This window comes from Caulobacter sp. (assembly GCF_017744445.1).
Classification (GTDB): Bacteria; Pseudomonadota; Alphaproteobacteria; order Caulobacterales; family Caulobacteraceae; genus Caulobacter.
Map to the genome: position 1 here is coordinate 163,802 of NZ_JAGIBH010000011.1, position 57,250 is coordinate 221,051.

49 protein-coding genes, 2 tRNA genes and 1 pseudogene (2 of these 52 cut by a window edge) are annotated in these 57,250 nt (G+C 67.6%); 31 read left to right on the forward strand and 21 right to left on the reverse strand.

The features are described 5' to 3' along the window. Positions 1-742 carry the 3' portion of an undecaprenyl-diphosphate phosphatase gene (locus J7528_RS16990; protein WP_291876762.1) on the forward strand. Its footprint begins 62 nt before the window's first position, so 742 of the gene's 804 nt are visible here — the last part of the coding sequence; its start codon lies beyond the left edge, outside the window; its stop codon occupies positions 740-742. On the opposite strand, the gene J7528_RS16995 is transcribed toward J7528_RS16990, so the two are convergent. Next, positions 739-1,641 (reverse strand): LysR family transcriptional regulator, encoded by a 903-nt coding sequence (locus tag J7528_RS16995; RefSeq protein ID WP_291876764.1) that lies wholly within the window; start codon positions 1,639-1,641, stop codon positions 739-741. The two genes, J7528_RS16990 and J7528_RS16995, sit on opposite strands and share 4 nt — an antisense overlap. 117 nt (positions 1,642-1,758) lie before the next feature. On the opposite strand from J7528_RS16995, the gene J7528_RS17000 reads away from it, so the two are divergent. Continuing rightward, positions 1,759-2,436 (forward strand): peroxiredoxin-like family protein, encoded by a 678-nt coding sequence (locus tag J7528_RS17000; RefSeq protein WP_291876766.1) that lies wholly within the window; start codon positions 1,759-1,761, stop codon positions 2,434-2,436. 60 nt (positions 2,437-2,496) lie between these two features. On the opposite strand, the gene J7528_RS17005 is transcribed toward J7528_RS17000, so the two are convergent. Further along, positions 2,497-3,462, reverse strand: coding sequence for a complex I NDUFA9 subunit family protein (locus J7528_RS17005; RefSeq protein WP_291876768.1), 966 nt, complete (start codon positions 3,460-3,462; stop codon positions 2,497-2,499). A 166-nt stretch (positions 3,463-3,628) separates the two neighbouring features. Here J7528_RS17005 and J7528_RS17010 point away from each other — a divergent pair. From J7528_RS17010 to ptsN, 9 genes are all read left to right on the forward strand, one after another. Then, a tRNA-Leu gene (locus J7528_RS17010) sits at positions 3,629-3,715 on the forward strand. Between the two features lie 188 nt (positions 3,716-3,903). Beyond that, positions 3,904-4,521: a ribonuclease D gene (locus tag J7528_RS17015; RefSeq protein ID WP_291876770.1), complete on the forward strand. Its 618-nt coding sequence runs from the start codon at positions 3,904-3,906 to the stop codon at positions 4,519-4,521. After that, a complete protein-coding gene (gene lptC, locus J7528_RS17020) occupies positions 4,488-5,159 on the forward strand; it encodes an LPS export ABC transporter periplasmic protein LptC (protein ID WP_291876940.1) in 672 nt (223 codons plus the stop codon). Before J7528_RS17015 ends, lptC begins: the two co-directional genes overlap by 34 nt. Positions 5,160-5,221: 62 nt before the next feature. Next, positions 5,222-5,779 (forward strand): LptA/OstA family protein, encoded by a 558-nt coding sequence (locus J7528_RS17025; protein ID WP_291876942.1) that lies wholly within the window; start codon positions 5,222-5,224, stop codon positions 5,777-5,779. A 9-nt stretch (positions 5,780-5,788) separates the two neighbouring features. Beyond that, a complete protein-coding gene (gene lptB / locus J7528_RS17030) occupies positions 5,789-6,547 on the forward strand; it encodes an LPS export ABC transporter ATP-binding protein (protein ID WP_291876773.1) in 759 nt (252 codons plus the stop codon). A 204-nt stretch (positions 6,548-6,751) separates the two neighbouring features. Then, a complete protein-coding gene (gene rpoN / locus J7528_RS17035) occupies positions 6,752-8,245 on the forward strand; it encodes an RNA polymerase factor sigma-54 (RefSeq protein WP_291876774.1) in 1,494 nt (497 codons plus the stop codon). A 34-nt stretch (positions 8,246-8,279) separates the two neighbouring features. Further along, positions 8,280-8,894, forward strand: coding sequence for an exopolysaccharide biosynthesis protein (locus tag J7528_RS17040; RefSeq protein ID WP_291876776.1), 615 nt, complete (start codon positions 8,280-8,282; stop codon positions 8,892-8,894). Between the two features lie 63 nt (positions 8,895-8,957). After that, entirely contained in the window at positions 8,958-9,590 is a 633-nt protein-coding gene (raiA, locus tag J7528_RS17045) for a ribosome-associated translation inhibitor RaiA (protein ID WP_291876778.1), read from the forward strand. A gap of 86 nt (positions 9,591-9,676) precedes the next feature. Next, positions 9,677-10,141, forward strand: coding sequence for a PTS IIA-like nitrogen regulatory protein PtsN (gene ptsN, locus J7528_RS17050; RefSeq protein ID WP_291876779.1), 465 nt, complete (start codon positions 9,677-9,679; stop codon positions 10,139-10,141). A gap of 342 nt (positions 10,142-10,483) precedes the next feature. Here ptsN and J7528_RS17055 read toward each other — a convergent pair whose 3' ends face one another. The 4 genes from J7528_RS17055 to J7528_RS17070 form a co-directional block, all read right to left on the reverse strand. Further along, positions 10,484-10,753 carry a DUF1150 family protein gene (locus J7528_RS17055; RefSeq protein WP_291876781.1) on the reverse strand — a complete coding sequence of 90 codons (270 nt, stop codon included), beginning with the start codon at positions 10,751-10,753 and terminating at the stop codon, positions 10,484-10,486. 83 nt (positions 10,754-10,836) lie between these two features. Beyond that, on the reverse strand, positions 10,837-11,265 hold the full coding sequence (locus J7528_RS17060; RefSeq protein WP_291876782.1) for an Hsp20 family protein: 429 nt from the start codon (positions 11,263-11,265) through the stop codon (positions 10,837-10,839). Between the two features lie 186 nt (positions 11,266-11,451). Further along, a tRNA-Ala gene (locus tag J7528_RS17065) sits at positions 11,452-11,527 on the reverse strand. Between the two features lie 230 nt (positions 11,528-11,757). Beyond that, entirely contained in the window at positions 11,758-12,228 is a 471-nt protein-coding gene (locus tag J7528_RS17070; protein WP_291876784.1) for a TIGR02300 family protein, read from the reverse strand. Positions 12,229-12,346: 118 nt separating this feature from the next. On the opposite strand from J7528_RS17070, the gene aroA reads away from it, so the two are divergent. From aroA to mscL, 6 genes are all read left to right on the forward strand, one after another. Beyond that, entirely contained in the window at positions 12,347-13,678 is a 1,332-nt protein-coding gene (gene aroA, locus J7528_RS17075) for a 3-phosphoshikimate 1-carboxyvinyltransferase (RefSeq protein WP_291876785.1), read from the forward strand. A gap of 3 nt (positions 13,679-13,681) precedes the next feature. Further along, positions 13,682-14,314, forward strand: a complete 633-nt coding sequence (gene cmk / locus J7528_RS17080) for a (d)CMP kinase (protein ID WP_291876787.1) — start codon at positions 13,682-13,684, stop codon at positions 14,312-14,314. 160 nt (positions 14,315-14,474) lie between these two features. Beyond that, a complete protein-coding gene (locus J7528_RS17085) occupies positions 14,475-15,863 on the forward strand; it encodes a 30S ribosomal protein S1 (RefSeq protein ID WP_291876788.1) in 1,389 nt (462 codons plus the stop codon). 115 nt (positions 15,864-15,978) lie between these two features. Next, positions 15,979-17,949 (forward strand): DUF3857 domain-containing protein, encoded by a 1,971-nt coding sequence (locus J7528_RS17090; RefSeq protein WP_291876791.1) that lies wholly within the window; start codon positions 15,979-15,981, stop codon positions 17,947-17,949. A gap of 111 nt (positions 17,950-18,060) precedes the next feature. After that, complete coding sequence (locus J7528_RS17095; RefSeq protein ID WP_004617135.1) at positions 18,061-18,351, forward strand: integration host factor subunit beta; 291 nt, start codon at positions 18,061-18,063, stop codon at positions 18,349-18,351. Positions 18,352-18,433: 82 nt separating this feature from the next. After that, positions 18,434-18,856 carry a large-conductance mechanosensitive channel protein MscL gene (gene mscL / locus J7528_RS17100; protein WP_291876794.1) on the forward strand — a complete coding sequence of 141 codons (423 nt, stop codon included), beginning with the start codon at positions 18,434-18,436 and terminating at the stop codon, positions 18,854-18,856. 144 nt (positions 18,857-19,000) lie between these two features. On the opposite strand, the gene J7528_RS17105 is transcribed toward mscL, so the two are convergent. Further along, complete coding sequence (locus J7528_RS17105) at positions 19,001-20,230, reverse strand: NAD(P)/FAD-dependent oxidoreductase (RefSeq protein ID WP_291876796.1); 1,230 nt, start codon at positions 20,228-20,230, stop codon at positions 19,001-19,003. 36 nt (positions 20,231-20,266) lie between these two features. Beyond that, the gene (locus J7528_RS17110; protein ID WP_291876798.1) at positions 20,267-23,128 is read right to left on the reverse strand and encodes a pitrilysin family protein; all 2,862 of its coding nucleotides are present in this window, start codon (positions 23,126-23,128) and stop codon (positions 20,267-20,269) included. Between the two features lie 163 nt (positions 23,129-23,291). Between J7528_RS17110 and J7528_RS17115 the strand changes: the two genes are divergently transcribed. Together J7528_RS17115 and J7528_RS17120 are read left to right on the forward strand one after the other, a co-directional pair. After that, the gene (locus J7528_RS17115; protein ID WP_291876802.1) at positions 23,292-23,885 is read left to right on the forward strand and encodes a biliverdin-producing heme oxygenase; all 594 of its coding nucleotides are present in this window, start codon (positions 23,292-23,294) and stop codon (positions 23,883-23,885) included. After that, complete coding sequence (locus tag J7528_RS17120) at positions 23,854-26,388, forward strand: HWE histidine kinase domain-containing protein (protein WP_291876804.1); 2,535 nt, start codon at positions 23,854-23,856, stop codon at positions 26,386-26,388. Before J7528_RS17115 ends, J7528_RS17120 begins: the two co-directional genes overlap by 32 nt. 223 nt (positions 26,389-26,611) lie before the next feature. On the opposite strand, the gene J7528_RS17125 is transcribed toward J7528_RS17120, so the two are convergent. From J7528_RS17125 to acs, 4 genes are all read right to left on the reverse strand, one after another. Continuing rightward, positions 26,612-27,769 (reverse strand): DUF3800 domain-containing protein, encoded by a 1,158-nt coding sequence (locus J7528_RS17125; protein ID WP_291876806.1) that lies wholly within the window; start codon positions 27,767-27,769, stop codon positions 26,612-26,614. Positions 27,770-27,966: 197 nt separating this feature from the next. Further along, positions 27,967-28,377: a thiol-disulfide oxidoreductase DCC family protein gene (locus tag J7528_RS17130; RefSeq protein WP_291876808.1), complete on the reverse strand. Its 411-nt coding sequence runs from the start codon at positions 28,375-28,377 to the stop codon at positions 27,967-27,969. Continuing rightward, positions 28,374-28,946, reverse strand: coding sequence for an SRPBCC family protein (locus J7528_RS17135; protein ID WP_291876810.1), 573 nt, complete (start codon positions 28,944-28,946; stop codon positions 28,374-28,376). The genes J7528_RS17130 and J7528_RS17135 overlap by 4 nt, the downstream gene beginning before the upstream one ends. Positions 28,947-28,980: 34 nt before the next feature. Then, positions 28,981-30,921 carry an acetate--CoA ligase gene (gene acs / locus J7528_RS17140; RefSeq protein ID WP_291876812.1) on the reverse strand — a complete coding sequence of 647 codons (1,941 nt, stop codon included), beginning with the start codon at positions 30,919-30,921 and terminating at the stop codon, positions 28,981-28,983. A gap of 131 nt (positions 30,922-31,052) precedes the next feature. On the opposite strand from acs, the gene J7528_RS17145 reads away from it, so the two are divergent. Beyond that, positions 31,053-31,808 carry a creatininase family protein gene (locus tag J7528_RS17145; RefSeq protein WP_291876813.1) on the forward strand — a complete coding sequence of 252 codons (756 nt, stop codon included), beginning with the start codon at positions 31,053-31,055 and terminating at the stop codon, positions 31,806-31,808. Positions 31,809-31,992: 184 nt separating this feature from the next. Here J7528_RS17145 and J7528_RS17150 read toward each other — a convergent pair. Beyond that, positions 31,993-33,074: pseudogene (locus tag J7528_RS17150) on the reverse strand (XdhC family protein). On the opposite strand from J7528_RS17150, the gene J7528_RS17155 reads away from it, so the two are divergent. Then, complete coding sequence (locus J7528_RS17155) at positions 33,067-33,945, forward strand: bifunctional regulator KidO (RefSeq protein ID WP_291876815.1); 879 nt, start codon at positions 33,067-33,069, stop codon at positions 33,943-33,945. The pseudogene J7528_RS17150 and the gene J7528_RS17155 sit on opposite strands and share 8 nt — an antisense overlap. A 167-nt stretch (positions 33,946-34,112) precedes the next feature. Then, positions 34,113-34,817 carry an NTP transferase domain-containing protein gene (locus J7528_RS17160; RefSeq protein WP_291876816.1) on the forward strand — a complete coding sequence of 235 codons (705 nt, stop codon included), beginning with the start codon at positions 34,113-34,115 and terminating at the stop codon, positions 34,815-34,817. 152 nt (positions 34,818-34,969) lie between these two features. On the opposite strand, the gene ald is transcribed toward J7528_RS17160, so the two are convergent. Further along, complete coding sequence (gene ald / locus J7528_RS17165) at positions 34,970-36,082, reverse strand: alanine dehydrogenase (protein ID WP_291876818.1); 1,113 nt, start codon at positions 36,080-36,082, stop codon at positions 34,970-34,972. Between the two features lie 119 nt (positions 36,083-36,201). Here ald and J7528_RS17170 point away from each other — a divergent pair, with 119 nt between their 5' ends. From J7528_RS17170 to pbpC, 4 genes are all read left to right on the forward strand, one after another. Further along, entirely contained in the window at positions 36,202-36,675 is a 474-nt protein-coding gene (locus J7528_RS17170; RefSeq protein WP_291876820.1) for an Lrp/AsnC family transcriptional regulator, read from the forward strand. A 72-nt stretch (positions 36,676-36,747) separates the two neighbouring features. After that, a complete protein-coding gene (locus tag J7528_RS17175) occupies positions 36,748-37,581 on the forward strand; it encodes a carbonic anhydrase (RefSeq protein ID WP_291876822.1) in 834 nt (277 codons plus the stop codon). Positions 37,582-37,974: 393 nt separating this feature from the next. Next, the gene (locus tag J7528_RS17180; protein ID WP_291876823.1) at positions 37,975-43,035 is read left to right on the forward strand and encodes an alpha-2-macroglobulin; all 5,061 of its coding nucleotides are present in this window, start codon (positions 37,975-37,977) and stop codon (positions 43,033-43,035) included. 125 nt (positions 43,036-43,160) lie between these two features. Next, a complete protein-coding gene (gene pbpC / locus J7528_RS17185; protein WP_291876824.1) occupies positions 43,161-45,239 on the forward strand; it encodes a penicillin-binding protein 1C in 2,079 nt (692 codons plus the stop codon). Positions 45,240-45,272: 33 nt separating this feature from the next. On the opposite strand, the gene J7528_RS17190 is transcribed toward pbpC, so the two are convergent. The 4 genes from J7528_RS17190 to J7528_RS17205 are packed head-to-tail and all read right to left on the reverse strand — an operon-like array spanning position 45,273 to position 47,386. Next, the gene (locus J7528_RS17190; protein WP_291876945.1) at positions 45,273-45,377 is read right to left on the reverse strand and encodes a hypothetical protein; all 105 of its coding nucleotides are present in this window, start codon (positions 45,375-45,377) and stop codon (positions 45,273-45,275) included. Positions 45,378-45,400: 23 nt separating this feature from the next. Beyond that, complete coding sequence (locus J7528_RS17195; RefSeq protein WP_291876828.1) at positions 45,401-46,063, reverse strand: carbonic anhydrase; 663 nt, start codon at positions 46,061-46,063, stop codon at positions 45,401-45,403. Next, on the reverse strand, positions 46,064-46,696 hold the full coding sequence (gene maiA, locus J7528_RS17200; RefSeq protein ID WP_291876829.1) for a maleylacetoacetate isomerase: 633 nt from the start codon (positions 46,694-46,696) through the stop codon (positions 46,064-46,066). A gap of 9 nt (positions 46,697-46,705) precedes the next feature. Continuing rightward, positions 46,706-47,386, reverse strand: coding sequence for a fumarylacetoacetate hydrolase family protein (locus J7528_RS17205; protein WP_291876831.1), 681 nt, complete (start codon positions 47,384-47,386; stop codon positions 46,706-46,708). A gap of 190 nt (positions 47,387-47,576) precedes the next feature. Between J7528_RS17205 and J7528_RS17210 the strand changes: the two genes are divergently transcribed. The 3 genes from J7528_RS17210 to J7528_RS17220 are packed head-to-tail and all read left to right on the forward strand — an operon-like array spanning position 47,577 to position 52,514. Beyond that, complete coding sequence (locus tag J7528_RS17210) at positions 47,577-48,455, forward strand: ABC transporter ATP-binding protein (RefSeq protein WP_291876832.1); 879 nt, start codon at positions 47,577-47,579, stop codon at positions 48,453-48,455. A 14-nt stretch (positions 48,456-48,469) separates the two neighbouring features. Then, positions 48,470-52,081 carry a M1 family aminopeptidase gene (locus J7528_RS17215; protein ID WP_291876833.1) on the forward strand — a complete coding sequence of 1,204 codons (3,612 nt, stop codon included), beginning with the start codon at positions 48,470-48,472 and terminating at the stop codon, positions 52,079-52,081. 13 nt (positions 52,082-52,094) lie between these two features. After that, positions 52,095-52,514 carry a PaaI family thioesterase gene (locus tag J7528_RS17220; RefSeq protein ID WP_291876834.1) on the forward strand — a complete coding sequence of 140 codons (420 nt, stop codon included), beginning with the start codon at positions 52,095-52,097 and terminating at the stop codon, positions 52,512-52,514. A 5-nt stretch (positions 52,515-52,519) separates the two neighbouring features. On the opposite strand, the gene J7528_RS17225 is transcribed toward J7528_RS17220, so the two are convergent. Beyond that, entirely contained in the window at positions 52,520-53,152 is a 633-nt protein-coding gene (locus J7528_RS17225; protein ID WP_291876836.1) for a DUF4142 domain-containing protein, read from the reverse strand. A 122-nt stretch (positions 53,153-53,274) separates the two neighbouring features. Between J7528_RS17225 and J7528_RS17230 the strand changes: the two genes are divergently transcribed. After that, positions 53,275-54,483: a CaiB/BaiF CoA-transferase family protein gene (locus J7528_RS17230; RefSeq protein WP_291876837.1), complete on the forward strand. Its 1,209-nt coding sequence runs from the start codon at positions 53,275-53,277 to the stop codon at positions 54,481-54,483. A gap of 101 nt (positions 54,484-54,584) precedes the next feature. Here the strand turns inward: J7528_RS17230 and J7528_RS17235 are convergent, their stop codons facing one another. Further along, on the reverse strand, positions 54,585-54,935 hold the full coding sequence (locus tag J7528_RS17235) for a hypothetical protein (protein ID WP_291876839.1): 351 nt from the start codon (positions 54,933-54,935) through the stop codon (positions 54,585-54,587). 63 nt (positions 54,936-54,998) lie between these two features. Next, entirely contained in the window at positions 54,999-56,837 is a 1,839-nt protein-coding gene (locus tag J7528_RS17240) for an HWE histidine kinase domain-containing protein (protein WP_291876840.1), read from the reverse strand. A 206-nt stretch (positions 56,838-57,043) separates the two neighbouring features. Here J7528_RS17240 and J7528_RS17245 point away from each other — a divergent pair, with 206 nt between their 5' ends. Further along, on the forward strand, positions 57,044-57,250 hold the 5' portion of the coding sequence (locus J7528_RS17245) for a hypothetical protein (protein ID WP_291876841.1). It continues 141 nt past the right edge of the window; the window shows 207 of its 348 coding nt (coding positions 1-207); it begins with the start codon at positions 57,044-57,046; the stop codon falls past the right edge of the window.

The following is a 57,250-nucleotide window of genomic DNA, read 5'->3' on the forward strand; positions in this document are numbered from 1 at the left end:
CGTCTCGTCCACCGGCCATCTGCTGCTGGCCAAGGAGGCCATGGGGCTGAAGGATCCCAGCTGGGACACCTTCATCGTGCTGATCCAGCTGGGTGCGATCCTGGCGGTGGTGGCCCTGTACTTCCAGAAGCTGTGGGGCGTGCTGATCGGCCTGCCGACCAAGCCCGAGGCGCGCCGCTTCGCGCTCAGCGTCATCGTGGCGGTCATCCCGGCCTTCGCGGCGGGCCTGCTGCTGCACGACGTGATCAAGAAGTTCCTTTTCGAAAGCCCGCTGATCATCTGCTGGTCGCTGCTGATCGGCGGGGTGATCCTGCTGTTCATCGACCGCAAGGCCCCGCCGGCCGTCGATCACGACGCCATGAACTTGCCGCTGCACAAGGTGCTGATCGTCGGCCTGTTCCAGTGCCTGTCGCTGATCCCGGGCGTGTCGCGCTCGGGCTCGACCATCGTCGGCTCCATGCTGTTCGGCATCGAGCGCCGGGCGGCGGCCGAGTTCAGCTTCTTCATGGCCATCCCGATCATGGTCGGGGCTTTCGCCCTGGACGTCTACAAGAACCGCGACGCCCTGGACGCGGGCCACATCGGCATCGTCGGCATCGGCTTTGTCGTGTCGTTTCTGTCGGGCCTGGTGGTCGTGAAGTACATGCTGGACTTCATCGGCAAGCGCGGCTTCGCCCCCTTCGCCTGGTGGCGGATCGTCGTCGGCATCGGCGGCCTGGCGGTGCTGTACCTGCACCACTAGACCTCGGCGACGGGCCTCTCCGCGAACGACCGCACCAGGTGTTCGACCAGGGCCCGAACCTTGGCTGACGGACGCGGGCCGCCGGGGAAGACCGCGTGGGCGGTGACCGACGGCAGGGCGTAGTCCGCCAGCAGGCGCACTACCGTGCCGGCCGCGATCTCGTCACGGCACATGACGGCCGAGGTCATGCCCACGCCCATGCCGGCCCGCACGCAGGCCATCATGCCCTCGCCGGTCGAGGCCTGGACGCGCGCCTCCAGTTCCACCGACACCGTCTTGCTCTCGCGCGAGAACAGCCAGTGGCGGCGGGCCATCAGGTTGGGACCCAGCACCACGGCGTGGGCGGCGAGGTCGGCCGGGGTCAGCGGTGTCCCGTGACGTTCGACATAGGCGCGCGACGCCACCACGATCCGGTCGAAGGTCGCCAGCTTGCGCGCCCCGAAGCTGGAATCGCGCAGATCGCCCAGGCGCAGCGCCACGTCCGCGCCCTCGGCGATGAGGTCCTGGCGCAGGTCGGACATGTTGATGTCCAGCTTCAGCTTCGGATGGGCCTCCATGAACGGGGCCAGGCGCGGGATCGCTTCGCGCAGGCCGAAGGTCACCGGCATGACGATGCGGATCAGGCCGTGGAGGCTGTCGACGCCGCGGGCCACGTGCTCGGCCTCGTCCAGGTCGGCCATCACCTGCTTGGCGCGCTCCAGGAAGGCCAGGCCCGCATCGGTCGGAGTCACCCGCCGGGTGGTGCGCAGCAAGAGCTTCACGCCCAGCCGCGTCTCCAGCTCGCCGACGATGCGCGAGACCGACGGTTGCGACAGGCCCAGCTCCCGCGCGGCGCGCGAAAAGCTGCCGCTGTCGGCGACGCGGGCGAAGACGGCCAGTTCCTGGAGACGATCACTCATTCGTCAGAAGTATAAATGATCTCCAGTATTGCTGGATACTGCTGTCTGAACGGATGAGCGATCTTGGCTCCATCGAAGCGGCGCGACCGCGCCAGACCCTCGACGGAGACCCAAACGATGTCCCTGCAAGACCGCCTCGACGCCTTCCGCGCCCAGTTCGAAGCCGGCGCCGAACCCTGGAAAGCCCCGCGCTCGGTGATCGAGCTGATGCATAAGGGCACCGCCGAACTGGTCGCCACCGGCCAGGCCGAACGCGCTCTCAAGGCCGGCGACCGCGCCCCGGTGTTCAATCTGGAAGACCCCGACGGCGCCTATGTCAGTTCGCGCGACCTGCTGGCCAAGGGGCCACTGGTCGTCACCTTCTATCGCGGCGTCTGGTGTCCCTACTGCAACTTCGAGCTCCAGGCCCTGCAGGAAGCCCTGCCGCAGATCCAGGCGCGTGGCGCGAACCTGGTCGCCATCTCGCCCCAGACCCCGCCCAACAGCCGCAAGTCGCAGCGCCAGAACGAACTGGGCTTCCCGATCCTCAGCGACGCGGGCGGCGAAGTCGGCGCGGCCTTCGGCATCCGCTTCGCCCTGCCGGACTATCTGGTCGAGCTCTACAAGGCCTTCGGCAACGACCTGCCGCTGATCAACAAGGACCCCGACTGGACCCTGCCGATGCCGGCCCGCTACGTGATCGGCACGGATGGCGTCATCGCCTATGCCGAGGTCAATCCCGACTACACCCAGCGCCCCGATCCTTCGGAGCTGCTGCCGGTGCTGGATCGTCTGGCCAGCCAGGTGCTGATCTAAAAGAAAAGCGCCGGACGATCGGATCGTCCGGCGCTTCGATCTTTTGCTCGGCGTGAAGCCTTAGAACGCGCCCGCCGGGGTCTCGGCGTACTGGCCGCCCTTGCGGTAGCGATAGAGGTAGGTCGGGACCACGGCCTCGACGGCGGTGCCGGTCACGCCGGCCTCGGCCAGGCCCGGCAGGCCGTGCTCGGCGACATTGTCGGTCTTGAGCATCTCGACCTGGTCGCTGGTCAGCGGCGGGGCCCAGGGGATGATCGAGCCCTGGATGTCGCCCAGCGAGCCGATGGCCGAGGCGATCGGCCAGGGCAGCGGGGCCAGTGGCTTGTTGCGGCCGGTCTCGGTCAGGATCAGCTGCAGGACTTCCCGCATCGTGTAGACGGTCGGGCCGCCGAGCTCGTAGGTCACGCCGACGGCGGCCGGGCTGGTGGCGGCCTTGGCGATCACGGCGGCGACGTCGGCCACGAACACCGGCTGGACGCGGGTGTCACCGCCGACCAGCGGCATGATCGGCGACAGGGTCGCGATCTGGGCGAACTTGTTGAAGAACCGGTCGTCGACGCCGAAGATCAGCGACGGACGCACGATGGTCGCGCCCGGGAAGGCGGCGCGGACGGCGGCTTCGCCCTCGGCCTTGGTGCGATAGTATTTCGAGGTCGACTCGGCGTTGGCGCCCAGGGCGCTGACCTGCACGAAGTGCTTCACGCCGGCCTTGGCGGCGGCCTGGGCCACGTTCTGGGCGGCCATCACGTGCAGCGACTGGAACTTCTGGCGGCCGCTCTCCCAGAGCACGCCCACCAGGTTCACGCAGGCCTCGGCGCCGTCCAGGGCGCGGGCCACCGAAGCGGGGTTGCGGACATTGGCCTGGACCACTTCGATCTGGCCGACATCGCCCAGCATGCGCATGCGATAGGCGAGGTTGGGCTGGCGCACGGCCACCCGCACGCGATGGCCCGCCTTTGCGAGCGACCGTACGACCTGGCTGCCCACGAAACCCGTGCCGCCGAACACGGTGACCAGACCCTGCATCTTCAATCCTCGTCGCCTGCGGTGACCCCACCGCGATCAGGGGGAATTAGCCGACGAAGGGCTTGTTCGCAAGAAATCACGCTTTGTCGATTTTTGCCTGTTGACGGCGTCAGAAGCTTTCCCTAAACGTCCCGGCCTCGCAGCGACCTACCCGGTTGCGCAGCGGGCCCAGGTGGCGGAATTGGTAGACGCGCTGGCTTCAGGTGCCAGTGACCGAAAGGTCGTGGAGGTTCGAGTCCTCTCCTGGGCACCACCCCTTGTTGGCTTCATTTGAAGCGGGGGTGGCGCCAACTTCCCGAAGGCGAAATTGCCGACGGTTGATTTTCTGGCGGATAGATATCCCGTTCATCGTGAGTATAAGTGTCACGCGCTTTACATCGAGCGCGTGGTTCGACGCGTTCGCGCGAGCGCGCCCGAATCTTCGCCGGAGATTTCTGAGACTTGGCCAATTTTGTTCACGAGGGCGACCTGCCCGACGGCGTGTTCGCCGGCGTCAAGGTTATCGCGATCGATTCGGAGACCATGGGCCTGCGCCTGGGTCGTGATCCGCTGTGCGTGGTCCAGCTGGGGGCTGGCGACGGCGACGCCCACGTGGTGCGCCTGAATCGCGCGACCTATGACTGCCCGAACCTCAAGGCGCTGCTGACGGATCCGACCGTCCTGAAGCTTTTTCACTTCGGCCGCTTTGATATCGCCATGTTCGAACTCCATCTGGGAGTCGTGACCGCGCCCGTCTACTGCACCAAGATCGCCTCGAAGCTGGCCCGGACCTATACGGACCGTCACGGCCTGAAGGACGTGACGCGCGAGCTGCTGGGCGTGGAGCTGTCCAAGGTGCAGCAGTCGTCGGACTGGGGCGCGCCTTCGCTGAGCGCCGACCAGGTCGCCTATGCCGCCTCGGACGTGCTGCACCTGCACGCCCTGCGCGACAAGCTGAACATCATGCTGGAGCGCGAAGGCCGAATGGGCCACGCGCAAGCCGCCTTCGACTATCTCCCCCACCGCGCCTCGCTGGACCTGGCCGGCTGGGAGGAGATGGACATCTTCGCCCACGCATAAAGCCCAAGCTCGAAAGCATGCACTCCGCCGCGGCCATTTCCGGACGAACGATGAGCGCCGACCTCGCGCGGTGGCGCCGTCGCTCGCGCCGCGTTCTGGCCGCGCGGATCATCCTGCCGATCGCGATCGGGGGCCTGATCCTGATCGTGGCCACGCAGGTCGGCTGGCGCACCTATATGGCCGCGACCCATCCGCCGGCCGAGGCCAAGACCGAGATCCGCCTGATCACGCCGCGCTTCTATGGTCAGTCGACCGAGGGCCGCAGCTTCATGATCACCGCGCGCTCGGCGATCCGCGACGACAACGACCCACGCCGCATCATCCTGGACGACCCGGCCCTGACCCTGGATCTGGGATCGCCGACGCCGACGCGGATGACCGCCAAGCACGGCGTCTATCGCCAGGACGATTTCAGCCTGGCGCTGAAGCAGGATGTGCGGATGGACGACGGGGCGGGTTATCGCTTCGCGTCCGAGGGCGCTTTCGTGAATACCCAGACGGGCGACGTGACGGGCGAAACCACGATGAACGGCGAAGGTCCCAGCGGACAGGTGCAATCCAGCGCCTACTCCGTATATGACAAGGGCGATCGCATCGTTTTCCGGGGCGGGGTTCGCGCGCGGTTCGAACGGCAGTAAAGAAGATCAATGGCGCAGGTTCGCTCGTGACGCGAACCGCGACGGATAAGGACATGGTTCTGATGAAGCGATGGACGGCTGCGGCGATGACCGCGTTGATCCTGGCCAGTGCGGCCGGTGCGGCCAGCGCCCAGGTGGGCGACTCGAGCGCGCCGATCGACGTGTCCGCTGATCAGCAGGAAACGATCAACAGCAAGTGCATCACGATCTTCCGCGGCAACGTGGAGATCCTGCAGAACCGCTCGCGCCTGCGGGCTCGGCAGGTGACGGTGTACAGCGCCCGCAAGTCCACCGCCGACAACGCCAATGCCTGCGGCAACGCCCAGCGCATGGAAGCCGAGGGCAGCGTCTACCTGGTCAGCGACCAGCAGCAGGCCCGCGGCGACCGCGCCGTCTACACCTTCGACAACAACATCGCCGTGGTCACGGGCGACGTGGTGCTGGTCAAGGGCAAGGACGTGGCGCGCGGCGACAAGCTGACGGTCAACACCAAGACCAACGACGCCAAGCTGGAATCCAACAGCACGGGCCGCGCCGCGCCCAAGCGCGTGCGGGCGGTCTTCTATCAGGACGAGAACAAGAGCGCGCCGGCCGCTGAAACGCCCGCCGCTCCGCGCTAGGACCCGTTCATGACCCTGACCTCCAACGACATGGACGGCCTGTTCGTCGATTCCGTGGGCAAGTCGTTCGGCGACCGTCCGGTCGTGAAGAACGTGTCCCTGCGCCTCAAGCGTGGTGAAGTCGCGGGCCTGCTGGGTCCGAACGGCGCCGGCAAGACGACCTGCTTCTACATGGTCACCGGCCTGATCGCCGCCGACTACGGCGCGATCTATCTGGACGGCGAGAACATCACGGCCCAGCCGATGTTCCAGCGCGCCCGTCTCGGCGTCGGTTACCTGCCGCAGGAAGCCTCGATCTTCCGGGGCATGACGGTCGAGCAGAACGTCATGGCCGTGGTCGAGATGCGCCAGAAGGATCCGCGCAAGGCCCGCGAGCAGGTCACCAGCATCCTGGAAGAACTGCGCATCACTCACATCCGCAAGTCGCCCGCCGTCGCCCTGTCGGGCGGTGAGCGTCGCCGCGTGGAAATTGCCCGCGCCCTGGCCAGCGAGCCGTCCTTCATGCTGCTGGACGAGCCCTTCGCCGGCATCGACCCCCTGGCCATCGCCGACATCCGCGAGGTCGTCGGCTACCTCAAGGGTCGTGGCATCGGCATCCTGATCACCGACCACAATGTGCGCGAGACGCTGGACATCATCGACCGCGCCTCGATCATCCACGCCGGTGAAGTTCTGTTCGAGGGATCTCCTCGGGAGATCGTCGATAATCCGGAAGTTAAGCGCGTCTATCTGGGCGACAGCTTCAGCGAGCCGCGTCTGGGTGATTAATTAGCGCAGGGGTGGGCAAATTTAGCCTGCGTCACCCCTCCGCACCCGGATCAAGTGCTTGTCCTGCAAGGGCTAATAGCTCTGGCATGATATTTTCCGGGACGGAACGTCGCACCGGCCCAAGTTTTGCAGGCGTTGGCAGCGCGTTAACCAAACCGCCCGTTCAATGGCGCTCGAAGTTCATTCGTTCGTCAGGAGGGCGCATTGGCGCTCAGCCACCGCCTCGAGATCCGTCAGGGTCAAGGCCTCGTCATCACCCCGCAGCTGCAGCAGGCGATCAAGCTTCTGCAACTGTCGAACATCGAGCTTGACGCGTTCGTCGAGCAGGAGCTGGAGCGCAACCCGCTGCTGCAGCGCGATGAAGGCGAGTCCGAACAGGCCAAAGAGGTCGAAAGCGAACGCGACGCCAGCCTGACCCAGCTGGACGCCGTGGCCGACACGACGGCTGGTCGCGAGATGGATACGCCGCACGACGACGTCTCTCCCGGTGAACGCGCAACGGGCGACGGCGCCGAAGCCGAGCACGCCGGCGGCCAGATCGACTGGTCGCGCGCCGGCGGCGGCGGCTCGTTCGAGGGCGACGAGGGCTACGAGAGCGCTCTGACCGATATGCCGACCCTGTCGGCCCACCTGCGCTCGCAACTGGTCCAGGCGGCCCTGTCGCCGGCCCGCAACGCCATCGCCGAGATCCTGATCGACGCCGTCGACGAGGGGGGCTACCTGCGCCTGGACGTCATCGAGCTGGCCGCCCGCCTGGGCTGCAAGCTGGAGATGGTCGAGGAGACCCTGGCCGTCCTGCAGGGCTTCGAGCCCGTCGGCGTCTTCGCCCGCGACGTCCGTGAGTGCCTGGCGCTGCAGCTGAAGGACCTGAACCGCTACGACCCCTGCATGGCCGCCATGCTCGACAATCTCGAGCTGCTGGCCAAGCGCGACCTGGCCAGCCTGCGCCGTCTCTGCGGCGTGGACGACGAGGACCTGCGCGAGATGGTCGCCGAGATCCGCTCGCTGAACCCGCGTCCCGGCGCGGCCTATCACAGCGAGCCGGCCGAGACCCTGGTGCCCGACGTCATGGTCCGCGAGGGCCTGGGCGGCATGTGGCACGTCGAGCTGAACACCGACACTTTGCCGCGCGTGCTGGTCGACCAGCGCTACCACGCCCGCGTCGCCAAGGGGGCCAAGAGCGACCAGGAAAAGACCTTCGTCGCCGACTGCATGGCCACGGCCAACTGGCTGGTGAAGAGCCTGGACCAGCGCGCCAAGACCATCCTGAAGGTCTCCAGCGAGATCGTTCGCCAGCAGGACGGCTTCCTGGCCTTCGGCGTCGAGCACCTGCGCCCGCTGAACCTGAAGACCGTCGCCGACGCCATCGGCATGCACGAGAGCACGGTCAGCCGCGTCACCTCCAACAAGTACATCGCCACGCCGCGTGGCGTGTTCGAGCTGAAGTTCTTCTTCACCTCGGCCATCCAGTCGTCGGAAGGCGGCGAGGCCCACTCGGCCGCCAGCGTCCGTCACAAGATCAAGGCCCTGGTCGACGCCGAGAAGACCGAGGCGCAAGTCCACTCGGATGACGCTATCGTCGAAATTCTCAAGGCCGCCGGGGTCGACATCGCCCGCCGGACCGTGGCCAAGTATCGCGAAGCCATGCGGATCCCGTCGTCGGTCGAACGTCGACGCGCGATGAAGGAAACGGTCTAAGACCCTCCGCGCTTATCTGGCGGTGGGAACAGTCGTGATGAGTGAGAAAAGTCTGGCGGACGTGATCGAGGGTTTTGGCGAGGATGCTCGTCCAACGCTCACGGTCGGTCAGATGCTGGAGGCGTTCGAAAGCCGCGCCTTCGGGGCCATGCTGCTCGTTTTCGGCCTGCTGAACTGCCTGCCGCTGCCGCCGGGCTCCTCGACCATCCTGTCGCTGCCGATCCTGTTCCTGGCCCCGCAGATCGCCATGGGCGCCGAGACGCCCTGGCTGCCGCGCGGCCTGATGGAAAAGCCCCTGAAGCGCAACGACCTGCGTGGCCTGTTCAAGCGCCTGGGTCCGATCGTCCGCAGCATGGAGCTGGTCACCCGTCCGCGCCTGCGACCGATGTTCGCACCTCTGGGCGAGCGGGCCATCGGCGTGGTCTGCACCTTGCTGGCTCTCGTGTTGGTTCTGCCCATCCCGCTGGGCAACCTGGCGCCCGGCGCGACGGTCGCCGTCCTGGCCCTGGCTCTGCTGCAAAGAGACGGTATTCTGGCGCTGTTGGGCTACCTGATGGCGCTGGGCAGCGGGGCTCTGCTGTTTGTCAGCGCGCACGTTGTCGTGATGGCCGTGCGCAAGCTTCTGGGCGTGTTTTCAGGTCTCGTCTGAGGCTGTCCACAGGCCTTTAAAGCGCCGCTTGACACCCGTCCTGGACAGGCGCGTTGTATCGATATGCAAGTCCAAGTCTCCGGCAAGCATGTCGACGTTGGTGAGGCTCTGCGAGTGCGAGTCTCCGACGAAATCGCCCTGAGCATTGGGAAATACTTCGATCGCGGCGGTAACGCCGAGGTCGTGGTCAGCAAGGATGGCTACGCCTTCCGTGTGGATTGCTCAGTCAAATTGGCTTCGGGTCAGCAGCTGATCAGCCACGGCTCGGGAGGCGACGCGCACGCGGCGTTCGACTCGGCCCTGGCCAAGATCGACACCCGTATCAGGCGCTACAAGCGGCGGCTGAAGAGTCACTCGGCGGCGGCCACGGCCAAGCAGGTCGAGAACGCCGCGATGTTCGTCCTCAAGGCCCCGGAAGTCGATGAGGGCGAAGAACACGACTGGGATGTGGAGGCCGACCACCCGACGGGCGCGCCCGCGGCGATGGTCATCGCGGAAACCCAGGCCGCGGTGAAGACAATGACTGTTTCCATGGCTGTCATGGAACTGGACTTGACCGCATACCCGGCAATCGTGTTTAGGAACGCCGCCCACGGGGGTCTCTCCGTGGTCTACCGACGTCCAGACGGGAATATCGGCTGGATCGACCCCGAACGCACGAAGTCGCTGAACGGGCACGGGTCAACCGCGAGCTAACCGGCCAGTCATGGTCGGATGGCGTCGTCGGTGGATCCTCAGCGACGACGCCAAGGCGGTCGACAACGAGCGAGCGTTAGAAGTCCATGACCATCGGCGATCTTCTGGACCCCGGAGCGGTGGCGCTGCGCGCTGGCGCTCCCGGCAAGCGCCAGGCCCTTTCCATGGTCGCCGATGTCGCCGCCCGGATCCTGGGTGTCGACGGCGACGCGGCGCTTGAAGGCCTGATCGAACGTGAAGCAGCCGGCTCGACCGGCGTGGGCGAAGGCGTGGCCCTCCCGCACGCCCGCCTGGACGGCCTGGACCGTGTTCGCGCGGTCGTGGTGCGCCTGGACGCCCCGGTGGCCTTCGACGCCCTCGACGACAAGCCCGTGGACCTCCTGGTGGCCCTGTTCGCCCCCCGTGACGCCAATGCCGCCCACCTGCGTGCTCTGGCTCGCGTGGCGCGGATGATGCGCCAGCCCGAGATGCGGGCGGCCGTGCGCCAGGCCCGCTCGGCCGACGCCATTCACGTGCTGCTGACGCACGAGGCGACCAGCACGGCGGCTTAGGCGCCGCAAGCCTTCCAAGTTAACCGGACGTCGTTTTTGCGAAAGTCGGCTTTCGGCCCTCTGAAGACATTATCCCTCTCCCCTTGCGGGAGAGGGTGGCCCACGAAGTGGGTCGGGTGAGGGGTTGCGCTCCCTTATCCGGACAGGCCTATCAACCCCTCATCCGGCGCTGCGCGCCACCTTCTCCCGCAAGGGGAGAAGGACCCACGTAGGTCCGCAAACCACCCATAGCGGATGTTAGGTCGGTCAGCTCAGATCTGAGCAGTCTCACATGTCAATTGAACCAGGGGCCGCCATGAGGCGGAAATAGCGGCCGCTGGGACGGTTTATCCGAGTGCGTGGCTAATGGACCGACACCGGGGCCAGTTCATGGGCCAGGGCGGCGGCGATCGCCGTGTCGCGGTCGATCATGACCGCCAGGCGAGCGCCGTCGGCGCGGCAGACGGCATAGAGGGTCTGGTCAGGCGCCAGGTTGAAGTCCTCCACGCCTTCCGGGACGTCGGCCAGGATCTCGGCGGCCTTGATCGGCCGGACATAGACGAGATCGGGCGCGCCGAGGGCCGCGAAAGCTTCGCTTGTGAAAAGCCGGTTGTGGTGGGTGTTGGGCGTCATGATGACCACCTCCTTCGATTAGGGAACGCGCCTTTCTCCGGCCGGTTCAGAACCGCGCCGAGAGGGGCGAGCTCCGCGCGGCCTTAGCCCGCGCTGCGAATGGGAATTCTTTTGATCAGGCGCTCGGGTTCCGGGCGCGCCAGGTCGATGTGCAGCAGGCCGTGCTCCAGGGTCGCCGCGGTCACCTCCATGCCCTCTGCGAGGACGAAGGTCCGCACGAAGCCCCGGGCGGCGATGCCGCGGTGCAGGAAGGCCCGCTCGGCCTCTGAACGACCATCGGCGCTGTCACGCTTGCCGGCGACCACCAGCTGGCCGCCCTCGACCGTCACCTGCAGCTGCTCGGGCGAGAAGCCGGCGACCGCCAGGGTAATGCGCACGCCGCCGTGCTCGGCCTGCTCGACATTGTAGGGGGGATAGCTCTCGGCGGCGGCCTTGGCGGCGCGCTCGATCAGGTCCCGGGTGTGTTCGAAGCCCAAAAGGAAAGGGCTGTCGAACATGATCGTTCGGTTCATCGCGAAGTCCTCGCTCAAGCGACTTCGTTCGCGGAGACAAACCCGAGGATCGGCGCCGATCCCCACGACACGCATCAACAGATGGCGACCGTGCCCAATCTCTTCAAGAGGAAGGACGGTTCAAGAGGATGGGGAAAGTGGGAGCCAGAAATGGACAAGGCCCGGACGTTTCCGTCCGGGCCTTGATGGTGGAGCTAAGCGGAGTCGAACCGCTGACCTCTTGAATGCCATTCAAGCGCTCTACCAGCTGAGCTATAGCCCCAAATTTCTCGTCGAGAACCTTGCGGTAACTCTCGGAAATCATTGGTCTCTTCGGCGTTTCCGACTTGCGTCGCCCTCCGAAGAGGCGCGGAAACTAGTCCGGGATTTTTCGGGGATCAACCCCCTTCGCGAACTTTTTTCGAGAAAAGTGTCGCACCCCGGAAAACCCCTGTGGATAGCCGGTTTCAGAAGCCCGAAACCGGCTATCCAGCAAGGGATCACTCCCGACGATTAGTCGTCGTCGCCCTCGCCGGGCAGACCTTCGATCTCGTCGTCGAGATTGTCGTCGTCGTCCTCGTCCTCCAGGAACGGAACGTCGTCGGCGTCGTCTTCCTCGGCGAGGTCGTCGTCTTCGGCGAAGTCGACGCCCAGGTCGTCGCCGCCCGCCGGCGTGGCGCCGGGTTCGGCGTCCTCGTCGTCGGTCTCGACGACATCGGCCTCGGCCGCTTCGTCGATTTCCGGCGTTTCGTCGGCTTCGTCCTCATAGCCGTCCTGCTCCTTGGGAGCCGGGGCTTCCTTCTCGTCGTCGGCGTCATAGTCCGGCGTGATCGCGCGAGCGCGGACGCGGCGGGACTTCAGCGCCTCTTCCGGGTCGAACTGCTCACCGCATTTGGGGCAGACGGCCGGACGACGGTTGAGGTCGTAGAACTTCGATTGGCAGTTGGGGCAGATTTGTTTTGCGCCCAAGTCGGGATTGGCCAAGTTGGCGACCCTTTGATCCTGATGGGAAAAGCGGCCGGTGACTTGCCATGACGGGAGCCCGCTGTCAAAAGCAAACCCCTTCGCGAAAACCACCAAGTACTAAGGAGCCGGTTTCGGCATGTCGTCGGCTGGATTGAAGAGCGCACCCGCAGGCGCTCTGCGAGGGATCGTGCGGGCCCCGGGTGACAAGTCCATTTCCCACCGATCGATGATCCTGGGCGCGCTGGCGTCTGGCACCACGACCGTGGAAGGCCTGCTGGAGGGCGATGACGTTCTCGCTACCGCGCGGGCCATGCAGGCCTTTGGCGCGCGGATTGAGCAGGAAGGCGTCGGTCGCTGGCGCATCGAGGGCAATGGCGGCTTCCAGGAGCCGGTCGACGTCATCGACTGCGGCAATGCCGGCACGGGCGTGCGCCTGATCATGGGCGCGGCCGCCGGTTTCGCCATGTGCGCCACCTTCACCGGTGACTCTTCTCTGCGCGGCCGTCCGATGGGCCGGGTGCTGGATCCGCTGGCCCGCATGGGCGCGACCTGGCTGGGCCGCGACAAGGGCCGTCTGCCGCTGACCCTGAAGGGCGGCGGCCTGCGTGGCCTGAACTACACCCTGCCGATGGCCTCGGCCCAGGTGAAGTCGGCCGTGCTGCTGGCCGGCCTGCACGCCGAGGGCGGCGTCGAGGTGATCGAGCCGGAAGCCACCCGCGACCACACCGAGCGCATGTTGCGCGCCTTCGGGGCCGAGGTGATCGTCGAAGACCGCGTGGTCGGCGAAAAGACCTTCCGCCACATCCGCCTGCCCGAGGGCCAGAAGCTGACCGGCACGCACGTGGCCGTCCCCGGCGACCCGTCGTCGGCGGCTTTCCCGCTGGTGGCCGGCCTGATCGTCCCCGGTTCGGAAGTGACGGTCGAGGGCGTGATGCTCAACGAACTGCGCACAGGCCTCTTCACGACCCTGCAGGAAATGGGCGCGGACCTGGTCATCAAGAACCAGCGCGTGGCCAGCGGCGAGGATGTCGGCGACATCACCGCCCGTTACTCCAAGCTCAAGGGCGTGGTCGTCCCGCCCGAGCGCGCGCCGGCGATGATCGACGAATATCCGATCCTGGCCGTCGCCGCCGCCTTTGCTGAAGGCGAGACGGTGATGCGCGGCGTCGGCGAGATGCGCGTTAAGGAAAGCGACCGCATCAGCCTCACCGCCAACGGCCTGAAGGCCTGTGGCGTGCAGGTGGTCGAGGAGCCGGAAGGCTTCATCGTCACCGGGACCGGAGAGCCGCCCAAGGGGGGGGCCACGGTCGTGACCCACGGCGATCACCGCATCGCCATGAGCCACCTGATCCTGGGCATGGCCTCGCAGGAAGCCGTCTCGGTCGACGAGCCCGGCATGATCGCCACCAGCTTCCCGGGCTTCGCCGACCTGATGCGCGGCCTGGGCGCGACGCTGGAAGAGGCGTAGGTCGTGGGCTTCGTGATCGCCGTCGACGGGCCGGCCGCCTCGGGCAAGGGCACCATCGCCTCGCGCCTGGCGGCGGCCTACGGCCTGCCGATGCTGGACACCGGCTTGCTCTACCGGGCGGTCGGCGTGCGCATCCTGGCGGCCGGCGGCGATCTCGACGACCCTGCCTTCGCTGAGGCCCAGGCCCGCGGCCTGACCCTGGCCGAGCTGGAAAAGCCGGAGGTGCGCACCCGCGCCGCCGGCGAGGCCGCCAGCCGCTGCGCCGTGCATCCGGGCGTGCGCAAGGCGCTGTTCGACTTGCAGCGCGCCTTCGCCACGCAAGAGGGCGGCGCGGTGATCGACGGGCGCGACATTGGCACGGTCATCGCCCCCGAGGCGCCGGCAAAGCTCTATGTCACCGCCAGCCCCGAGGTCCGCGCCGACCGCCGCTGGAAACAGCTGGTGGGCCAGGGCGAAAGCGTCACCTTCGAGGAGATCCTGGCCGATATCCGCAAGCGCGACGAGCGCGACGGCGGCCGCAAGGACGCGCCCATGACGCAGGCGGCGGACGCCGTCTTGCTCGACACCTCGGAAATGAGTATAGAGCAGGCCTTCGATGCGGCCCGCCGTATCGTCGAGGACGCGCGCGCTCGTTAAGAACCTTCAGGTTCTGGGCAAATCCACCGCCGACCTCGCCGCGATGAGAGAGAACGTCGCGGGATCGCAGAAAACCCAATTCATCTGGAATCCCGAGAACCGCTTTCTCCGGCGGCGCTCGCTACAGGGCTTCCCCCAACCTTAGAGACTAAAGATCAGCATGGCTGACGATATGAGCTTCAACCCGACGCGCGACGATTTCGAAGCGCTGCTGAACGACTCGATGGGCGGCCGCGACTTCGCGGAAGGCACCGTCGTCAAAGGCAAGGTCGTCGGGATCGAAAAGGACTTCGCCATCATCGACGTCGGTCTGAAGACCGAAGGTCGCGTCCAGCTGAAGGAATTCGGCGTCGACGAAAACGGCAAGGCCACCATCAAGGCCGGCGACACCGTCGAAGTCTTCCTGGAACGCCTCGAAAACGCCATGGGCGAAGCGGTCATCAGCCGCGAAAAGGCCAAGCGCGAAGAAGCCTGGACCCGTCTGGAAGGCGTCTACGCCCGCAACGAACCCGTCATGGGCGCCATCGTCGGCCGCGTGAAGGGTGGCTTCACCGTCGACCTGGGCGGCGCTTCGGCCTTCCTGCCGGGCTCGCAAGTCGACATCCGTCCGGTCCGCGACGTCGGTCCGCTGATGGGCAAGGAACAGCCCTTCGCCATCCTGAAGATGGACCGTCCGCGCGGCAACATCGTCGTCTCGCGTCGCGCCATCCTGGAAGAAGCCCGCGCCGAGCAGCGCACCGAACTGGTGTCGCAGCTGCAAGAGGGTGAAATCCGCGAAGGCGTCGTCAAGAACATCACCGACTACGGTGCGTTCGTTGACCTGGGCGGCATNGTCTCGACCTCGCAAGAAGTCGACGTGGTCGTGCTGGACGTCGATCCGTCCAAGCGCCGCGTTTCGCTGGGCCTGAAGCAGGCCCTGGCCAACCCGTGGGAAGCCTTCGTGGAAGCTCACCCGGTCGGCTCGTCGGTCGAAGGCGAAGTCAAGAACGCGACCGAATTCGGTCTGTTCATCGGCCTCGACAACGACATCGACGGCATGGTGCACCTGTCGGACATCGACTGGAGCGCGTCGGGCGAAGAAGCCATGGCCCGCTACAAGAAGGGCGACATCGTCAAGGCCAAGGTCCTGGACGTCGACGTCGAGAAGGAACGCATCTCGCTGGGCATCAAGCAGCTGGGCGGCGATCCGATGTCGGGCGACACCTACCGCAAGGGCCAGACCGTGACCGTCACCGTGACCGAAGTCACGACCGGCGGCATCGAAGTGCGCTTCGGTGAAGACGACGCCCAGATGACCGCCTTCATCCGCAAGTCGGACCTGTCGCGCGATCGTCAGGAACAGCGCCCCGAGCGCTTCGCCGTGGGTGACCGCGTCGACGCTCAGATCACCAACGTGGACAAGGCCGCTCGCCGCGTCTCGCTGTCGATCAAGTCGCTGGAAATGGCCGAAGAGAAGGAAGCCATCGAGCAGTTCGGCTCGTCGGACTCCGGCGCTTCGCTGGGCGACATCCTGGGCGCCGCTCTCCGCGAGCGCGCCTCGAAGGAATAGTCTTCACGCTCCTTGAGAGTTTGAAGTCAGCGGCGGCGGGAGCAATCCCGCCGCCGTTTTCTTTTGCGTAAAAGCCTGCCACAACTGCCGGAGGTTGAGTTCGGGGAGGCTTGGCGTGCGGGTTTGCAAGACGGCGGCGATGGCCGCAGTGTCGGTCGTGGCGCTAGCTGGCGCGGCGTGGGCCGACGAAAAACCCGCCTATGGCCCGCCGGCCAAGTGGATCCAGGTCGCCGAAGTCCCCGCCCCGCCCGCCGACGCCCAGGCCCCCGCCGTCCAGGCGGTGCTGGACGACACCCAGGCCCTGCTCGGCAAGGACACGCTCACCCACTATAGCCGCCGCATCGCGCGAGTGACCAAGCCCGAGGGGCTGGCGTCCGGCTCGCGCTCGATCACCTGGCAGCCCGAGCGCGACAAGATCACCCTGCACGGCCTGGCGATCATCCGCGACGGCCAGCGCATCGACCTTTTGAAGAACGGCGAGGACGTGCTGGTCCTGCGCCGCGAGAAGGACCTGGAGCGCGCGGTGCTGGACGGCCGGATGACGGCCTCGATCCAGATCAAGGACCTGCGGGTCGGCGACATGGTCGACTGGTCCTACACCGTCGAGCGGCGCGATCCGATCCTGGGACAGCGCCTCAGCGACTTCGAGCGCATGGGCTGGTCGGGCGTGGTCGGCCGCCATCGCATCCGGATGCTGTGGCCCGATGGCGTGCCGCTGACCTGGAAGGCCACGACGGGTTTTCCGGACCCGAAGATCGGCAAGGCCGACGGGTTGAACCAGCTGCTGGTCGACCAGACGGGAACGATCGCGCCCAAGCCGCCGGCCGGCGCGCCGCTGCGCTTCCAGCGGGTGGGCGAGATCCAGGCGACGACCTACCGCGACTGGGCCGACGTGGTCGCGCCGATGGCGCCGCTGTACGCCGAGGCCATGACGTTGAAGCCGGACTCGCCGCTGAAGGCCGAGATCGCCGCCATCGCCGCCGCCAGCCCCGATCCCAGGGTGCGCGCCTTCAAGGCCCTGCAGCTGGTCGAGGACAAGACCCGCTACCTGCTGCTGGCCATGGGCGACGGCGGCTACAAGCCCGCCAGCGCCGACGAGACCTGGGCGCGGCGCTTTGGCGACTGCAAGGGCAAGACGGCGCTGCTGCTGGCCATCCTGAAAGGGCTGAACATCCGCGCCGAGCCCGTTGTGGTCTTCGCCAGTCCCGCGGCGGACGGCCTGGACCAGCGCGTGCCCTCGGCCAGCCAGTTCAACCACGTGCTGGTCCGCGCCTTCATCGACGACAAGGCCTACTGGCTCGACGGCACCCGTACGGGCGACCGGGGCGGTCTGAGCACGCTCTCCCCGCCGCCGTTCCTGTGGGGCCTGCCGATCTGGGCGTCGGGCGCCAAGCTGGAGCCGATCGTGCAGCAGGCGCCCAGCCGGCCCGACCTGGACGCGACGATGCGCCTGGACGCCTCGGCGGGCCTCGATAAGCCCGCCAAATCCGTCGTGACCATGGTGATGCGCGGCGACATGGCCCGGCAGATGGCGCGGGTGATCGAGAACGCGCCGCGCGCCGATATCGAACGCAGCTTTCGCCAGAGCTTCTCGTCGTCCAACAGTTGGCTGAAGATCGAGACCCTGGACTGGGCCGTCGCCGACGACGGCGCCGTCACCCTGACCATCGGCGGCAGCGCCGAGATGGAGTGGCGGCTGAACGACGATGTGGGCCTCATGGAATGGCGCCTGCCAATGTCGGGCTCGGGCAAGGTCGCCCAGTTTCCGCGCCGCGAACCCGGCCCCAACGCCGACGCGCCGTTCGTCACGCCCTTCCCCAGCTTCAAGAAGGCCACGATCGAGGTGACCCTGCCCAATGGCGGGGCGGGCTTCACGGTCAAGGGGCCGGTCTATAGCGGCCGGGTCGCCAATATCGACACCACGCGGGTCGCGCAGATCGAGAACGGCAAGGCCGTCTTCCTCGAGGCCGACCAGAGCGCGGGCCGCGAACTGCCGTTCGACCAGGCCGAAGAGGCCAACAAGGTGCGCCGCCGACTGGCCGATCAGTCCCTGATCATCCGCGCGCCGAAGGCTTCCGTGGGGTGACGATTAACCGAACCTCGTTCGAGAATCACACGCAACCCCTTGAAGACTCAGCCGTCGTTGGGCAAAGGTCCGCTCGCGCCTTTCTCCTCCAGGGGCGTTCCGGGGATATCGATGATCAAGTCTGAACTCATCGCCAGGCTCGCGAATGAAAATCCGCACCTGACGCAGAAGGACGTCGAACGCGTAGTCGGCGTCATCCTGGAGCGTATGATCGGCGCGCTGGAGGACGGCGGCCGCGTGGAACTGCGTGGTTTCGGGGCCCTGTCGGTCCGCTCGCGTCCCGCCCGCACCGGCCGCAACCCGCGCACCGGCGAGGCCGTCGAGGTCCGCGCCAAGCACGTGCCGTTCTTCAAGAGCGGCAAGGAGCTGCGCGCGCGCCTGAACGCCGACGGCGACGAATAACAACAATCGTACGCTGGGGTTGACCCTGGCCGGCGAACGCCGTCAGCCTTCGCGCCTGATTTGAGGCAGCGAGGGGTTTGCCATGAGCATGGTCAAGGAATTCCGCGAGTTCATCTCGCGCGGCAACGTCATCGACCTGGCCGTCGGCGTGATCATCGGCGCGGCCTTCAACGGCATCGTCAAAAGCCTGGTCGATCAGGTGATCATGCCGCCCATCGGCCTGCTGACTGGCGGCCTCGACTTCTCCAAGCTGGAATGGGTGCTCAAGCCCGAGGATCCGGCGACCGACGCGGTCGAGAAGGTCGCCATCCAGTACGGCGCCTTCATCAACACCCTGATTCAGTTCTTCATCGTCGCGGCGGTGGTCTTCCTGCTGGTCAAGCTGGTCAACCAGATCCGCCGCAAGGACGCCGAAGAGCCCGCGCCCTCGGCCCCTCCCGCCCCGACGCCGGAGGAGAAGCTGCTGACCGAAATCCGGGATCTGTTGGCTAAGCCCAAGGCCTAACCCTTACCCGTTTCCCCGGCGAAAGCCGGGGCCCAGATGCAAGAGCGCCCGCGGTCCGGACAGGATCGCGGGCGCTTATGCATGCGCCTCACAGCCTTACGATCTGGGTCCCGGCTTTCGCCGGGAAATCGGATGTTTGGGACGCTAGCTCAGAGCTTGAATGGCCTCCCGCGCCGCCGCCTGGCCCGTCAGCCAGGCGCCGTGGGCGGTGGAGAAGAAGTTGGGGCTGCAGGCCTCGCCCGCGAAGAACAGGCGCTGATCCACCGGCGCCGCCAGCACCGCTCGCGCGCCGGCGTGGCCCGGCAGGGCGTGGGAATAGGAGCCGCCAGCGAACGGGTCGGCGGCCCAGTGGGTCTCGGCGATGACGTGGACCTTCGAGCGGATGTCCGAGCCGTAGACATTGACCAGCCCATCGACAGCGAAGGCCGCCGCCGCGCCCTCGCCCTGGCCCTCCAGCGAGCGGGCGTGAGCGCCGCCCAGGAACACCTCGATCATCGGCTTGTGCAGCGGCCGCAGGTGATAGGCCCCGGTCGCGGTGGTGTGCGGGTCGCTGTAGAGCTGGGTCTCTGGCGGGAACATCTCCGGTTCGTCCAGCTTCAGGAACACCTTGTCGGCCAGGCCCAGCGGCAGGCCGGCGGCGGCGTCCAGCTTATCGGGAAGGGCGGGCATGAAGCGCAGCGCGCCTTGGGCCAGGATCGTGGTCGGCACGCAGACGATGACCGCCCGCGCCGACACCGTTCCCAGCGCCGTCTCCAGCTCCACGCGAGGCCTGTCGTGGCGGATCATGGTGACGGGGCAGGACAGACGCGTCGCCAGCTTACCGCCCAGGCCGGCTATGGCCGTCCCATAACCCTCGGCGACCCGCCAATTGACCTCGGTGTCCTCATAGGCGGCGTAGTCGTGCAGCGAGACCTGGTCGAACTCGGCCCCGTTGTAGAAGGCGCTGAAGGCGTTCAGCAGCGGGTTCCAGGGGCTGGCCGGGTCCAGCAGGTCAGAGGCCGGACGGTCGGGGCCGCCGTCGCGGGCCGCGGCTTCGATGCGAGCGTCGATGGCCTGGAAGGCCTCGCCGAACGCGGCGCGCTCCTCGCGGCTGAAGACCGGATTGTCGGCGATATTGGCCCAGGGCGGCGGGGTCTTGTCGACGGTCAGGCCAAGGGCCTCGACGCGTTCCACCAGCGGGTTCACATCGGCCGAGTGCAGCCACTCGCAGCCCAGGTCGATGGGACCCAGCGAGGTGTCGATCGTATGGGCTCGGCCGCCCAGACGATCGCGGGCCTCGAGCAGGATTCCGGAAAGACCGCTGACGGCCACGGCTTCGGCGGCGGCGAGCCCGGCGGCGCCGGCGCCCACGATCGCGATGTCGACCTCGTCCATGAAGCCTCTATCGGATCGTGGGGCCTGAAGTAGCCCTTACTTTTGCAGGCTGGCCGCGTCGAGGTCCAGCTTGTCGGCGGCGATCACCGTGGCCCCCGGCGCGGCCTTGGTCAGGTCCTCGCCCATGGCCTTGGCGTCGCCGGCGACGATGACGCTCATTTGGGCCGGGTCGAGATTGGTCTTGGCGAAGGCCTGGACCTCGGCCGGGGAGACGGCTTCGACCTTGGCGGCGTAGCTCTGGATCTCGGTCAGCGGCACGCCGTAGATCGCCAGGTTGCCCAGGATGTTGGCCAGGCCCTCCGAGGTGCCCAGGTCGCGGCCAAAGCCGCCGACCAGCACCGACTTGCGCGCCGCCAGCTCACCGGCCGAGGCCGGTTCGGCGCCCAGGCGGGTCAGCTCGGCGCGGGTCAGGGTGACGACCTCGCCGGCCGACGGGTTCTTGGTCTGCACCCGGGCCGCGAAGCCGCCGAAGCGCCCCTGCGGGGTCAGGCTGGAGCCGGCGCCATACGACAGGCCGCGCTTGATGCGGATCTCCTGATTCAGGCGCGAGGAATAGCCCACGCCCAGCACCGTGTTGGCGACGATGCCCTGGTAGTAGTTCGGGTCGGCGCGGGTGATGGCCGGCTTGGCCAGGGCCACCGAGGCCTGGCCGGTGCCGGGCAGGTCGATGACCAGGTTGCGCGGCTTGTAGCCCGTGGGCGCGGCAGGCGGGGCCGGCGGCGGGGTCGCGGGCTTCTTCCAGCCACCGAACGCCTTCTCGGCCAGGGCAAAGCCCGCCTGCGGGGTCAGGTTGCCGGTCAGCACCAGCACGGCGTTGTCCGGACGCCAGTAGGCGGCGTGGGTCTTGGCCAGGTCCGTGCGCTTGACCTTGGGCAGCGAGCCGGGCGTGCCGCCGGCCACGTGGCCATAGGCCGAGCCGGCATAGAGCACCGGGCCAGTGGCGTAGCTGGTCAGGCTGCCGGGGCGCTGATAGGCGACCGATAGGCTGTCGAGGGTCTCGGTGCGGACGCGGTCCAGCTCCTCGGCCGAGAAGGCTGGGTGCTGGGCGACATCGGCCATGATGGCCATGGCCGGAGCGGCGTTGTTGGCCGTGACGCTGAGGGTCAGGGAGGCGGCCTCCCAGCCCGAACCGGCTTCCAGATTGGCGCCCAGGGCCTCGGTCTCGCGGGCGATCTGGGTGGCCGAGCGGCTGGTGGTGCCTTCGGTCAGCAGTTCGGAGGTCAGGCTGGACGTGCCGGCCAGGCCCGTCGGATCGCTGCTCGCCCCGCCCTTGACGGTCAGGTCGGCGGTGATCAGCGGCAGGTCGCTGGACTTGGCGACGATGACCCGCAGGCCGTTGGCCAGGGTCTTCTCGGCCGGGGTCGGCAGCACCGCGTCGATCGGGGCGGCGACGGCCGGGATCTTCTCGCGCTCGCCTTCAGGGGCCAGGACGGTGACGGGGCCATCGTACTTGACCGAGGCGACCTTGGGGATCGCGGGCGTGGCGTCCTTCTCGCCGGCCGGCTTGTCCTTTTCCGGCAGGTAGCGGATCACCGTGCGGCGGTCGTCGGCCAGGTACTTTTTCGCGACGCGCTGGACGTCGGCGGCGGTGACGGCCTGCAGCTTGGCCAGGCTGGTGTTGGCGCTGGCGGGGTCGCCTTCCGTCTCCAGGGCGTAGCCGAGGGCGAAGGCCCGGCCGTCGATCTCTTCGCGGCGGCGCACGGCGTCGGCCAGCAGGCCGGCCTTGGCCTCGGCCAGTTCGGCGGGCGTGACCAGGCCATCGCGGACGCGGGCGACTTGCGCCCGCAGAGCCGTCTCGCCCTGGGCCACGGTCTTGCCGCCGGCCATGATCGCGCCGACGTAGAACAGGCCCGGCTGGGCGTTGTTCGGAGCGGTCGAGAACACCGACTGGGCGATCTTCTGGTCGTAGACCAGGCTGTCATACAGGCGCGAGGACTTGCCGGCCGACAGCACCGCGTCCAGCACGGTCAGGGCCGGCAAGTCCTTGTCGGCGGCGGCCGGCGCCAGCCAGGTGATGGCCAGGGCCGGCAGCGGCACGTTGGGGCCGTAGGTGTTGACGCTCTTGGGACCGGTGCGGGCCGGCTCGACCGCCGTGACCTTGGGGATGTCGCCCGCCGGTTTGGCGATCGGGACGAAATACTGGTCGATCAGGGCGTCCAGCTTGGCCTGGTCGAAGTTGCCGACGACGATCAGCGCGGCGTTGTCGGGGCGGTAGTAGGTGCGGTGGAAGGCCCGCACGTCGTCCACGGTGGCCGCGTCCAGCTCCTCGATCGAGCCGATGCCCGGGCGCTGGTAGGGGTGGGTGGTGTACGACTGCTGCGGGATCGACAGCGCGAAGAAGCGGCCATAGGGATCGGCCAGGACGCGCTGGCGCAGTTCTTCCTTCACGACGTCACGCTCGGAGGCGAACACGCTCTCGTCGATGACCAGGGACTTGAGGCGATCGGCCTCGGCCCACAGCAGGCGCTCCAGGTGGTTGGCCGGCACCACCTCGTAATAGTTGGTGAAGTCGTCCCAGGTCGACGCGTTGTTGAAGCCGCCGACGTCTTCGGTCAGGCGGTCCAGCGTCTCGTTGGGCATGTTGCGCGTGGCCTTGAACATCAGGTGTTCGAACAGGTGCGCGAAGCCCGAGCGGCCGTGCGGATCGTCCTTGGAGCCGACGCCGTACCAGACCTGCACAGAGACGTTCGGGGTCGTGGTGTCGCGGGAGGTCAGGACCTTCATGCCGTTGGGCAGGACGCGCTGCTGGTAGACGATCGGCGGGACCGCGATGGCCGAGACGCTCGGCGCGGCGGCGGGGGCCGGCTTCTTGGCCTGGGTGGCGGCCATGGCCAGAGGCGACAGCGCGGTGGTGGAAAGGGCCGCGGCCACGAGGGCCAGCTTGGCGGTGCGGTTCATTGCGCGAAGGTCTCCGAAAGTCGTGGGCGCGACCCTAGCACCACGCGTTCGCCGGTAAACCTTACCGAGCTGTCATGTGGGCGGAACCGAATGGCGCCGTCTGTGTTACAATTGGTTGTCTGGCCCCCTATGACCGTAGGGTCGAACCGTACGGGGGAAATGCTTGTCCGAAATATCGCTCCGCGACCGCCTGCGCGCGGCCACATCCCAGGACCACGCGGCGCTAGACGCCACGGTGGCGGGCTGGCGGATCGAGACCCCCATCGGCTACGGCGCCTTCCTGATCGCCTCCTATGCCGCGCTGGCGCCGCTGGAACTGGCGCTGGAAGAGGCAGGCGTCGCCGACTGGCTGCCCGACTGGCTCCAGCGCGCCCGCCGCGCCGCGCTGACCGCCGACCTGGCCGAGCTTGGTCTGGACGTCCCTGCCTTCGAACCCGCCGAGGTCCCGTCGCGTGAAGCCGCCGCGGGCCTGCTCTACGTGCTGGAAGGCTCGCGTCTGGGCGCCAAGTTCCTAGCCCGCCAGGTCCGCGCCGCCGGCGCCGGCCTGCCGCTAGCCTATCTGACGCACGGCGAAGGTCCGGATCTGTGGCGATCGTTCCTGGCCTGGCTGGATGCAATACCCAAAGTCGGGTTTCGGACAGACGCCGCCGAAGCGGGCGCGCGATATGGCTTCCGTTGTTTCTCGGAAGCGTTCGAGAGGCTCGCCCCTTCGTCTGGAAGCCTGAATGTCCGAGCTGGCGCCCATGTCCGGGTTTGAGGTCGACCTGACCAATTGCGACCGGGAGCCGATCCATATCCTCGGCTCGGTGCAGCCGTTCGGCTTCCTGCTGGCCGTCAATTCCGACTGGGTCGTGGTGCATGCCTCGACCACCAGCCTGCGCTATCTGGGCCTGTCGCCCGAGGACCTGCTGGGCCGGCCGCTGACCCAGGTGATGAGCGGCCACGCCATCCATAATATCCGCGGCCGCCTGCAGATCATGCGCGGCGCCGACGCGGTCGAGCGGATGTTCGGCCAGCCCCTGGTCGACGGCGGCGAGGATTTCGACCTCGCCCTGCACTATTCCGGCCGCCTGCTGATCGTCGAGGGCGAGCCCAGCCGGGCCGACGCCCTGATCGAGGCCGCCTCGGCCGTGCGTTCGATGACGACGCGCATCGCCGCTCGCCCGACCTTCGAGGAGTTCTGCCACGAGGCCGCCCGCCAGGTGCGCGCCCTGACCGAGTTCGACCGGGTCATGGTCTATCGCTTCAGCCACGACGGCGCGGGCGAGGTGATCGCCGAGTCGGTGCGGCCGGGCATCGGCTCGTTCCTGGGCCAGCGCTATCCGGCCCAGGACATTCCGGTGCAGGCCCGCGCCCTCTACGAGCGCAACTGGCTGCGGATCATCGCCGACGTCGACGCCGAGGTCTCGCCGATCATCCCCGAGGTCAGCCCGTCCGGCGAGCCCGTCGACCTGTCGATGAGCATGCTGCGGGCCGTCTCGCCGATCCACATCGAGTACCTGCGCAACATGGGCGTGGCCGCCTCGCTGTCGATCTCGATCCTGCGCGACGGCAAGCTGTGGGGGCTGTTCGCCTGCCACCACTACGCCCCCAAGCACATCAGCTATGAGCGCCGCACGGCCGCCGAGCTGTTTGGCCAGCTGTTCTCGCTGACCCTGGAGAGCCGCGAGCGCGAGATCGAGACCCGGCGCATGGCCGAGGCCCGCAACCTGCACGACCGCATGATGAACGCGGTGGTCAAGTCCAACGCTGGGGCCGACAGCCTCAGCCCCTATCTGGACGACCTGTGCCGCCTGGTGCACTGCGACGGCCTGGCCCTGTGGCTGGAAGGTCGCCTGACCCTGCGCGACTCCACGCCCGACGCCAGCGACGTCCACACCCTGATCCGGGTGCTGCGCGACAAGGACACCCACTCGGTCTTCGCCACCAACGAGATCGCCGCGCTGCTGCCGTCGGCGGCGGCCTGGACGGGCAAGGCGGCGGGCATGATGGCCGTGCCGCTGTCGCGGGCCCCGCGCGACTACCTGATCTTCTTCCGCAAGGAGGAGGCCCAGGCCGTGGTCTGGGCGGGCAAGCCGGCCAAGCTGGTGCAGGTGGGGCCGCTGGGCGATCGCCTGACCCCGCGCAAGAGCTTCGAGGCCTGGGAAGAGACCGTGCGCGGCCAGAGCCGTCCGTGGACCACGACCGAGCGCTCCCTGGCCGAGAGCATGCGCGCCAGCCTGCTGGAGATCGTCTTCCGCCTGACCGACCTGGCCGACGAGGAGCGCCAGCGCGCCAACCAGCGCCAGGAACTGCTGATCGCCGAATTGAACCACCGGGTGCGCAACATCCTGGGTTTGATCCGCGGCCTGATCAGCCAGAGCCGGTCCGGCGTCGACACCGTCGAGGCGTTCGCCGAGGTGGTCGGCGGCCGCGTCCAGGCCCTGGCCCGCGCCCACGACCAGATCACCCGCCATCAGTGGGGACCAGGCGCCCTCAGCGACCTGATCACCGCCGAAGCCGAGGCCTATCTGTCGAACAAGGCCGAGCGCGTGAAGCTGAACGGTGCGCCGATCGCCCTGGCCCCGGACGCCTTCTCGATCCTGTCCCTGGTCATCCACGAACTGATGACCAACTCGGCCAAGTACGGCGCCCTGTGCGACCAGCGCGGCCAGGTCTCGATCGACTGGGTGCGCGACGCCAAGGGCGACCTGATCATCGACTGGCGCGAGAAGGACGGCCCCCTGGTCATCCCGCCGACGCGCCGGGGCTTCGGCTCGACCATCATCGAGCACTCGATCCCGCACGACCTGGATGGCGAGGTCGAGCTCGACTACCGCCCCGAGGGCTTCCAGGCCCGCATCCGCATCCCCGGCCGTTATGTCTCCACCGAAGGCGTCACCGCCGCCGTGAACCAGCCGCGCCGCGCCGACACGCCGGTGCGAGCGCCCGAGACCATGCTGGTGCTGGAAGACAACATGATCATCGCCCTCGACCTGGAGGACATGCTCACCCGCCTGGGCGTCAAGCAGATCACGGTCGCCTCCAGCGTCGGCCAGGCGATGGACGCCCTGGCCGAGGGCTTGCCGCCGTTCGCGATCCTGGACGTCAATCTGGGCCAGGAAACCAGCTTCCCGGTCGCCGAGGCCCTACAGGACGCCGGCGTGCCGTTCGCTTTCGGCACGGGGTTTGGGGACAGCGCGGCGTTCCCGGAGCGGTTTAAGGACGTGCCGGTGTTGCAGAAGCCGTATAGCGCCGAGAGCGTGCGGGCGCTGTTCTAGGCGGATCCCAAGGTCGGCGCGACCCTGGTCGGACATTCAGCACGTCCGAAGTCTTCGCCAACCAAAAGGATTGGCTGTCAGGCCACACGGTCAGAATGACGTAAGGTCGGCAGATTGGCTGCAGGTCAATGGCTGCTCCAGACCCGTTGCGGAAGTTGGGAGGGTCCGCTAGCCGCCAGCCTCACTGGAGGCGGGCGACATCGTTCTCAAACGTCACAGCTCCTCACCTTTCGTAGTTGGCCATTGCGTCCTTCCGGGCGCGCTCCCAGTCCGAGATGAGCTTCTGACCATCTTGCCATTGCGTAGGCTCGACAGGGGCGGAGAGGATTTTGCCCCATTGAGCCATCACGCCCTGTTCGGCGCCAGCGAAAGAGAAATCGTTCAGATAGCCCCGGTGGAGCATGAAGCGCAGGAACCGGGCGCAACCGGCGGGAAGGCTCTTACCCTTTAGAGATTGGCCGTAGAGCCATAGCGCCGTGTCGGCCATCTGGATGCCAGGGCTATCCTCATCCTTGAAGATCTTAAACTGGCTACCTGGGTTGAGTTGTACGGACCAAATTTCCCCCGCGTGTCTGATCGGCTCGGGCGATGCGTTTGCATGGAGCTCATGCCAATAGGTGAGCATGGCCTGGAACTCGTTTGTCTCATCGTGGACAATGGTCGAGTATTTTTTCTTCCGCTCCCTTGCAAATTGGTCGAGGCCGCGCAGTAGGCCCATAAAACCCACGAGGTTCGGGAAGTGGCCCTGTTTGGCGGCCTTCTGCTCTATGATCACAACCTCAATGCACTCGGGATGCGCTATCACCCAGTCCAGGCCTTCGCCCAGAACCTCGCGTGAGCGCGCGTCGGGAATGATCTTCAGGCGCGCCTTGAGCTTCTCGCAGATGCCGGGGATGCGTTTGGTCGCCTCGGCCTTGCGGCTGATCAGTATGAAGTCCCAGAAATCGCGCGCGATCTCGTCGTTTACCACGTACGCCAGCTTGAAGGCCAGCGCCAGCTTCAGCGGCCGGATATTGTAGTGGTGCCAGGCGACGCCTGCGTTCTCACCGGAATCGAAGAACACATCGAACATCTTGGCGGCCAATAGGTAGCGCTTCTCGACGCGGGAAACGAAGATGTGGGCGTCGGCTGCAATGAGGATATCGACTAGTTCGCCGGCCACCGTCTCAAGGCGCCCGATTCCGAGCTCGTTCGCATGGATGGCGCTATGGCCGAGGCGCTGAGCGACTTCCGAGACGCGCGGACCCCAGCGAGCGTCAAAGTCGCCCTTGGTGACTAAGGCCGCGGTAAAGAAATCCGGCTGGGCCTCATCAAAGATGTTCTTCCCGGTGTTTCCGGACTCGTCGATGTAGGCGAACAGCGGCTGTTTCGACTCGCCCATTGCTTGGCTCCTCCCTTCTCTTGAGCAGCATTAAGAGGCAACTAGCTGAGCAGTGGAAGGGGGGAGGGGCCTGAGCCACTGCTGACCTGCGCCCCTAGTCCATACGCAAACGTCGGGTTCCGGCGCATCTGCCAAAGGTCGCAAGCCACCCATTGCGGATCTTGAGTTGGTTGGCTTCTTGCTGGTCGCCTCGCCTCCTAATCCAAGAGGAACCTCTCCCGCTGCCCCTCCGTCGGGACCATGCAGCAGTCCTTCTTGCCCATCAGCCGGTAGCGGTTACGGGCGATCCAGTCATAGGCCGCGTCCGCCGGACCGCGCGGCAGGCGGTCAATGAAGGCCAGCCAGCGCCAGGGCACCTCGAGGCGACGCAACAGCGCGCCGATGGCGGCGGTCTTGGCCAGGGCCTGGCCGTGGTCGAGGAACAGGAAGCTTTCGGGCGTCTCTGGATCGATGCCGTGCTTCACAGCCAACTCTCGGCCATACGACGACTGGATGGGGGTGAAGCGGATGACGCCTTTGCGGTCCAGGCGCAGCACCGCCTGCACCGAGCCCGTGCAGAAGTTGCAGACGCCGTCGAACAACCACAGGCCATCAGGCTCTTCGCTCATCCGCCCTCGCACTCGCGTCGCAGCGCCTTGAGCGAGCTGGGCACGTCCTTGCGCATCATGGCGCTGATCATGCCGGCCGGGGCGGGGAAGGGCGAGCTGGCCCACATGTCGTAGGTGACGCGGGTGCGCCGGCCGCCGTCCAGGGGTTCGAGCCGCCAGGATCCGTCGCAGGCGCGGATGTCGCCGCCGATGCAGGTGAAGTGGATCTCGCGATCCGGCGTCAGGGTCACGCGCGAGGTCGAACGCAAGGTCGGCAGGAAGAAACTCCAGCGCACCGTGTGCTCGCGAATCTCGGTCCCGTCGGGGGCGCGCGAGACGACGCGGCAGCTCTTGACCCCAGGGCTCATGCGGGCGGCCAGATCGCAATCGAGGATGACGCGGAAGACCACGGAGGGCGGGGCGGCGATGTCGACGCTGGCCCGCACCGTGCCGCGGCCGCGATTGTCGGCCTGGGCCTCGACCGTGATGCCGTCGCCCTTCGTCTCCCACTCGGCGTCGGCCCCCTGAGCCTTGGAAGGGGCGGGACCCGCCAGGGCGATCACGAGCAGGAAGGGAGCAAGCCGGCGCATCATGCTCAAGCTAACGCAGCCGGCTTACCGATGGTTACTTCCCGGCGCGATTTTTCACCAAGTCATCCACGACCGACGGATCGGCCAGGGTCGAGGTGTCGCCCAGACTGCCCAGTTCGTTCTCGGCGATCTTGCGCAGGATGCGGCGCATGATCTTGCCCGAGCGGGTCTTTGGCAGGCCCGGGGCCCATTGCAGGACGTCCGGGGCGGCGAACGGACCGATCTCGTGGCGGACCCACAGGATCAGGTCCTTGCGCAATTGGTCGGTCGCCTCGACGCCGGCCTTCAGGGTCACATAGGCGTAGACGCCCTGGCCCTTGATGTCGTGCGGATAGCCGACCACGGCGGCCTCGGCGACGGCCTCGTGGGCGACCAGGGCGCTCTCGATCTCGGCGGTGCCCAGGCGGTGGCCCGAGACGTTGATCACGTCATCGACCCGGCCGGTGATCCAGTAGTAGCCGTCGGCGTCGCGGCGGCAGCCGTCGCCGGTGAAGTACTTGCCGGGATAGGTCGAGAAATAGGTCTCGAAGAAGCGCTGGTGGTCGCCATAGACCGTACGCATCTGACCCGGCCAGCTGTCGGTGATGACCAGATTGCCCTCGGTCGCGCCGTCCAGCACGCCGCCTTCGGCGTCGACCAGCTGCGGCTTGACGCCCGGCAGGGGCTTGGAGGCCGAGCCCGGCTTCAGGTCGGTGGCGCCGGGCAGAGGCGTGATCAGCATGCCGCCGGTCTCGGTCTGCCACCAGGTGTCGACGATCGGCAGGCGCGCCTTGCCGACCACGCGGTGGTACCAGAGCCAGGCCTCTGGATTGATCGGCTCACCGACGCTGCCCAGCACGCGCAGGGACGACAGGTCGTTCTTGGTCACGTGCTCGTCGCCCTCGCGCATCAGGGCGCGCAGGGCCGTCGGGGCGGTGTAGAAGATCTCGACCCTGTGCTTGTCGACCACCTCCCAGAAGCGGCTGGGGGTCGGATAGTTCGGCACGCCTTCGAAGATCAGGCTGGTCCCGCCATTGGCCAGCGGGCCATAGACGACATAGCTGTGGCCCGTGACCCAGCCCACGTCGGCCGTGCACCAGAACACCTCGCCGGGCTTGTAGTCGAACACCGCCCAGAACGTCCAAGACGCCCAGGCCAGGTAACCGCCGGTGGTGTGCAAGACGCCCTTGGGCTTACCCGTCGAGCCCGAGGTGTAGAGGATGAACAGCGGGTCCTCGGCGTTCATCGGCTCGGGCGTGCAGTCGGCCGAGACCGTGTCGCGGACGTCTTCCCAGACCACGTCGCGGCCTTCGACGACCGGCACGTCGGCGCCGGTCCAGCGGATCAGCAGCACCTTCTCGACCTCGGGGCACTGCAGCAGCGCCTCGTCGACATTGGCCTTCAGCGGCACGCGCTTGCCGCCGCGACGGCCCTGGTCGGCGGTGATGACGATGCGGCTTTCGCAGTCCTTGATGCGGCCGGCGATGCTGTCGGGCGAGAAGCCGCCAAACACCACCGAGTGCACCGCGCCGATGCGGGCGCAGGCCAGCATGGCGGCGGCAGCCACGGGAACCATCGGCAGATAGATCGTGACCCGGTCGCCCTTCTTGACGCCCAGGTCCTTGAGGACGTTGGCCATACGGCAAACCTCCTCGTGCAACTGGCCGTAGGTCAGGGTGCTGGAGGTCCCTGGCTCGTCGCCCTCGAAGATCAGCGCGACCTCGTCCTTCTTGGCCGGCAGGTGGCGGTCCAGGCAGTTGGCCGAGACGTTGAGGACGCCGTCCTCGTACCAGCGGATGCGGAAGTCTTCCTTGGCGTACGAGACGTCCTTGATCTTGGTCGGGGCCTTGATCCAGTCGAGACGAGCGGCGATGTCGCGCCAATAGCCTTCCGGATCGGCCTCGACGCGCGCCACGGCGGCCGCATAGCCGGCGGCGTCGATATGCGCCGTCCTAGCCAGCTCTTCAGGAACCGGGAAAACCTGTCCGTCGCTCACGCCGCCTACTCCCTTGGTCTTGTTGCGGCGGAGTTATGCCCTGTGACGATGACGGCGCAAGCAGACCAATGCGGTTTCTTGCGTCAACGCCACGCGAGGTCCAGATGAAGGGCATCGCCTAGGAGTTTCCCATGCTGCTTGCCCTGTCGACCTGGTCCGAGATCGAGACCCGCCTGAAGACCAGCCAGACCGTGGTGGTGCCGATCGGTTCGAACGAGCAGCACGGGCCGACGGGCCTCTTGGGCACCGATTGGCTGTGCCCGGAGATCATCGCCCACGAGGCCAGCAAGCGGGCGGGCGATCGCATCCTGGTCGCCCCAACCTTCAATATCGGCATGGCCCAGCATCACCTGGCCTTCCCGGGCACCATCTTCCTGCGGCCTTCGACCTTCATCGCCGCGATTGGCGACTGGGTCCGGTCGCTGGGCGCGCATGGCTTCACGAAGATCTATTTCCTGAACGGCCACGGCGGCAATGTCGCCTCGATCGAGGCGGCGTTCTCCGAGATCTATGCCGACTACAGCTTCCGCCAGACCCGTGCGCCGTTCGCGCTGAAGCTGAAGAACTGGTGGGACCTGGCCGGCGTCAACGCCCTGGCCAACCGACAATTCCCGACCGGCCACGGCTCGCATGCCACCCCGTCCGAGATCGCCGTGACCCAGTGGGCCTATCCGGAGACGATCAAGACCACGGCCTATGAGCCCAAGATCGCCCCGACGGGCCCGATCCGCGAGGCCCTGGACTTCCGCGCCCGCTACGCCGACGGCCGCATGGGTTCGGACCCGGCTCAGGCCACGCCCGAGAAGGGCGGCGAGCTGGTGGACATGGCCGCCAACGCCCTGTTGGAAGACATCGCCGCGTTCGGAGCGGAGAAGGCGCCAGGTTGATCGCGGCGTTTCCCCTTTTCATCGCCTCCCTAGGCCTTGTGCCTAGGGCCCATCGTTCCGCCGGCTTTGCGTGAAACGAAGCGCTGCAACGCTGGCGGCGCCTTCCGATCGATGCTGCGCCCAGCGGCGCCATGGGTCCCAGGCACAAGGCCTGGGAAGGCAGGTTTAGTGGAGCTGAGGAAACTCAAGCTTCCACCACCCGCCGCGCGATCACGGGCTGGCCGTGGCGCGCGGCCATGATCTCGCCGATCACCGCCACGGCCACCTCGAACGGGGCCTTGCCGCCCAGGTCGAGGCCGATCGGGGCGTGGAGCTTGGCGAGGTCGCGGTCGGTCAGGCCGGCCGCCTTCAGCCGCGCCAGCCGCTCGGGCAGGCGACGCCGCGCGCCCAGCAGGCCGACATAGGGCGCGGGCGAGGGCAGGGCGGCCATCACGGCGTCGTGGTCCAGCTCCATATCGTGGCCGCAGACGGCGACGGCGGTCCAGGCGTCCAGGCCGATCGCGGCCAAGGCCTCGCCGGCGGCTTCGCGGCGATAGGCCACGTCGGCCAAAGGCGGCGGGGTTTCCGGTCCTTTCGGCCGCACCAGATGCGTCTCGAAGCCCGACTGCGCGCCGAGGCTCGCGACGGCCAGGGCGGTCGGATCGCCACCCAGCACGATCAGGCGCGGCGTCGGGTCATAGGCGCGCTCGAAGGCGCCGGCCCACAAGGCCTGCGGCTCCTCGACGCACAGACGCTTGAAGCCGTCCGTAACCCAGAAGGCCGGGGCGCGGGCGGCGGCCAGGTCCAGCAGGGTGCGGGCGGCCGGATCGTCGGGCGCGATCTTCTCCACCAGGATCTCGATGCGCGCGCCGCACAGCAGGCGGATGTCCGGCCAGGGACTGCCTTCGCCATAAACCAGGCGGCGCGGCTGGCCGTCGGCGAGGCAGGCGCGAGCGTGGGTCTCGACGTCGGCCTCGATGCAACCTCCGGACAAGAAGCCCGAAACAATTTTTTCGCCGAACACCATCTGGGCCCCGACCGGACGCGGTCCGCCGCCGCCCAGGGCGATGATGGTGGCGAGGGCCGCGGGGCCTCGGGAAAGCGCCGCAGCCAAGGCGGGGCGGGCGTCGTCGGCCATGCCGTGCATCGGCCAGGCGTCGTCGAAGAAGGCGTCGGTCATCATGGCGATGTTAACGCCTCGGCAAGTTTCCAGAAACCGGATGTTCAAACCTTGGCGCGTACCGTTCGCGTCTGTTGGTGTTTTCGCGCACGGATGGCGATGTCCATTTCGGTCACAAAACTCGGTCTGGCTGCGGCCCAGTTCGGCCTCGACGGCGGTAGCTCGTCGGCGCCGCGCGGCCGTTCGCCCGAAGCCGAGACGCGCGACATCCTCAATATCGCCGCCCGCGCTCGCCTGTCGGTGCTGGACGCCTCGGGGCTGTTCGGCCGCGCCGAGACCGTGCTGGGCGACCTGATTCCGCGCCCGGTCCCGTTCCGCGTCACCATCGCCACGGCCCGCGCCGATCGCGGTCCCGACTTTGTCGAGGCCGAGGCCCGCGCCACGCTGCGCCGCATCGGTGTCGAGCGCGCCGATTCGATCATCGTCCATTCGCCCTCGGAACTGTGCGGTCCGCACGGCGCGGCCCTGTGGGACCGCCTGCACCGCCTGAAGGACCAGGGCCTGTTCGCCAAGATCGGCGTCGCGGCCCACGCCACCGACGATCCGGTCGGCGTCGCCAAGCGCTTCAAGCCCGACATCCTGCAAGCCCCGGCCAGCTTGCTCGACCAGCGCCTGCTGGCCGACGGCTCGCTGCAACGCATCGCCGGCATGGGCGTCGAGGTGCACCTGCGCTCGATCTTCCTGAACGGCTTGCTATTCCTGCCACCCGATCGCGTCCCGGCCCAGCTGAAGGGCGCCTCGGGCCGTCTGTCGCGCGTGCGCCGCATGATCGCCGAGGGCCGTTCGGATCCGCTCCAGGCTGCTCTGGGCTTTGCTCTGTCGCGCCCGGAAGGCTCGGCCGTGCTGGTTGGCGTCAACTCGGCCGCCGAGCTGTCGGCTGTCGTGGCCGCCGCCTCGAGCCCGCCGCCGGACCTCGACTGGGACGAGATGGCCATCGACGATCCGGTCGCGCTCGACCCGCGACGTTGGGTCGCCTGATCCACCTCTAGAATCACCAGCGACAGTGAAGGCGGCTCAACCAGCCGCCTTTTTCGCGCGCCTTGGTATCGGCGAATTAAGCATGCTGGTTAGCGACCTATAAGCTTCTGATTCACATCAGTTTTATGAGTTCGGTCTAGCTTGTTCCCAAGATAGGGAGACGCGTCATGATCCTCGCCGTCCTGCAAGCCCGCATGGGTTCGTCCCGCCTGCCGGGCAAGTCGATGGCCACCCTCCAGGGCCAGCCGATGATCGTGCGCCAGCTGGAGCGCCTGCGCGGCGCGCGCTGCCTCTCCAAGATCATCGTCGCCACCAGCACCGACGCGGCCGACGACGCCCTGGCCGGGTTCCTGGTCTCGCGCGGTCACACGGTGCATCGCGGGGCCGGCGCCGATATCCTGGCCCGCATCGCCCGCTGCGCCGAGGCGATCAGCTCGGTCAGCCACGTGGTCCGCCTGAAGGGCGACGCGCCGTTCATGGATCCGGGCATCATCGACGACGCCGTCCGCATGGCCCTGGCCAGCGGCGCCGACTACACGTCCAACCGCGTTCACCGCACCTTCCCGGCCGGGCTCGAGGTCGAAGTGATCAAGGCCAATGTGTTGCGCGACGCCGCCGCCGAGGAGCGTGACCCGCAGGCCCGCATCTCGCCCACCGCCGCCATCCGCAACCAGCCCCAGCGCTGGAGCCAGGCCCATCTGAAGGCTGCCCGCGACTGGTCCAAGCTGGACTGGCGGGTCAAGACCGCCGCCGACCTGGCCTTCGCCCGCTCGATCTACGACGCCCTGCACCCGGTCGATCCGGGCTTCCGCATGGGCGACGTGCTGGACCTGGTCGAGAGCCGTCAGGACATCGCGCGCTTCGCGGCTTAGTCAGTCCTAAACCTCAAACACCCGTCTTCCCGGCGAAAGCCGGGACCCAGATCGTAAAGCTGGGTGGCGCATGCAGAAACGCCCGCGATCCTGTCCGGAACGCGGGCGCTCTTGCATCTGGGCCCCGGCTTTCGCCGGGGAAACGGGATCGATTAGGCCCAAGCCCCGTACGGATCGACCGAGCTTTTACCCAGCGCCTCGGCCACGGCCGGGTGGGTGAGCTCACCGTTCAGGACGTTGAGACCCCGCGCCAGGTGGACGTTGGTCTTCAGCGCGTCCAGGCCCTTGTCGGCCAAGGCCAGGCCGAACGGCAAGGTCGCATTGCCCAGGGCTTCCGACGAGGTGCGCGGCGCCGCGCCCGGCATGTTAGCCACGCAGTAGTGGACGACACCGTCGACGGTGTAGGTCGGCTCGGCGTGGGTGGTGGGCTTGCTGGTCTCGAAGCAGCCGCCCTGGTCGATCGAGACGTCGACCAGCACCGAGCCCGGCTTCATCTGCTTCAGATGCTCGCGACGCACCAGCTTGGGCGCGGCCGCGCCGGCGGTCAGCACCGCGCCGATGATCACGTCGGCTTTCAGGATCTCCTCCTCGACGGCGGCGAAGGTCGAGTAGCGGGTCAGGATGCGGCCCTGGTACAGGTCGTCCAGCTCACGCATGCGCGGGATCGAGCGTTCCAGCACCACGACCTCGGCGCCCAGGCCGGCGGCCATGCGGGCGGCGTTCGAACCGACCACGCCGCCGCCCAGCACGACCACGCGGGCCGGCGGCACGCCGGGCACGCCGCAGAGCAAGAGGCCCATGCCGCCATTGTGCTTGAGCAGCGTCTCGGCCGCCGAGAACACGGCGATCCGGCCGGCCACTTCCGACATCGGGGCCAGTAGCGGAAGGCCGCCGCGCGCGTCGGTGACGGTTTCATAGGCGATGGCCGCGCAGCCGCTCTTCAGCAGGCCCTCGGTCTGGGCGGGATCGGGCGCCAGGTGCAGGTAGGTGAAGAGGATGTGGCGCGGCTCGAGCTTCTCCCACTCGACCTTCTGCGGTTCCTTGACCTTCACGATCATGTCCGCGCCGGCGAAGACGGCCGCAGCGTCCGGGGCGATGGTCGCGCCGGCCTTGACATAGACGTCGTCGGCATAGCCGGCGCCGAGGCCCGCGCCCGACTGGACGAGGACAGTGTGGCCGTGACCGACATATTCACGGACGGCCGTAGGGGTGAGTCCGACCCGGTGTTCGCCCGGTTTGATCTCGGAAGGGACGCCAACGCGCATGATGCTTCCTCCAAAAGCGCTTTGACCGGGACTGTGCGCCTTAGGCAGCGCAGTTTCCCTGGTGATTTCGTGTCTAGAGATCGCTGTTGCGCAGGATTCCTGCGTGATATGTCTCTCGTATGAAGAAAGCCGCCGTTGAGCTGGATAGTTTCGACCGGAAGCTCCTGCACCTGCTGCAGCGGCGAGGCCGCGCCAGCTATGTGGAAATGGCCGAGGCGGTGAATCTTTCCGAGTCCGCGTGCCTTCGCCGGGTCAAGGCGCTGGAGGAGGCGGGGGTCATCGGGCGCTATGCGGCGGTGATCGACGAGCGGGCGGTGGGCCTGCCGCTCAGCGTCTTTGTCACGGTCACCCTGTCGTCCCAGGCCGAGGGCACGCTCAGCGCCTTCGAGAAAGCGATCACGAACGTGCGCGAGGTGGCTGAATGCTATCTGATGACCGGCGGCTCGGACTATCTGCTGCGGCTGGTGGTGCGCGACGTCGACGACCTGGAGCGGGTGCACGCCCAGGAGCTGACCCGCATTCCCGGCGTGGTCCGCGTCAGCAGCAGTATCGCCATGAGAACGGTTGTTAAGCGCGCCGAATTGCCGCTGTGAAGATGTGATTAACCGTTCTTGAGCGGTTGAGTCATAGTTTCTCCCCGACATCAAACCGCGTCGGGGGACGAGATGGTTTCGAGACGGATCCTGCTGGGGGCTCTGGCCGGTATGGCCGCGCCGGCCCTGGCCTTCGCCGAGGGCGACGGCCCGGCCAAGCCCAGCGTTCTCACCAAGAAGGGGCGCCGCACCCGCTCGGCCTTGAGCCACCAGGCGAGCGACAAGGCCGCGCTGGACAGGGCCATGGCCAGCGTCAAGCCGATGGAGGCCGAGCCGGCCCATGCCCCGGCCGCCGCCCACGCGCCGGCGCAGGAGGTCTCGCCCGAAGAGGCCCTGGGTCGCCTGAAGCACGGCAACGCCATCTTCGCCCGCGGCGGCGCCAACCTGATGCTGCCGACCCTGGCCCGCGTGGCCGAGCTGTCCAAGGGCCAGAAGCCGTTCGCGGTGGTGATCGGCTGCGCCGACAGCCGCACCGCGCCGGAGCTGATCTTCGACTGCAATCTGGGTGAGCTGTTCGTCGTTCGCGTCGCCGGCTCGACCGTCGGCCGCGAAGGCCTGGGCTCGATCGTCTATGCCGTCGAGCATCTGGGCGCGCCGCTGATCGTGGTGCTGGGCCACACCAAGTGCGGCGCCGTGGGCGCGGCCGTGGACGTCGCCAAGAAGCACTCGGAGCTGCACGGCGCCCTGCACGAGATGGTGCTGCCGATCATCCCGGCCGTGCTGGAAGCCGACGAGACCCACCCCGCCGACCTGCAGGACGCCGCCATCCGCCGCAACGTCCGCGACATCGCCGGCCGCCTGAAGACCGCCGATGGCGTGCTGGCCGAGCGGATCGAGGAAGGGCGCCTGAAGGTGGTCTCGGCTTGTTACGATCTGGCGACGGGCGTGGTCAGCTTCGACGCTTAGCACCTCTCCATCCGCACCCGACTATCCCCGCGAAAGCGGGGACCCAAGCCGCCTATCAATATCCTGCCTTCCTAGGCCTTGTGCCTAGGACCCATGGCGCGGCTTGGCGGGACGTCGCTGGTTGCCCGCCGCCAATGTGGGCGTCCTCAAAAGTGCTCCGTTGTCCCTGAACGATGGGTCCTAGGCACAAGGCCTAGGAAGGCGGGGATGGGGGAAGGCGGAGAGCATTCCTGATCGTCAGCTTGGGTCCCCGCTTTCGCGGGGATGAGTGGTGTTGGGGTGGCCCGATCAAGCTTAAGTATTCAGCGTAACACTGTCATTCGACTGCCGTTGACCCCTGGTCGCGCTTAGGCTCAATTCGCCTCGATTAGCGCAAATCAGGGGAAGACACGGATGTCGACGGACGAGACGCCGCCGGAAGGCGGTCGCGACACCCAGTCTTCTTTCAAGGCGCGTTGGGACGGCTTCCGTACGCAGGTTGCCGAGCGTTGGCCCGCCGCCCTCAAAGGCCCGGTGGCGATCGCCGTGGCTGGTGCTCTCATCGTCGGCTTTGGCGGCGGTTTCGCGGCCGGTAAGGGCGGCTGGTTCTTCGGCGGCGGCAAGCCGGCGGGTGTCGAGTCGGTCAAGGGCGAGGCCTGGAGCCTGTTTGGCAAGCCGCGCGGCGCCAACGCGCCACGTCGCGGCGTCCCCAAGCCCGAAGGTTTCGCGGTCTGGCAGACCCGCGTCGACAGCAGCGGCTCTGATCCCCTGGCCTGTATCCGCATGAGCAAGGACCTGGATCCGTCCAAGTCCTATGCCGACTTCGTTCTGGTCTCGCCCGACATCGGTCGCCAGCCCTCCGTGCGCGTGAAGGGCGATGAGCTGTGCCTGGGCGGTATCGGCTTCACCGATCACCGCATCACCCTGCTGAAGGGTCTGCCGGCCAAGGGCGGGGATGCGCTGACCGCCAATGCCGATGTCGATTTCACCTTCGGCGAGAAGCCGCCTTACGTCGGCTTCGCCGGCGACGGCGTGATCCTGCCGCGCGAGGAGTCGGACGGCGTCGCCATCGAGACGATCAACGTCCAGACCCTGGCCGTGGAAGTCTGGCGCGTGCCGGACCGCAACCTGGTCCGCAAGTCGATCAGCGCGCCCGATCCGACCGGCGAAGGCGACTGGGCCGGCGACTATGGCGACGACTCGGTGGGCGACGACGGCCGCCGTGTCTGGAAGGGCACGGTGCAGGTCACCGGCGGCGCGACCGGCCAGAAGGCCACCACCGTCTTCCCGTTGGGCGCGGTGCTGAAGGACATGAAGGCCGGCGCCTTCGTCATCAAGGCGCGCGATGCTTCGGGCGCCCGCGATCCCGACGAGGAGAACGGCGACAATAATCCGGCCCAGGCCCGCCGCTGGATCGTGTTCACCGACATGGCCCTGCTGGGCTACGACGGCTCGGAAAGCCTGGACGTGGTGGTCCGCTCGCTGAAGAGCGCCAAGACCCTGTCGGGCGTGCGCGTAGCCCTGGTGGCCGCCGACGGCGAGAGCCTGGCCGAGGCTCAGAGCGACGCCGACGGCCGCGTGCGCTTCCTGCGTCCGCTGCTGAAGGGCCAGGGCGCCGAGCGCGCCAAGATGGTCATGGCCTATGGCCCGCAAGGGGACCTGGCGCTGCTGGACCTGGACCGCTCGCCGGTCGACCTGTCCAAGCAAGGCGTGGGCGGCCGCACCGAAGGTGGCGTCGACGGGCGCAGCGTGGCGGCCGATATCGACGGCTATCTCTATGCCGACCGCGGCATCTATCGCCCCGGCGAGACGGTCCACCTCACCTCGATGGTCCGCGACCGCATGGCCAAGGCCGTCACCGACCGCAAGGGCGAGGTGATCGTCAAGCGGCCCTCTGGCGTCGAGTTCAAGCGCTATGCGTTTGGCCAGGCCAATGCCGGCGCGGTGCTGACCGACATCGCTTTGCCGCGCTCGGCCCCGCGCGGTCGCTGGACCGCCGAGCTGCATATCGAAGGCATCGAGGACGCGACGGGCAGCCTGTCGTTCTCGGTCGAGGACTTCGCGCCGCAACGCCTGGCGGTCACCGCCACGGGCCAGGAGTCCGTCCCGGTCGCGGCCGGCGAGACCCGCAAGGTCGACGTCTCGGCCCGCTTCCTCTATGGCGCGCCGGGCGCTGGCCTGCAGACGCAAGGCGAAGCCCGCCTGCGTGCCGACACCGACCCGTTCCCGGCCTATAAGGGTTTCGAGTGGGGCGACCAGTCCAAGGCCTTCGACGAAAAGTTCATCGACCTGGGCTCGACCGTCACCGACGGCGAGGGTCGGGCGATCCTGTCGGTGGGCGCCACGGACGGGGGCGACACCGCCCAGCCGCTGGTGGCCTCGGTCACCGCTTCCGTGTTCGAGCCGGGCGGCCGTCCGGTCCGCGAGGGTCTGGACCTGAAGGTTCGGGCCAAGTCCGTCTATTACGGCGTCAAGGTCGACCAGGGCGAGGCCGGCAAGGGCGATCCGCCCGTCAGCCTCGACATCATCGCGGTGAACGCCGCCGGCCAGCGCATCGGCGCGACGGCGACCTACACCCTGGTGGCCGAACGCTGGGACTATGACTGGTTCCAACAGAACGGCCGCTGGCAGTGGCGGCGCAGCAGCCGCGACGCGATCGTGGCCAAGGCGCAGGTCAATATCGGCGCCGGCGCTCCCGCCAAGTTCACCCGCCGCCTGGGCTGGGGCGACTATCGCCTCGAGGTCGAGGGCGCGGACGGCGCCAAGACCGTCACCCGCTTCTCGGCCGGCTGGGGCGCCCCCGCTCGCGAGGGCGAGGCGCCGGACGTCGTGCGTGTGTCGGCGGGGACCAAGACCTACAGCCAAGGCGACACGGTCGAGATCACCCTGAAGCCGCCCTATGCGGGCGAGGCCCAGATCGCGGTCGCCACCGATCGCCTGATCGACCTGAAGACTGTGTCAGTTGGGGAGAATGGTGCGACCGTGCGCCTGAAGACCTCGGCCGCCTGGGGCGGCGGGGCTTACATCATGGTCAGCGTCATCCAGCCGCGTGACCCGGTCGCTTCGCCGAAGCCGCGCCGCGCCCTGGGCCTGGTCTATGTCCCGATCGATCCGAAGGGCCGCAAGCTGACCGTGGACCTCGGGACCCCGACCAAGATCGACAGCAAGGCGCCGGTCGAGATCCCGGTGAAGGTGTCGGGCATGGGCTTTGGCCAGAAGGCCAAGATCACCATCGCCGCCGTGGACGAAGGCATCTTGCGCCTGACCCACCAGGACAGCCCCGACCCGGTGAAGTGGTACTTCGGCAAGCGGGCCCTGACCCTGAACTATCGCGACGACTACGGCCGCCTGCTGGATCCGAACCTGGGCGCGCCGGCCAATGTCAATTTCGGCGGGGACGAGGTCGGCGGCGAGGGCCTGACGGTCACGCCGATCAAGACCGTGGCCCTGTGGTCGGGCGTGGTCGAGACGGGCCTGGACGGCAAGGCGGTCGTCAAGCTGCCGGCCGCCGACTTCAATGGTGAGCTGCGGATTCAAGCAGTCGCCTGGACCGACACCGCCGTCGGCTCGGCCTCCAAGCCGCTGACCGTGCGCCAGCCGGTGGTGGCCGACCTGAACCTGCCGCGCTTCCTGGCGCCGGGCGACCAGGCCTATGCCACGCTGGAGCTGCACAATGTCGAGGGCAAGCCGGGCGCCTATACGGCCGAGGCCTTCTCGACCAACGGGCTGAAGGTCGCGTTCAAGAAGGTGTTCCAGCTGATCCTGGGCCAGCGCATCGCCGAGAAGATCCCCTTCCTGGCGCCGGACGTCACCGGCATCGGCAAGATCGGCTTCAAGGTCGCCGGCCCGGGCTTCCAGACGTCGAAGGACTATCCGATCCAGACGCGCCTGGGCTGGGGTGACGTGGTGCGCACCACCACCGAGATCCAGAAGCCGGGCGAGAGCTACACCCCGCCCTACAGCCTGCTGTCGGGCCTGGCGGCGGGCGACGTGACCATGCAGGTCAGCTACTCGCCGATCCGGGGCTTCGACCCCTCGGCGATCGCGGTGGCCCTGCAGCGCTATCCGTACGGCTGCACCGAGCAACTGGTGTCGACGGCCTATCCGCTGCTGTACGCCCAGACCTTCTCGACCGATCCCAAGCTGAAGCGCACGCCGGCGGCCCTCGCGGGCGCGGTGGGCAAGCTGCTGGACCGCCAGACGATGGACGGCGCGTTTGGCCTGTGGCGCGTCGGCGACGGCGAGGCCGATCCGTGGCTGGGCGCCTATGTCGTCGACTTCCTGCTGGAGGCTCGCGCCCAAGGCATCGCCGTGCCCGACAGCGCCATCGACAAGGCCGTCGGGGCCATGCGCCAGGTCAGCCGGCCGGAAGGCTGGGCCTCGGTGGCCTACCGCATGGAGTATCCGGGCTGGTGGGCGAGCAACGAGGACGCCTCCAAGAAGGCGACCGAACGCATGCGCCGCCGCGCGTCTGCCTACGCCCTCTATGTGATGGCCAAGGCCGGCAAGGGCGACCTGGCTCGCCTGCGCTGGTGGCACGACGTGCAGATGAAGGACGAGGCCCAGCCGGTCGCCAAAGCCTATGTCGCCGCCGGCCTCGCCCGCATGGGCGACAACGCCCGCGCCCGCTCGGCCATGCGCCAGGCGGTCTCCTCGCTGGGCTATCGCGACGAGCAGGACTGGTACCAGTCGACCCTGCGCGATACGGCCGTGATCACGGCGCTGGCGGCCGAGTCCAACATGATGGACATCGCCCGCCAGATGCAGGGCCGCCTGGAGAACGTCTCCAAGGACCCCGACGCCCTGAACACCCAGGAACAGGCGGCGCTGCTGCACGCGGCCAACGCCCTGATCCAGGCCTCGGGCCCGATGTCGATCCAGGCGACCGGGGCCAACGCCCTGCCGCCGGCCGGCGGCGCGCCGCGCTGGGCGGTGGGCAAGCTGACGGACGCCAAGTTCGTCAACACCGGCAAGGGAACGCTGTGGCGGACGGTGTCCGTGCGCGGCACCCCGACCTCGGCCCCCGGCGCGACGGCCCAAGGCCTGTCGGTGTCCAAGCGCCTGCTGTCGATGGGCGGCGGTGCGATCGATCCGGCTTCGATCCGCCAGGGTGACCGGGTGATCGTGCTGGTCTCGGGCAGCAACCAGCAGTCCCGCTCGACAGCCCTGGTGGTCGACGACGCCCTGCCGGCCGGCTTCGAGATCGAGACCACCCTGGGCGCCGACGACGCCCAGAACGGTCCGTTCAAGTTCCTCGGCCAGCTGACCGCCGCCGATGTCCAGGAAAGCCGCGACGACCGCTTCATCGCCGCGCTGGACCTGGAAGGCGGCAAGTCGTTCGCCCTGGCCTATGTGGCGCGGGCGGTGACGCCGGGCTCGTTCTTCCTGCCGGGGACGGTGGCCAAGGACATGTACCGCCCGGCCGTGGTGGCGCGGTCCGAGGCCGCGCGCGCGACGATCGCGCCGGGGCAGTGATGGAGTTGATACGTCGCGAACCCTTCTTCCCCCTCCGGGGGAGGAGGGCCGTAAGGCCCGGAGGGGGCCAGTAGGTGAAAGAATCCGATGTTTCCGGTGGGCCCTCGCCAACTCGCCCCCTCCGGATGCTGCGCATCCTCCTCCCCCGGAGGGGGAAGAAGGATGATCTCGTTCCCCGCCTGACCAAGGCCCTCATCGGCGCCCTGGGCGTTCAGGTCGTGCTATTCACCGTCAGCGCCGCGTTCCCGCCTGACATGACCCGCGCCCGCCACTCCTCGCCGGTCACCCTCGACCGACGCGGGACCTGGCTGCGCGCCTTGCCGGTCGAGGACGGGCGGTGGCGGATCCGGGCGGACCTCCAGCGCACCGACCCCACCTTCCAGAAGCGCCTGATCAAGGTCGAGGACGCGCGGTTCTGGTGGCACCTGGGCGTGGACCCACTGTCGCTGACGCGGGCGATCGGATCGACGGTGGTCCATGGCCGGGTGACCTCCGGCGCCTCGACCCTGACCATGCAGACCGCGCGCCTGCTGGAGCCGCGTCCGCGCAATCTGGGCTCGAAGCTGATCGAGATGGTCCGCGCCGTGCAGCTGGAGTCGCGCCTGTCCAAGCGCGAGATCCTGGCCCTGTACCTGACGCTCGCCCCCTACGGTGGCAACCTGGAAGGCGCGCGGGCCGCCAGTCTCAGCTATTTCGGCGATGAGCCGTCCAGCCTGACCGACGGCGAGCAGGCGATGCTGATCGCCCTGCCGCAGTCGCCCGAGGCCCGCCGCCCCGACCGCCGCCCCGAGGCCGCCAAGCGCGCCCGCGCGTCGGTGCTGGAGAAGATGGTCCGCGCCGGAACCATCAGTCAGGCCGCCGCCTACGAGGCCGAGAACGAACCCCTGCCGCGCCGCACGCCGTTCCCGGCCCTGGCCTGGCACGTGGCCGGCGAGCTGGCCCGCAACGCACCCGCCAACCAGGCCAGCGTGGTCTCGACCTTGGACGCAGACCTGCAATCGCGGCTGGAGCCGATGGCCGCCGCCGTGGCGGGCGCGCAGGGACCAGACGCCACCGCCGCCATCCTTGTGGTCGAGATCAAGACCCGCGCCGTCCGCGCCGCCGTCGGCTCGGCGGGCCGCGATCGGGCCGGCGGCTGGGTGGACATGACCCGCGCCCTGCGCTCGCCGGGCTCGGCCCTGAAGCCCTTCATCTACGCCATGGCCATGGATGACGGCCTGGTCGCCGCCGACACCCAGCTGGCCGACAGCGCCACCCGCTTCGCCGACTACCAGCCCGAGAACTTCGACCGCGTCTTCCACGACAAGGTTACGGTGCGCGAAGCCCTGGCGCACTCGCTGAACGTCCCGGCCGTGGCGACCCTGGAGAAGCTGGGCTCCGAGACCTTCGCCGGCCGCATCGAGGCCGCCGGAGCGCACCTGGCGCGACCGAAGGCGCAGCTGAAGGAGGCGGGCCTGGCCCTGGCGCTGGGCGGGGAGGGGATCACCTGGCGCGATCTCGTCATGCTGTACGCCGCGCTCGGCGACAACGGGATCGCCAAGCCCCTGGCCTGGACCGAGGACGAGGCCAAGACCCGCGACCGGTCCAGCGGCCACCGTCTGGTCCGCCCCGAGGCGGCGAGCCAGGTGCTGGACATCCTGCGTGAAGCCCCAGCGCCCCGAGGCCGAGCGCCTTCGGCCCTGACGCGCGGCGGGCCGTCCATGGCCTTCAAGACCGGCACCTCGTACGGCTTCCGTGATGCGGTGGCGGCCGGCGTGGTCGGGGGTTATGCGATTCTGGTCTGGACGGGTCGGGCCGATGGCGGCGCGCGCGGGGGACTGACCGGACGTGACGCGGCCCTGCCGCTGCTGTTCGACGTCGCCGACGCCATCGGGACCCAGGCCTCGGCCCCCCGCCCGATCGCGCCGAAGTCAGCGCCCCTGGCGTTGCAAAAGCTGCAAGCCGAGCACGCCGGCCCCCGTCTGATCTTCCCGCCCGACGGCGCGGCGGTGCAGGTCGATGCGTTCGGGTCGAAAGCGCGAGGCCTGGTGCTCGCCGCCGAAGGCGAGGGCCTGACCTGGTACGTGGAAGGCCAACCGCTGGATCCGGATCCGGTCAGCGGGCGGGCCATCTGGAAGCCCAGCGCGCCGGGCTTCTACAAGCTGGCGGTGGTGGATGCGCAGGGGCGGCGGGTGACGGCGCGGGTGCGGATCAAGGGGGAGTAGTTGGGGCTCAGGCTTTTCCTACCCCTTCAATCGTCATCCCGGGCGGCCGCAGGCCGACCCGGGACCCAGGGGCCGCCGCACTGCACTGGCCCCTGGGTCCCGGCTCTCCGCTGCGCTGCGGCCGGGATGACGAGATATTTTGAAGCCTGGAGGTAAGACGCTTACCCCTCGTCCCGCTTCCAGAACGGACGATCCTGGACCACCGTCTCGGCGATCGTGCGCTCATAGTCCTCGCGGCTGGCGATGCCGATGTTGAGGTCGTTCACCAGGCCGTCGGCCAGCGAATAGACCCAGCCGTGCACGGCTAGTTCCTGGCCGCGCGCCCAGGCGTCCTGGACGAAGACGTCGGCGGCGACGTTGCGCACCTGGCGGGCGACGTTGAGCTCGGTCAGGCGATCGAGCATGGCGCGCTTTTCGGGGATCTGCTCCAGCTCGTGCTTGTGCTCGGCATGGACCTCGCGGATCGGGTGCAGCCAGTGATCGACCAGGCCCCGGCGCTGGCCGTCGATGGCCGCCGCCACGCCGCCGCAACCATAGTGGCCCACGACCATGATGTGCTTGACCTTCAGCACGTCGACCGCGAACTGCAGCACGCTGAGGTAGTTGGCGTCCTGCGGCGGGGCCAGATTGGCGACGTTGCGGTGGACGAACAGCTCGCCCGGATCCAGGCCGACGATCTCGTTGGCCGGCACGCGGCTGTCGCTGCAGCCGATCCAGAGATATTCCGGGCTCTGCTGGTTTTCCAGGCGCTTGAAGAACTCCGGGTCGATCTGAGTCTTGCTCTTCGACCAGGCGGCGTTGTTGGCTTTCAGGTCCTCAAGCATCTAGCGCTCCGGATGATGGTCTGGGTGGGCGGCGGCGATGGCCGGGTGCTTGGCCGCGCGGGCGGCGGCGGCCTGGATCGCCGGGAACGGCGAAAGATCGACATTGAAACGGCCGGCGTTGAACACCTGCGGCACGAGCAGGCAGTCGACCAGGCCCGGCGCGTCGCCAAAGGCAAAACCGCCCGAGTGCTGTGCGACCATGGGCTCGAGGGCCCGGAAGCCGTCGCTGATCCAGCGCGCGGTCCAGGCGTTGCGGTCGGTCTCGCCGATGCCCAGCGCCGTCAGCTGGCGCTGGACCCGCAGGTTGTTCAGCGGATGGATGTCGCAGGCGATGATCTCGGCCATGGCTCGCACGATGGCCCGCTCGAACGGGGCGGTCGGCAAGAGGCGCGGCTCGGGCATCACCTCGTCCAGCCATTCCAGGATGGCCAGGCTTTGGGTCAGCGGGCGGCCGTCGATCTCCAGGGTCGGGACCAGAGCTTGGGCGTTCAGGGCGCGATAGCCGTCTTCCTGGTGAGCATTGGCAACCAGGTCGACGGGCCGCAGCTCGTACGGCAGCCCCTTCAGGTTCAGGCCGATCCGCACCCGATAGGGCGCGGCCGCGCGTTTGGCGCTGTGCAGGACGAGCTTCACGGCGCGCTCCTAGACGAGGGTGAACTCGATGCGCCCGACGCCCTCGACCTCGCCGACGACCTTGTCGCCGAGGACGATGGCGGCGACGCCCTCGGGCGTGCCGGTGAAGATCAGGTCGCCGGCGGCCAGGGTCCACAGCTCGCTGGCCTTGGCGATGACCTCGCCGATGTTCCAGATCATGTCGCCGACCTCGCCGCGCTGGCGCTCGGTTCCGTTGACCGACAGGGTGACGGCGGCTTCCGGCGGCGGGGCGTCCATCACCCGGATGGCGGTGATCGGAGCGCTTTCGTCGAAGGCCTTGCCGGCTTCCCACGGATGGCCCTTGGCCTTGGCGGCGCCTTGCAGGTCGCGGCGGGTCAGATCCACGCCGACCGCGTAGCCGAACACGGCTTCCAGGGCCTGCTCGACCGAGAGGTTCGCGCCGCCGCTCTTCAGCGCCACGACCAGCTCGATCTCGTGATGCAGGTCGCTGGTCGCCGGCGGATAGGCGATCTCACCCTTCAGCGGCGCGATCGCGTCGGCGGGCTTGCTGAAGAAGAACGGCGGATCGCGCGTGTCGGCGCCCATTTCGCGGGCGTGGGCGGCGTAGTTGCGGCCGACGCACAGGATGCGGCGCACGGGGAATACGGCGTCCGATCCCTCCACCGGGACCGTCGGGATGGCGTGCGGGGGAAAGGCATAGGTCGTCATGGCGCCTCCTGTAGACCCAAAATCCGTACGCCAAAACCCCCGCCGGGATCGAGGCCGCAAAGTGGTCGCCGTTCAGAAATCCTGTGGTTGAGGTCTTCGTCTAAATGTTCTTTCACTTGCCCCGGTCCGCGCCGTCGCGTCATGTCACGGTTGGGGATATTGGCGGCTTATTGGGGGCTTTAGGACGCGCATGCTCATCATCGAAAATCTGACCCACGTCTATGGCAACGGCACCCGCGCCCTGGATGAGGTCAGCCTGACCATTCCGCGCGGCATGTATGGCCTTCTGGGGCCGAACGGCGCGGGCAAGTCGACCCTGATGCGCACCATCGCCACCTTGCAGGCCCCGACCTCGGGCCACATCCGCTTCGGCGACATCGATGTCCTCAAGAACCCCGAGGAGCTGCGCAAGACGCTGGGCTACCTGCCCCAGGACTTCGGCGTCTATCCGCGCGTCTCGGCCTACGACATGCTGGACCACATGGCGGTGCTGAAGGGCATCGCGGGCGCCAAGGAGCGCAAGGCCACGGTCGAGCACCTGCTGAACCAGGTGAACCTGTGGAACGTCCGCAAGAAGGCCATCGCCGGCTTCTCGGGCGGCATGCGCCAGCGTTTCGGCATCGCCCAGGCCCTGATCGGCGATCCGCGCCTGATCATCGTCGACGAGCCGACGGCCGGCCTCGATCCCGAGGAGCGCAACCGCTTCCTCAACCTCCTGGCCGAGATCGGCGAGAACGTGGTGGTGATTCTCTCGACCCACATCGTCGAGGACGTTTCGGACCTGTGCCCGGCCATGGCCATCATCTGCGACGGCCGCATCGTGCGCGAGGGCGCGCCGGCCGAGCTGGTCGGCCAACTGAAGGGCCGGATCTGGAAGAAGATCATCGACAAGCCCGAGCTTGAGGCCGCCAAGGCCCGCTACAAGGTCATCTCCACTCGTCTGTTGGCGGGCCGCACGGTCATTCACATCCTGTCGGACGACAATCCCGGCGAGGGCTTCACCCCGGTCGAAGGGGGGCTGGAGGACGTCTACTTCTCCACCCTCTCGACCACGCGGCGGGCGGCCTGACGGGGAGCGGCGTCATGTTCGGCAAGATCGCGGGCTTCGAGCTCCGTTACCAATTGAAGTCGCCCGTCTTCTGGGTGGTGGCGACCATCTTCTTCCTGCTGACCTTCGGGGCGGCGACGATCGACCAGATCCAGATCGGGGGCGGCGGCAACATCCACCGCAACGCGCCGTTCGCGATCGCCCAGACGCACCTGATCCTGTCGATCTTCTACATGTTCGTGACCACGGCCTTCGTGGCCAATGTGGTGGTGCGCGACGACGAGACGGGCTTTGGGCCGATCCTGCGGTCCACCCGGGTGAAGAAGTTCGACTATCTGTACGGCCGCTTCACGGGCGCGTTCCTGGCGGCGGCGATCTCGTTCCTGGTCGTGCCGCTGGCCATCTGGATCGGCTCGCACATGCCGTGGATCGATCCCGAGCGCCTGGGCCCCAACGACCTGCACGCCTACCTGTTCGCCTATTTCGCCCTGGCCCTGCCCTCGATCCTGCTGACTTCGGCGCTGTTCTTCGCCCTGGCCACCGTGACCCGCTCGATGATGTGGACCTATGTCGGCGTCATCGCCTTCATGGTGCTGTGGATCATCGCCAACATCGCGCTGGACCGGCCCGAATACGAGAAGATCGCCGCCAATTTCGAGCCTCTGGGCACCGCCGCCTACGGCCTGGTCGCCAAGTACTGGACGGCCAGCGAGCGCAACAGCCTGGTGCCGCCGCTGTCGGGCGTGCTGCTGTTCAACCGCGTCTTCGTGCTGGTGTTGTCGGCCGTGTTCCTGGTCGCGGCCTACGGCCTGTTCCGCTTCCAGTCGGCGGATCTTTCGGGCCAATCCAAGGCTAAACGGGGCAAGGTCAAGAAGAGCAAGAAGGCCAAGGCTGACGACGAGGCCGCGCCGCAAGCGCTGAGCGGCCCGCTGCCGCAGCCGGTGTTCGACCGCAAGACCGCCTGGGCGCAGCTGGTCATGCGCACCCGTCTGGACATGGGCCAGGTGTTCAAGAGTCCGGCCTATTTCGTGCTGCTGGCGCTCGGCCTGGCCAATGCCATGGGCGCGTTGTGGTTCGCCACCGAGGCCGGGCGCTACGGCGGCGTGGTCTATCCGGTGACCCGCGTGCTGCTGCAGCCGCTGCTGGGCTCGTTCGGCCTGATCCCGATGATCATCGCCATCTACTATTCGGGCGAGCTGGTCTGGCGCGAGCGCGAGAAGAAGACCCACGAGATCATCGACGCCACCCCCGTGCCCGACTGGGCCTTCGTGGCGCCCAAGACCCTGGCCATTTCGCTGGTGCTGGTCTCGACCCTGCTGGTCAGCGTGCTTGCCGCCATCGTCAGCCAGGTGTTCCACGGCTACTTCAACTTCGAGCTGGACAAGTACCTGCTGTGGTACGTCCTGCCCCAGGCCATCGACTGGATCCTGCTGGCGGTGTTCGCCGTGTTCCTGCAGGCGATCGCCCCGCACAAGTTCATCGGCTGGGGCCTGATGGTGATCTACATGGTCACCACGATCACGTTCGTGAACCTGGGCTTCGAGCACAAGCTCTACAACTACGGTTCGGTCACCGACACGCCGTTCTCGGACATGAACGGTCTGGGCAAGTTCTGGATCGGCGCCTGGTGGCTGCGCGCCTATTGGAGCGCCTTCGCCCTGATCCTGCTGGTGGGCGCCTATGGCCTGTGGCGGCGCGGGACCGAGACCCGCCTGCTGCCGCGCCTGCGCCGGCTGCCGCTGCGCCTGACGGGCGGGGCCGGGATCCTGGCGGGCGGCGCCCTGGTCGTGTTCGTGGCGCTGGGCGGCTTCATCTACATGAACACCAATGTCTGGAACGAGTACCGGACCCGCATCGACGGCGAGAAGTGGCAGGCCGACTACGAAAAGACCCTGCTGCCGTTCGAGAATGTCCCCCAGCCCAAGATCGTCTCCATGACGCTGGACGTCGACGTGCGGCCGCACACGCCCAGCATCGAGACCAAGGGCTCGTACGTCTTCGAGAACCGCACCGGCGCGGCGCTGAAGGAGATCCACGTCCGCTTCGACCGCGACCTCAAGGTCAAGGGCCTGTCGATCGAGGGCGCGCGGCCCAAGAAGACGTTCGAGAAGTTCAACTACCGCATCTTCGCCTTCGACACGCCGATGGCGCCGGGCGAGCGGCGCAAGATGAGTTTCATCACCCAGCGGGGACAGTTGGGCTTCCCCAACAGCGGCCAGGAGCACCGGGTCGTCGACAACGGGACCTTCGTCAACAACATGGAGATCGCGCCGATCCTGGGCATGTCGCGCGACGGCCTGCTGCAGGACCGCGCCAAGCGCCGCAAGTACGGCCTGCCGCCCGAGCGCCGCATGGCCAAGCTGGGCGATGTGGCCTCCCGCCAGTTCAACGGCCTGCGCAAGGACGCCGACTTCGTCACCTCCGACATCACCGTCTCGACCGAGGCCGACCAGACGCCGATCGCGCCGGGCTACAAGGTCTCGGACACGGTGAAGGGTGATCGCCGCATCGCCCGCTTCGTCACCGAGGCGCCGATCATGCCGTTCGTCTCGATCCAGTCGGCTCGCTACAAGGTGGCCGAGGAGACCTACAAGGGCGTCCAGCTGGCGGTCTATTACGACCCGCAGCACACCTGGAACATCGACCGCATGAAGCAGTCGATGAAGCGTTCGCTGGACTATATGGGGACCAATTTCAGCCCCTATCAGTTCCGCCAGCTGCGCTTCCAGGAGTTCCCCGACTACGAGCAGTTCGCCCAGTCGTTCGCCAACACCATTCCGTGGTCGGAGGGGATGTTCTTCATCTCCGACTATCGTGACCCAACCAAGATCGACATGGTCACCTATGTCGGCGCCCACGAGATCGGCCACCAGTGGTGGGCCCACCAAGTGATCGGCGCCGACCAGCAAGGCGGGGCGATGCTGAGCGAGACCTTCGCCCAGTACTCGGCCCTGATGGTGATGAAGCGCACCTATGGCGAGGCGCAGATCCGCCGGTTCCTGAAGTTCGAGCTGGATAGCTATCTGCGCGCGCGCGGCGGCGACGTCCTGGACGAGCAGCCGCTCTACAAGGTCGAGACCCAGCCCTATGTCTATTACCGCAAGGGCTCGCTGGTCATGTATCGCCTGCAGGATCAGGTGGGCGAGGAGACGGTCAACCGCGCCCTGCGCAAGCTGATCGCCGACCACGCCTTCAAGGGCGCGCCCTATCCGATCACCACCGACTTCCTGACGATCCTCCGCGCCGAGGCGCCGGCCGACAAGCAGGCCCTGATCACCGACCTGTTCGAGAAGATCACCCTGTACGACCTGAAGACCAAGTCGGCGGTGGTCAAGAAGCGGGCCGACGGCAAGTTCGACGTCACGGTCACGGTCGACGCGGTCAAGAAATATGCCGACGGCAAGGGCAAGGAGACGCCCGCGCCGCTGAACGAGACCATGGACATCGGTCTCTTCACGGCCAAGCCGGGCGACAAGGGCTTCGACGCCAAGAACGTGGTGGCCTATCAGCGCCGGCCGATCCGGTCGGGCGTCCAGACCTTCACCTTCGTGACGGCCAAGGCTCCGACCTTCGCCGGCATCGACCCCTACAACACCGTGATCGACCGCAATGGCGACGACAACACGGTCAAGGTCGGCGCCCAGTGAGCAAGGCCGGAGAGTGAGTGAAATCCAGCTGGATGCAGGCGCGCTGAACGCGTTCCTGCGCCGCGCCTTTCCCGACATCGATCCCGAGCACATCGCCTCGGTGGTCGAGGTCGGGCCGGGGCGGGCCTTGCTGAAGCTGCCGCATCTGTCGCGCCACCTGCGGCCGGGCGGGGTGATCTCGGGGCCGACCCTGATGGGCCTGGCCGACACCGCGGCCTATGCCGTGGTCCTGGCGCACATCGGCGAGGTGGCCATGGCGGTGACCACCTCGCTGAACATCCATTTCCTGAGGGGCTGCCAGCCCGGCGATCTCTACGCCGAGGCCACCCTGCTCAAGCTCGGCCGCCGCATCGCGACGGCCGATGTCCTGATTTGGACGGAAGGACGCGAGCGAGCCGCCGCCAAGGCGACGGTCGCATACGCTATCCCTTAGAAGGCTTAGTGGCCTTCCTTGGCCTTGGCGACGTCCTCGCCGGTGTCGAAGCCCTTCTTCAGGCCCTCGGCCATGTTCAGGTGCTCCTGGACCTTCGGGGCCGTGGCGGCGGCGAAGGCCTTCAGCGCGCCGGTGTCGCCGTCCTGGGCGTAGCGCTGCAGCAGGTTCAGGGCCGCCTGGTGGGCGTCGACCTGGCTGTCGGCGTACTTCTTGTCGAAGTCCTTGGCGTCGGCCTTGTTCAGGTCGTCCAGCTTGCCTTGCAGGTCTTCCGGCAGGGCGGTCGGCGGCGTCAGGGCCGCGCCCGAGGCGGCGATGGCGGCCTTCAGCTCTTCGGTGGTGGCCATGTGGGCCTTTTCCATCGAGGCGGCGAACTTCTTCACCGAGGCGTTGGTCGAGCGCTTGGCGGCGACCTTGGCGGCCTCGATCTCGAACATGTCGCTGGCCGCGGCCTTGGCGACGAAGACGTCGGCCTTGGTCTCGTCCGACGGGGTCGGGACAGTGGCGGCGGGGTTGGCGTCCGGCGTGGCGGCCTGCTCGGCCGGGGTCGCGGCGCCCTTGGTCTCATCGGCCTTCTGGCCGCAAGCGGCGACGCTCAGCGCGGCGATGGCGGCGCCGACAATCAGGATATGACGGGTCATGGGGCTGTCTTTCCCTGGGGTTCTTTTTGTAGTGAGGGTGGGGCGGCGCCGCGGTTCGCCGTCGTGCTCAATAAAACATCACGGGGCCGTGAACGGTTCCGAGGGACAGGGGCGAATAACAAATGACACACCAAGCGCCTTTGGGTCCGCTGACCGGTCTGCGGGTTATCGAGATGGGCTCTTTGATCGCCGGGCCGTTCTGCGGCCAGGTGCTGGGCGACTTCGGCGCCGAGGTCATCAAGCTGGAAGACCCCAAGGTCGGCGATCCGATGCGCCAGTGGGGACGCTCCAAGCCCAAGGGCCTGTCGCCCTGGTGGCCGGTGATCGGCCGCAACAAGAAGTCCGTCACCGTCGATCTGCGCACGGACGAGGGCCGGAACATCGCCCGCGCCCTGATCGCCAAGGCCGACGTCGTGGTCGAGAATTTCCGCCCCGGCACGCTGGAAAAGTGGGGGATGGGCTATGAGGACCTGGCCAAGACCAATCCCGGCCTGGTCATGGCGCGGGTGTCCGGGTTCGGACAGACCGGGCCTTACTCAAAGCGCGCCGGCTACGCGCTGGTCGGCGAGGCCATGGGCGGCCTGCGCCACATCACCGGCGAGCCCGACCGCAACCCGGCCCGCGCCGGCATCTCGATCGGCGACAGCCTGTCGGGCCTGAACGCCGCCCTGGGCGTGATGATGGCCCTGCACGCCCGCCAGCGGACGGGTCGCGGCCAGGTGGTCGACGCGGCGATCTATGAGAGCGTGCTGACGGTGATGGAGAACCTGATCACCGAATACGACCTGACCGGCTATGTCCGCGAGCGCTCGGGCGCCGTGCTGCCCGGCATCGCGCCGTCGAACGTCTATCCGACCAAGAGCGGTGAACTGGTGCTGATCGGCGCCAACCAGGACACCCTGTTCAAGCGCCTGTGCGACCTGATGGGCCGTCCCGACCTGGCCGAGGACGTCCGCTACCGCGATCACGCCGCACGGGGCGCGAACCAGGCCGAGCTGGACGCTCGTATCGCCGCCTGGACGCTCGACCAGGACATCGACGATCTGCTGCCCAAGCTGCAGGAGGCTGGGTTGGCGACGGGGCGGATCTACCGCGCGCCGGACATGATCGACGATCCGCAGTTCGTGGCGCGGGAGTCGATCGTGACCGTGGCCCACCCGGTGTTCGGGCAACTGAAGATGCAGAACGCCTTCCCGAAACTGACGGAGACGCCCGGCGGGGTGCGGTGGCCGGGACCGACGCTGGGGGAGCATACGGAGGTAGTGCTGACGGAGGTGGCGGGGATGAGCGCGGAGGCGGTCGAAGGACTGAGAGCTAGGGGCGTACTATAGGAGGTCTGTAGGGCTCGATGAACTCGATGAGCATTCCGCCGACAATTTTTGTATACAGGGCGCGTCGGTAGACTTTGTGCGCAGTTATTGGCGCACTGGTTTCAAGGACCACCCCTCTTTTGAATTCGAACCTTCTTGTTCCAAATCACCATCAGGTCATCAGGGTGACCACGGTTTATGGGTGAGTGGGCGACTTCATTTCTATAGGCAAGTGCTGTCTCAAGCCTTCTATAGAGAAGGTCAAACTCGACCTTTCGCGCAGGGTCGACGTAGTGAACTAGAGATCTCAAGGTCGTTAGCATCGTGCGGGCTTGCATGCCCGCCATTGCAATTTGCGTCCTCCGATAGTCGGCCTTCAGGAGGTACGACGCACCAATGATGGCGAAGATTTCTATTGTCTTCCACGACTCAATGAGACGCCCGATCGCGGCATAAATCTCGTCGTCGAGCATTGTGCCGCGCGCATCTCGAAATGGTGAGCTTCGGAAACGCCTGGTCGGATTATTCGACAATTCTCACGCCCGCCCCGTCACTCCGGCGACCGCGCGCGCGATCTGGTGGACGTTGTACGGCTTGCGCACGATCGGGGCGTCGAAGCCCATCGGCGCGGCCTTGTCGGCATAGCCGGTGGCGAAGACGAACGGCCGGCCGATGGTGCGCAGGATCTCGGCGACCGGGGCCACCGACTGGCCGTTCAAATCGGCGTCCAGCACGGCGACGTCGAAGTTCAGCTCGACCATCGACAGCGCTTCGGACAGTTCGGCCGCGCAGCCGACCACCTCGACGCCAGCGTCCTCCAGGCCCGCTTCCAGCTCAAGCGCCAGGAGCAACGAGTCCTCGACGATCAGCACCTTCAGGCCGGCGATGGCGCCCGGACGGACGGTCTCGTCGGCGGCGACCACGGTCTCGACGATGCGCTCGGGGGCCGCCTGGACCTCTTCCATCGGCGGGGCGTCGGCCAGGGCCTCGGCCGCGCCCTGGATCATGGCGGTGACGCCGCTGGGCTTGTAGTTGATGTGGGCCGAGCCGCCCAGTTCGCGGCCGGCGACATCCTCGATCAGGGTGGCGCCGAAGCCCTTGGTCGCCGGGGCGTTGGCCGGCGGACCGCCAGTCTCCAGCCACTCCAGGGCGAAGCCGCCCTCGGGCGTGCGTCGCCAGACCACCTCGACCTTGCCGTTCTCGGTCGACAGCGAGCCGTAGCGTACGGCGTTGACGGCCAGCTCGTGCAGGGCCAGCGACAGGGCGGCCGCCGCGCGCGGCGTCAGGAACATCTCCGGCCCGTCCCAGCGCGTCTGGGTCGGCGACAGGCCGCCCAGTTCGGCGGCGGCGATCCGGGCCAGGGTCGCGCCGCGCCAGCGGGCGGCGCTGAGCAGGTCGTGGGCCGAGCTCATCGACTTCAGCCGCGCGGCGAAGGTCTTGAGGAACACGTCCAGCGAGGCCGACTTGCGCGCCGACTGGGCCGCCACCGACTGGACGACGGCCAGCAGGTTCTTGATGCGGTGGTCCAGCTCGGCGACCAGGTTCTCGCGCTGGGCCTCCTCGGCCTTGCGCTCGGTGATGTCCTGGACGACGCCGATCAGATAGGCCGGCTCGCCGTCCGCCCCAAGCACGATCACGCCCGAGCCGTGGTTCCAGGTCTCGCGGCCGTCGGGGCCGACCGGGCGGCGATATTCGACGTCGTAGCGGCCGGTCTCGCGCAGTTGGCGATTGATGAAGTCCGGCGCCCATTCCTTGTCTTCGGGGTGCAGGTAGTCGAACAGCACCATCCCGTTTTCGCCGGGCACCTCGCCGGGTTCGATGTTTGAGATCTTGGCCAGGCGCGGGCTGACCTTGATGACGTCGCGTTTGATGTCCCACTCGAACTCGCCGAAATTGGCGGCCGAGATGGCCAGCTCCAGGCGCTCGCTCTGCAGGTTGGGCGCCGTGCAGGGCTTGGCCGCCAGGCCGGTCGCGGCCAGATCCGCCAGGTCCTCCAGCGCGGCCAGATCGTCGTCCGAGGCGGGGCCGGACATGCCGGGACCCTCGACCACCAGGGCGCCGATCGCATGGCCATGGACGTCGCGAACGGGAACGGCCAGGCCGACGGGGCCGTTGGCGGCCACCACCTGGGCGGCCAGGTCGCCATCGCGCGGGCTCTCTGGTCCGGCGTAGCCGATATAGGCCTTGCGCCAGACCCGGTCCTTGTCGACCAGCACGAGGGCGGCCTTGGGCGCGTCGAACAGCTTGGCGGCCAGGCGCGCGAAGCGCAGGAACTGCGGCTCGTTCGTCGCGCCGTCCAGGATGTCCAAGGCCTTCAAGGCGTTGAGACGGGCGGCTTCCTGACTGTCGTCGGTGACGATGGGGGCGTCCTCCATGATTCGACCTTAGACCCGCTTCGCGTTTGGCGCGAGCCGGTTTGGCCGCACTTTTGCCCGACCGTTGATATCGATTGCGGAATCCCGTGTGGTGAAGCTTGTCGACCTTGAGTATCTTGGAACCGCAACGCTAAGCTCGGCGTTGACGGGGCGCAGCTTCAGCGCCTTCAGTTCAGGTTGGTCGCGTCGCGAACCAGGAGATGACCATGCCCGCCAGTTCAACTGCCGCCGCCAAGGAAGCCGAAAAGGCCAAGAGCGCCACCCTGGAAGCCGTCGAGCACGCCGAGCGCAGCTTCGCTCAGGCCGCCGACGCCGCTCGCGTCCAGCTGACCGAAGCCGCCAAGCGCGTCGAAAAGTCGGTGACCGAGGGCTTCGAGACCCTGCGCGCCCAGAGCCGCGCCTATACCGACACC

Bases quoted from the DNA above. Each gene is read 5' to 3' on its own strand.
- J7528_RS16995 (WP_291876764.1), bottom strand. From the start codon at position 1,641: ATGAGTGATCGTCTCCAGGAACTGGCCGTCTTCGCCCGCGTCGCCGAC.
- J7528_RS17000 (WP_291876766.1), top strand. From the start codon at position 1,759: ATGTCCCTGCAAGACCGCCTCGACGCCTTCCGCGCCCAGTTCGAAGCC.
- J7528_RS17005 (WP_291876768.1), bottom strand. From the start codon at position 3,462: ATGCAGGGTCTGGTCACCGTGTTCGGCGGCACGGGTTTCGTGGGCAGC.
- J7528_RS17025 (WP_291876942.1), top strand. From the start codon at position 5,222: ATGAAGCGATGGACGGCTGCGGCGATGACCGCGTTGATCCTGGCCAGT.
- lptB (WP_291876773.1), top strand. From the start codon at position 5,789: ATGACCCTGACCTCCAACGACATGGACGGCCTGTTCGTCGATTCCGTG.
- raiA (WP_291876778.1), top strand. From the start codon at position 8,958: ATGCAAGTCCAAGTCTCCGGCAAGCATGTCGACGTTGGTGAGGCTCTG.
- ptsN (WP_291876779.1), top strand. From the start codon at position 9,677: ATGACCATCGGCGATCTTCTGGACCCCGGAGCGGTGGCGCTGCGCGCT.
- J7528_RS17055 (WP_291876781.1), bottom strand. From the start codon at position 10,753: ATGACGCCCAACACCCACCACAACCGGCTTTTCACAAGCGAAGCTTTC.
- J7528_RS17060 (WP_291876782.1), bottom strand. From the start codon at position 11,265: ATGAACCGAACGATCATGTTCGACAGCCCTTTCCTTTTGGGCTTCGAA.
- aroA (WP_291876785.1), top strand. From the start codon at position 12,347: ATGTCGTCGGCTGGATTGAAGAGCGCACCCGCAGGCGCTCTGCGAGGG.
- J7528_RS17095 (WP_004617135.1), top strand. From the start codon at position 18,061: ATGATCAAGTCTGAACTCATCGCCAGGCTCGCGAATGAAAATCCGCAC.
- mscL (WP_291876794.1), top strand. From the start codon at position 18,434: ATGAGCATGGTCAAGGAATTCCGCGAGTTCATCTCGCGCGGCAACGTC.
- J7528_RS17105 (WP_291876796.1), bottom strand. From the start codon at position 20,230: ATGGACGAGGTCGACATCGCGATCGTGGGCGCCGGCGCCGCCGGGCTC.
- J7528_RS17110 (WP_291876798.1), bottom strand. From the start codon at position 23,128: ATGAACCGCACCGCCAAGCTGGCCCTCGTGGCCGCGGCCCTTTCCACC.
- J7528_RS17120 (WP_291876804.1), top strand. From the start codon at position 23,854: ATGTCCGAGCTGGCGCCCATGTCCGGGTTTGAGGTCGACCTGACCAAT.
- J7528_RS17125 (WP_291876806.1), bottom strand. From the start codon at position 27,769: ATGGGCGAGTCGAAACAGCCGCTGTTCGCCTACATCGACGAGTCCGGA.
- J7528_RS17130 (WP_291876808.1), bottom strand. From the start codon at position 28,377: ATGAGCGAAGAGCCTGATGGCCTGTGGTTGTTCGACGGCGTCTGCAAC.
- J7528_RS17135 (WP_291876810.1), bottom strand. From the start codon at position 28,946: ATGCGCCGGCTTGCTCCCTTCCTGCTCGTGATCGCCCTGGCGGGTCCC.
- J7528_RS17145 (WP_291876813.1), top strand. From the start codon at position 31,053: ATGCTGCTTGCCCTGTCGACCTGGTCCGAGATCGAGACCCGCCTGAAG.
- J7528_RS17155 (WP_291876815.1), top strand. From the start codon at position 33,067: ATGTCCATTTCGGTCACAAAACTCGGTCTGGCTGCGGCCCAGTTCGGC.
- J7528_RS17160 (WP_291876816.1), top strand. From the start codon at position 34,113: ATGATCCTCGCCGTCCTGCAAGCCCGCATGGGTTCGTCCCGCCTGCCG.
- ald (WP_291876818.1), bottom strand. From the start codon at position 36,082: ATGCGCGTTGGCGTCCCTTCCGAGATCAAACCGGGCGAACACCGGGTC.
- J7528_RS17170 (WP_291876820.1), top strand. From the start codon at position 36,202: ATGAAGAAAGCCGCCGTTGAGCTGGATAGTTTCGACCGGAAGCTCCTG.
- J7528_RS17175 (WP_291876822.1), top strand. From the start codon at position 36,748: ATGGTTTCGAGACGGATCCTGCTGGGGGCTCTGGCCGGTATGGCCGCG.
- J7528_RS17180 (WP_291876823.1), top strand. From the start codon at position 37,975: ATGTCGACGGACGAGACGCCGCCGGAAGGCGGTCGCGACACCCAGTCT.
- pbpC (WP_291876824.1), top strand. From the start codon at position 43,161: ATGCTGCGCATCCTCCTCCCCCGGAGGGGGAAGAAGGATGATCTCGTT.
- J7528_RS17195 (WP_291876828.1), bottom strand. From the start codon at position 46,063: ATGCTTGAGGACCTGAAAGCCAACAACGCCGCCTGGTCGAAGAGCAAG.
- J7528_RS17205 (WP_291876831.1), bottom strand. From the start codon at position 47,386: ATGACGACCTATGCCTTTCCCCCGCACGCCATCCCGACGGTCCCGGTG.
- J7528_RS17210 (WP_291876832.1), top strand. From the start codon at position 47,577: ATGCTCATCATCGAAAATCTGACCCACGTCTATGGCAACGGCACCCGC.
- J7528_RS17215 (WP_291876833.1), top strand. From the start codon at position 48,470: ATGTTCGGCAAGATCGCGGGCTTCGAGCTCCGTTACCAATTGAAGTCG.
- J7528_RS17225 (WP_291876836.1), bottom strand. From the start codon at position 53,152: ATGACCCGTCATATCCTGATTGTCGGCGCCGCCATCGCCGCGCTGAGC.
- J7528_RS17230 (WP_291876837.1), top strand. From the start codon at position 53,275: ATGACACACCAAGCGCCTTTGGGTCCGCTGACCGGTCTGCGGGTTATC.
- J7528_RS17235 (WP_291876839.1), bottom strand. From the start codon at position 54,935: ATGCTCGACGACGAGATTTATGCCGCGATCGGGCGTCTCATTGAGTCG.
- J7528_RS17240 (WP_291876840.1), bottom strand. From the start codon at position 56,837: ATGGAGGACGCCCCCATCGTCACCGACGACAGTCAGGAAGCCGCCCGT.